This window comes from Stutzerimonas degradans (assembly GCF_024448505.1).
Lineage (GTDB): Bacteria > Pseudomonadota > Gammaproteobacteria > Pseudomonadales > Pseudomonadaceae > Stutzerimonas > Stutzerimonas degradans.
Window position 1 is genome coordinate 1 of sequence record NZ_JAMOHV010000007.1, and the last position, 56,616, is coordinate 56,616.

Consider the following 56,616-nt stretch of genomic DNA (forward strand, 5'->3'; position numbering starts at 1 on the left):
CTCACTTGTTCAACCCGCGCAACGTAGTACCGGAATCGAAGATGCCGTCCTACCCGTGGCTGGTCGAGAGCACCCTGGATGGCAAGCACACTGCCCGGAAGATGGAAGCGCTGCGTACCCTCGGCGTGCCCTATACCGACGAAGACATCGCCGGTGCTCGGGATGCCGTCAAGGGCAAGACCGAAATGGACGCCTTGGTGGCCTATCTGCAGGTCCTCGGCACTGCACTCACGAACAAACGGTAACGCATGATGGATATCGGGACTCTTCGCGGCCTGGGCACTGTGCTGGTTTTCGTCGCTTTCGTCGGCGTCGTGCTCTGGGCCTACAGCAGCAAACGCAAGAATAGCTTTGACGAAGCCGCCAACCTGCCCTTCGCAGACGACGAGACCGACGCCAAGAAGCGTGATGAAGAAGCTTCCAGGAGTAATAAATAAATGACCTCGTTTTGGAGTGGGTACATCACCCTGCTGACCCTCGGCACCATCGCCGCTCTGGTCTGGCTATTGCTGGCCACTCGCAAGGGACAACGCCACGACAGCACCGAAGAAACCGTCGGCCATTCCTATGACGGCATCGAGGAGTACGACAACCCGCTGCCGCGCTGGTGGTTCATGCTGTTCGTCGCTACCGTCATCTTTGCCCTGGGCTATCTGGTTCTCTACCCGGGCCTGGGTAACTGGAAAGGCGTCCTGCCCGGCTACGAGGGTGGCTGGACCCAGGTGAAGGAATGGCAGCGCGAGATGGACAAGGCCGGCGAGCAATACGGCCCGCTGTACGCCAAGTACGCCGCCATGCCGGTTGAGGAAGTCGCCCGCGATCCGCAGGCACTGAAGATGGGTGGCCGTCTGTTTGCATCGAACTGCTCGGTCTGCCACGGCTCCGACGCCAAGGGCGCCTACGGCTTCCCGAACCTGACCGACAACGACTGGCTGTACGGTGGCGAGCCCGACACCATCAAGACCACCATCCTGCATGGCCGCCAGGCCGCCATGCCGGCCTGGAAGGACGTGATCGGTGAAGAAGGCATCCGCAACGTGGCTGGCTATGTACGCAGCCTGAGCGGCCGTGATACCCCAGAGGGTATCAGCGTGGACGTTGAGCAGGGTCAAAAGATCTTCGCGACCAATTGCGTAGTCTGTCATGGACCTGATGCCAAGGGCATCGCTGCGATGGGCGCACCGAACCTGACCGACAATGTCTGGCTGTACGGTTCCAGCTTCGCCCAGATTCAGCAAACCCTGCGCTATGGTCGTAACGGCCGCATGCCAGCCCAGGAAGCTATCCTTGGCAACGACAAGGTGCACCTGCTGGCCGCATACGTTTACAGCCTGTCCCAGCAGCCGGAGAACTGATTCCGGCGGGGTCGGAAGCGACCACCTGTCGCACCTGACCCCGTATCTCCGGGCGTACCATTCGCAGCTGAACAGAAAAATGATCCCGATCGGCATGCATCGGTCGGGACACCCACCTTCCGCCGTGGTATGCACTTGATGACTGAGCAGATCCCCGTTCGCGATGTAACTCCTCCGGCCAAGGTCGCAGCCTCCAATGACCTTTACGCCGCCCGTGAAAAAATCTACACCCGCGCCTTCAGTGGCCTGTTTCGCAACCTGCGACGCGTAGGCGGCGCAGCGCTGTTCATCCTGTTCTTCGGCACGGTATGGCTCAACTGGGATGGCCGCCAGGCCGTCTGGTGGGATTTGCCGGAGCGCAAGTTCCACATATTCGGGGCAACCTTCTGGCCCCAGGACTTCATGCTGCTGTCGTGGCTGCTGATCATCTGCGCCTTCGGCCTGTTCTTCATCACCGTTTTCGCGGGACGCGTCTGGTGCGGCTATACCTGCCCGCAGAGCGTGTTCACCTGGGTATTCATGTGGGCCGAGAAGATCACCGAGGGTGATCGCAACCAGCGCATGAAGCTGGACAAGGCGCCGATGAGCGCCAACAAGCTCCTGCGCAAGTTCGCCAAGCATGCGATCTGGATTGCCGTCGGCATTCTCGTCGCCATCACTTTCGTCGGCTACTTCACGCCGATTCGTCAGCTCGTTCCCGACCTGGTCACCCTCCAGGTCAATGGCTGGACGGCCTTCTGGATCGGCTTCTTCACGCTCGCCACGTACGGCAGCGCCGGCTTCCTGCGCGAGCAGGTGTGCATCTATATGTGTCCTTACGCGCGCTTCCAGAGCGTGATGTTCGACAAGGACACCCTCATCGTTTCCTACGACCCGCGTCGCGGCGAGAAGCGCGGCCCGCGCAAGAAGGAAGCGGACTACAAGGCCATGGGACTGGGCGACTGCATCGACTGCACCATGTGCGTGCAGGTCTGCCCGACCGGTATCGACATCCGCGATGGTCTGCAGATCGAATGCATCGGCTGCGCGGCGTGCATCGACGCTTGCGACGCAATCATGGACAAGATGAACTACCCACGCGGGCTCATCAGCTACACCACCGAGCACAATCTTTCCGGCCAGCAGACCCATCTGCTGCGTCCGCGCCTGATCGGCTACGCCGTGGCGCTGAGCGTGATGATCGGACTGTTCGCCTACGCGGTGTACGACCGTCCGCTGGTCAAGCTGGACGTCCTCAAGGACCGCGTTCTGTATCGCGAGAACGAGCAAGGTCGGATCGAGAACGTCTACACCCTCAAAGTGATGAACAAGGCCCAGCACGCGCAGAGCTTCGTCATCACGACGTCCGGGTTGGACGGGCTGGCCTACGAAGGCCGCAGCGAAGTTCGCGCGCAGGCTGGCGAGCTGGTCACCATTCCGGTCGAGCTGTCCATGGCGCCGGAGAAGCTGCCATCCAGCACCAACGAGATCGTCTTCCACATCAAATCGATGGATGACGAGTCGATCAGCGATGAGGCTGACAGCCGCTTCATCGGCCCAAGCATCCGTTAAACAAGGTTCTGCATGCGCTCCAATAACGAACAGACGCGTTGGTATACCCAGTTCTGGGCCTGGTTCGTCATCGGCATCCTGCTGATCTCGGTGATACTCGGGGTGTCGATGTTGACCATCGCGATCCGCAACGCCGACAGCCTGGTCGCCGACAACTATTACGATGCCGGCAAAGGCATCAACCAGTCGCTGGAGCGCGAGAAACTCGCCGAAAACCTGGGGATGCGCGCGCAGCTGGTGCTGAATGAGCAGCGCGGACTGGCCGAGATCCAGCTCAGCGGTGCCAGCAAGCCCCAGCAGCTGGTGCTGAACCTGCTTTCGCCGACGCAGCCGGAGCGGGATCGCCGTATCGTCCTGCAACCGCAGGGCGATGGTTTCTATCAGGGTCAGATGCAGGAATCGGTCAGTGGCCGGCGCTTCATCGAACTGCTCGGCCGGGAGGGCGAGCAGGACTGGCGCCTTTACGGAGAGCGGACCATCGAACCCGGCCAATCGCTGGAACTGATTCCTTGAGCCTCTGATGGCCCAGCCTACCCCCTGCTACCACTGCGGCCTGCCGGTTCCGACCGGCAGCCACTACCAGACGCTCGTGCTCGGTCAGATCCGACCGATGTGTTGCCCAGGCTGCCAGGCCGTGGCGGAAACCATCGTCAAGAGCGGTCTGGAGAGCTACTACCAGCACCGCAGCGACGCTGCGATCAATCCGCAAGCCCTACCCGAAGCGCTCAGCGACGAACTGGCGCTCTACGATCGTCAGGACGTGCAGCAGCCGTTCGTCAAGCATGACGGCGAGCTGGCCAGCACCTCCCTACTGATCGAAGGCATCAGCTGCGCCGCCTGCGGCTGGCTGATCGAACGGCATCTCAAAGGGGTCGATGGCGTAGCCGAGGCCAGCCTCAATCTTTCCAATCATCGCCTGCAAGTACGCTGGAGCGACGCCCGCCTGCCACTCAGCGAGCTGCTGGCAGAGCTACGTCGCATCGGTTACGCCGCGCACCCTTATCACCCCGATCAGGCCGCCGAACACCTGGCCAGGGAGAATCGTCGGGCCATGCGTCAGCTCGGCGTTGCCGGGCTGCTGTGGATGCAGGTGATGATGGCGACGATGGCCACCTGGCCGGAATTCAATCTCGATCTTTCCGCCGGCATGGACAGCATCCTGCGCTGGACTGCGCTGCTACTCACGACGCCCATCGTTTTCTACTGCTGCACCGATTTTTTCAAAGGTGCGCTACGCGATCTGCGCACTCGTCACCTGACCATGGACGTCTCGGTCTCGCTGGCCATCGGCGGTGCGTACATCGCCGGCATATGGTCGACACTCACCGGCCAAGGCGAACTGTATTTCGATGCGGTCGGGATGTTCGCTCTGTTCCTGCTCGCCGGCCGCTATCTGGAACGACGCGCCCGCGAGCGGACCGCCGCGGCCACTGCGCAGCTGGTCAATCTGCTGCCCGCCTCCTGCCTGAAGCTGGACGAAGCCGGACACAGCAGCCGAATCCTGCTCAGCGAACTGCAGGTCGGTGATCGGGTGCTGGTGCAACCTGGCGCGCTGATTCCGGCTGATGGTGTTATTGCCAGCGGTCAGTCGAGCGTTGACGAATCGGTGCTGACCGGCGAGTACCTGCCGCTGGCGCGCGGCGTCGGCGATAGCGTGACCGCCGGCACACTGAATGTCGAAGGTCCGCTGACCGTTGCAGTCCAGGCATTGGGCGACGACACCCGCCTTTCGGCAATCGTTCGCCTGCTCGAACGCGCCCAGGCAGACAAGCCGAGACTGGCAGAACTCGCCGACCGTGTAGCGCAATGGTTCCTTCTGATCGTATTGGTAGTCGCCACGGTGGTGGGGCTGGTCTGGTGGCAGATCGATTCGGCGCGGGCGTTCTGGATCGTGCTCGCGCTGCTCGTTGCCACCTGCCCCTGTGCCCTGTCACTGGCGACGCCGACCGCGCTGACCACCGCGACGGGCACGCTGCACAAACTCGGGCTGCTGTTGACCCGGGGGCATGTGCTGGAAGGACTCAACCAGATCGACACGGTAATTTTCGACAAGACCGGCACCCTTACCGAAGGCCGCCTGACGCTCACAGCCGTGCACAGCCTCGGCGCGCTGGATGGCGATGCGTGTCTGGCGCTGGCTGCAGCGTTGGAAAACCGCTCGGAGCATCCGATTGCACGAGCCTTCGGACGCGCGCCGCAGCCGGCAGACACGGTGGACAGCGTGCCCGGTTTGGGCCTGCAAGGTAGCGTGGGCGGCCGTAACCTGCGCATCGGCCAGCCGGCCTTCGTCGCGGCGGGTTACGGCGCCGCGGCACCGGTGATTCCCGGGGATCAGGGCCAATGGCTGCTGCTCGGAGACGAACAGGGACCGCTTGCCTGGTTGGTACTGGACGATCGCCTGCGCGAGGACGCTCCCGCCCTGCTTGCTGCCTGCCGGCGCAAGGGCTGGAAGACCGTGCTGCTCTCCGGCGACAGCTCGCCGATGGTTGGACAGATCGCCGAGCAGCTGGGCATCGATCAGGCTGAAGGCGGCCTGACACCAGCGGCCAAGCTGGCGCGTCTGCAGGAAATCCAGGGGCAAGGGCGTCGCGTGCTGATGCTGGGCGATGGCGTCAACGATGTGCCCATTCTGGCAGCCGCCGATATCAGCGTGGCGATGGGTTCGGCAACCGATCTTGCAAAAACCAGCGCCGATGCGGTTCTGCTGTCCAACCGTTTGCAGAGCCTGGTGCAGGCCTTCGACATCGCCCGCCGCAGCCGCAGGATCATCGTCGAGAATCTTGCATGGGCCAGTCTCTACAACGGCCTTATCCTGCCGTTCGCCGCGATTGGCTGGGTTACCCCGCTGTGGGCCGCGCTGGGCATGTCCGCCAGCTCGCTGCTGGTGGTCCTGAACGCCCTGCGCCTGACGCGTCATTAGGACTGGACCTTCCGCGCCCGGCTCCGCGACACTGAATGTTCCCTCGTAACCGGAGATTCGCTATGGCTGCTCTATACATTCTGATTCCGGTTGCCGTTGTCCTGGTCGCTGTGGCGATCTGGATCTTCTTCTGGGCCGTGGATAGCGGCCAGTACGACGATCTCGACGGCCCGGCGCACAGCATCCTCTTCGATGATGACGAAGCCCCGCAGACGTCCTCGGAGCAACAGCCGCGCCCTCCGCAGGCTGGTGAAGAGAAAGCCGATCGTGACTGAGCTGGCGCCGCTGTTGCTTTCGGCGTTGGTGCTCGGGCTGCTCGGCGGCGGGCACTGCCTGGGCATGTGCGGCGGATTGATGGGCGCGCTGACGCTGGCGATTCCGCCCGAGCAGCGTGGCAAACGGTTGCGCCTGCTGCTGGCCTACAACGTCGGCCGTATCCTGAGCTATGCCCTGGCGGGGCTGCTCATCGGTTTTGCTGGCTGGGCAGTGGCCAATAGCCCCGCAGCACTGGCGTTGCGCGTCATTGCGGCGCTGCTGCTGATCGGCATGGGACTCTACCTGGCTGGCTGGTGGAGCGGCCTGACGCGGGTAGAAGCGCTGGGACGCGGCCTCTGGCGTCACATCCAGCCCTATGCCAGCCGCCTGATGCCGGTCACCAGCCTTCCGCGCGCACTGCTGCTCGGCGCGCTGTGGGGTTGGCTGCCTTGTGGTCTGGTCTACAGCACGTTGCTCTGGTCAGCCAGCCAAGGCGATGCACTCGACAGCGCACTGTTGATGCTGGCGTTTGGGTTGGGCACCTGGCCCGTGCTGCTGGCCACCGGGCTGGCGGCCGAACGGCTGACGACATTGCTGCGCAAGCGCGGCATCCGCGTCATCGGCGGTGTGATGGTCATCCTGTTCGGCCTCTGGACCATGCCCGGCCCGCATCAGCAGTGGCTCATGGGGCACGGTGGCGTCTCGGCGCATTCGGCGCACTGACAGCGACACACAGCGGGCGCGTTCGCCGCCTGCTCATCACGGCTCCTTTGGCATCTGCCGCTTGTGCGCCGTCTTGTCGTAGGTCTCGACGATGATACGCGCGGCCTCTGCCGATACCGGCTGCCCGAGCAGGAAGGCATCGATGTCACGATAGGCCACTCCGTGCGCCTCCTCGTCCGGCCGACCCGGCATCAGCTCTTCCAGATCCGCAGTCGGCACCTTGTGCACCAGCTGCGCGGGGGCACCAAGGGCTGCGGCCAGCTGGCGCACCTGTCCTTTCACCAGGCCGGCAAGCGGTGTGAGATCGCACGCCCCATCACCGAACTTGGTGTAGAACCCCATTACCGCCTCGGCCGCATGGTCGGTGCCGATCACCAAGCCCTGTCGGGCATTGGCGATGGTGTATTGCGCCACCATGCGCATCCGCGCCTTGGTGTTGCCCAGCACGAAGTCGCGCTTGCCAGCCGGCAGCGGTGCCAGCGCCTCGGTAGCCTCTGCGAGCCCGAGTACCGCGGCGGCTATGTTCACCGTGTGGCACTCATCGGGTTGGATGGTCTCGATCGCCAGCTGTGCTTCATGCTCGTCATGCTGAGTCTGGTACGGCAGGCGCACCGCGATGAAACGGTAGTCATCGCCCTCGCCAGCCGCGCGCATTCCTTCCACCGCACGCTGTGCGAGCAGGCCCGCGGTCGTCGAATCGACACCACCACTGATGCCAAGCACCAGCGTCTTCATTCCCGACTCACGCAGACAGTTCTGGATGAATCGGACCCTGCGATCGATCTGCGCCTGGATCGCGGCGTCCCCGTCAAAGGGCGGCTGGACTCCGAGCGCGGCGGCGATTTCGGCTTGGCGACTGTGCATGTTTTCTCCTGGCCTGAGGCGCAAATGAACATGGAGGGTTGGGTACTCATCCGACCACGATCGGCCGAGATTTCTCTGGTTCGAACCGCTGATCTGGATGGCGCCGCTAGCGTCAGGGCTAGTTTGATACAGGTCAAGTCGATTGACAGGCGCCCCCCCTAGAATCCGGCCACCGCTGCCAGAACCGGGAAGCCATATGCTCAATTCCATTCGTTGGGATGCCGACCTGATCCGTCGCTACGATCAGGCAGGGCCGCGCTATACCTCCTATCCGACGGCAGTACAGTTCAACGGTGGCATCGGTTCGTTCGAATTGCTGCATGCGCTGCGCAGCAGCCGCCACGCCTCCCGCCCGCTCTCGCTCTACGTCCATCTGCCGTTCTGCGCCAACACTTGCTACTACTGCCGCTGCAACAAGGTCATCACCAAGGACCATGGCCGCGTGCTGCCCTATCTGGAGCGACTCGAGAAAGAAATCGAGCTGGTAGCACGCCACCTCGGGCCGGACCAAGTGGTGGAGCAACTGCACTTCGGCGGCGGAACACCGACATTTCTCAGTCATGACGAACTGCGTCGCCTGATGGCTCACCTGCGCAAGCACTTCAATCTGCAGGATGACGATCATGGCGACTTCAGCATCGAAATCGATCCGCGTGAGGCCGACTGGTCCACGATGGGACTGCTGCGCGAACTGGGCTTCAACCGGATCAGCGTCGGCGTCCAGGATCTGGACCCGGAGGTCCAGCGTGCCGTCAACCGCATGCAGACGCTGGAGCAGACCAGTACGCTCATCGAAGCTGCACGCACTTTGCAATTTCACTCGGTGAACATCGATCTCATCTACGGCCTGCCGCTGCAGACGCCCGAGCGCTTCGCCAAAACGGTGGCGACTGTCATTGCGCTACAACCGGATCGGTTGTCGTTGTTCAACTATGCCCATCTGCCGGAACGCTTCATGCCGCAGCGACGTATCAATGCTGCTGATCTTCCCAGCCACGCTGACAAGCTCGCCATGCTCCAGCGCAGCATCGAGCAGCTGACGGATGCAGGCTATCGCTACATCGGCATGGATCACTTTGCGCTACCCGACGACGACCTGGCGATGGCTCAGGAGGACGGCACACTGCAGCGCAACTTCCAGGGCTATACCACCCACGGGCATTGCGACCTCATCGGTCTGGGCGTCTCGGCGATCAGCCAGGTCGGTGATCTCTACAGCCAGAACAGCAGCGACATCACCGTCTACCAGCACACGCTCGACCAAGACCAGCTGCCTACCACACGCGGCCTGCGTTGCAGCGAGGACGACCGCATCCGGCGGATGGTGATTCAGAAACTCATCTGTGATTACGAACTGAGCTTTGCCAGCATCGAGCAGACCTTCTCGATCGATTTCAAAAGCTACTTCCGTGCCGTCTGGCCACAACTCGAGCAGATGGCCGCTGACGGTCTGGTCGAGCTGAGTGAACATCATCTGATCGTCCAGCCCGCTGGACGGCTGCTGGTCCGGGCAATTTGCATGTTGTTCGATCACTATCTCACCGATACTGCGGACCAGCGTTATTCGCGCATCATCTAGATAAACGAAAAAGTTCCATCTTGTCGCATGCAACCTCGGGCCGATTGGATATTGCCGCCCGCTGGGGTAACCTTGCCCGCTATACACAGGCTCTCTGGAAACCCCCATGCCCGAGTCGATCAAGATCCGCGCGCAGCGCCAAGCCCATTGCAAGGATTGCAGCCTTTCCGGCCTCTGTTTGCCGCTTTCCTTGAATATGCAGGACATGGACGCGCTCGATGACATCGTCAAGCGCGGACGACCGCTGAAAAAAGGTGAAACCCTGTTTCGTCAGGGCGACGCCTTCAGTTCGGTATTCGCGGTGCGTTCCGGCGCACTGCGCACGTTCAGCGTCACCGATGGTGGCGAGGAGCAGATCACCGGCTTCCATCTGCCGAGCGAAATGGTCGGGCTGTCCGGCATGGATACCGAGAGCTACCCGGTCTCCGCACAGGCGCTGGAAACGACGTCGGTGTGCGAGATCCCCTTCGAGCGCCTCGACGAATTGAGCGTGCTGCTGCCGCAGCTGCGCCGCCAGCTCATGCGCATCATGAGCCGCGAAATTCGCGACGATCAGCAAATGATGCTGCTGCTGTCGAAGAAAACCGCCGACGAACGCATCGCGACGTTCCTGATCAACCTGTCGGCACGCTTCAGCGCCCGCGGCTTTTCGGCCAATCAATTCCGCCTGCCAATGTCGCGCAACGAAATCGGCAACTACCTGGGGCTGGCGGTCGAGACAGTCTCGCGCGTTTTCACCCGGTTCCAGCAGAACGGTCTGCTCGAGGCCGAAGGCAAGGAAGTTCGCATTCTTGACTCCATCGGTCTGTGCGCCCTGGCTGGCGGCAGCATGGACGCTCAGTAGACCGACAGGGTGCGCGCATGATCTTCGATGAATTCAGCATCAAGACTCTGATCCGCCCAGTACCGGACTTCCCCCGCCCCGGCGTGATCTTTCGCGATATCACGCCGCTGCTGCAGTCACCCAAAGCCTTGCGCATGGTCGCCGACAGCCTCATCCAGCGATATGTGGAAGCGGATTTCAGCCACATCGGCGCGCTGGATGCGCGCGGTTTTCTGCTCGGCTCGATTCTCGCTTACGAACTGAACAAACCGTTGGTGCTGTTTCGCAAGCAGGGCAAGCTGCCAGCGGATGTCCTTTCGCAAACCTACTGCACGGAATACGGCGAGGCGCAGCTGGAAATCCAGGCCGACAGCCTGTGCGAAGGCGATTCGGTCGTGCTTTTCGATGACTTGATCGCAACCGGCGGTACGCTGATTGCCGCGGCGCAACTCGTTCGCCGAATGCGCGCTACCGTCCACGAAGCGGCCGCGATCATCGATCTGCCGGAACTTGGCGGCTCGCGCAAGCTGCAGGACATGGACATTCCCACCTTCACCCTCACGGCGTTCTCGCTCAACGAGCGTTGATGTTGAGGGCGGCGTTCATGCGCGTATTTCGCCGCTTCCTGTTCTTCTTCCTGGCAATGACCACCGGCGCTCATGCGCTGGACCGCGATGTGCTGCTGGACGAGGCCAATCTGCTGTTGCTGCCGCGCGAACGAGCAATACCAGCGCTGCATCTCGTCGATCAGGATGGCCAAGCATTCGACACCCGTGATCTGCGTGACCGCTGGCACCTGCTGTTCCTCGGCTTCACCGCCTGCCCGGACGTTTGTCCGACTACGCTCAGCGATCTGCGCCGCCTGCTTGGCCGTTTGCAGCCCGAGCTACGTGAACGCGTTCAGGTGGTACTCGTCAGCGTGGATCCGGCACGCGACACGCCGGAACGCCTGAAGCAATATCTCGCCTACTACCGCTCAGGATTCAAGGGATTGACCGGCGAGCTATCCGAGCTGACCAAGCTATCCAAGGCGCTCGGCCTGCCCTTCGTACCCGCGAACACAGCAGATGGCGATTACAGCGTAAGCCACAGCGGCAACATCGCACTCGTTGCGCCAGACGGTAGCCTGCGTGGGCATATACGCGCGCCACTCAAGCTGAATGGCTTGGCAGACGCGCTGCAGGAACTGGTCAAGAGCCAGTAACTCCAGCGTCAGTGGCAATCCAGGGTGTCGGCCAAGACGTAGGCCTGAAACGCGACATCATCGATGGCCTGCTGGACGAGTGCCTGCAGCCGTCCATTGGCGTGCCACTGCTGCTGTAGTGCATCCACCTTCTCCTGCAGCTCCGGCGTACTTGCTGCCACCCATAGCTGCATGTCCGCATCCACCAGGCGCGGTAGGAGACGGTTGAAGCGGCGCCACTCAGGCAGTTCGGCAATGTTCTCCAGCAAGCTCGCATCCTCGACGACAATGCGGCACTCGCCCAGCTTCAAACCAATCAACGCCTCGGTCGAGCTGGGATAAGGGCGCGCAACAGCGCCAAAGCGTTCCGCCACGGCTGCCATCTGCGGATTGCCCGCCGCGATGCAGAACGATTCACCGTGCAGCTGCGCCCACTCGCGCGGTCCATCGGAGGCGGCGCCGAGTGCAGCGATTTCCGTCTGGTAAAAGAGCGAACCATCCCCAGTCGTGCCGACGCGGAAATCCTCGACAGCTGACTGCAATGTTTCACCCAACGCCGCAGCGATCGTACTGTCGAGACTACTCTGGGCATCGCTCGACAGCGCACGGTAGGTTTCGCCCGTAGCCGCCGACTGCGGCTCGCCCAGCGTCAGGCCTGGCAGGCACAGAGCCGCGAGCAAGGCGATGCGCGGGAACGCAGCCACAGGCAGCCTCCTCAGACGTACTGGTAGCGCAGCATGCGCTGCTTGAACTTCTCCAGGACCACCTGATCGATCAAGGTCGCTAGAATGGCGATCACTAGGATGTTCATCATCACCCCGACCATATCGGCGATTTCGCCGGAATAAGCCAGCGAGCGACCGAGGCCCTGGCCGAAGCCGATCAGCATCTCGGCGGAAATCAGCGCACGCCAGGCGTTGCCGAACGCCAGCTGGGCACCGGTGATCAGCTCCGGCATCACCGCCGGCAGGTAGACGCGACGCAGTAGCTGCCAGCGCGAGGCTCCCATCACACGCGCCGCCGCCACATGTACAGGCTGCACGCTCTCGGTGGCATTCATCACCGACAGCGCCATCGGGAAGAACGCCGCCAGGGCCACCACCACGATGATCGGCAGATTGCCAAAGCCCATGACGATGAGAAACAGCGGCACCCAGGCAATCGACGGAATCGACTGCAGGATGACGATGGCCGAACGGAGAATCTCGCGGAAGAAGAAAAGCACCCCGCCCACCAGACCGAAGCCGATGCCGAACAACAGCGCGAAACTGTAGCCGCTGCCGAGGCGACTCATGCTGCCATACAGCCCCTCACGAAACTCCGGCTCCTGCACCGCGCCGATCATTCGCTCGAACACGGTGGGTATTCCCGGCATCAGGAATGCCGGCAGACTCCAGGTGGCGGCCTGCCAGATCAGCAATATGAACAGAATCGCCAACACCACGGCGAGGTATTTCTTCGCTCCAGTCAAACGACGTCCCTGGCTCATGCGTGTTCGACCTCCGTCTTGATACCCAGCAACCGCAGAATCTCCCGGCGCTCGGCAGCGAATTCGGAAAGATCGTGACTCTTCTCGCAATGGGTGAAGTTGAAGGTTTTCAGCACACGGGCCGGGCGCGCACTGAACACCAGCACGTGATCGGCCAGATAAAGGGCCTCATCGACATCGTGGGTCACCAGCAGCACGGTCGGCTGATGCTCCTCGATCAGCTCGCGCAACACATCCTGCAGCGCCATTCGCGTCAGCGCGTCGAGCGCACCGAATGGTTCGTCCAGCAGCAGCACCTCGGGCTTGGCGATGAACGCCCGCGCCAAGGCCGTACGCTGGCGCATTCCGCCCGAAACCTGGTGGGGATAGTAGTGTTCGAAGCCTTCCAGATTGACGCGCGCCAGCCAGGCTGCAGCCTGCTCGAACGCGCTGCCTTTGGCGACACCCTGCAACTCCAGCGCCATTGCCACGTTCGCCTGCAGGCTGAGCCACGGATACAGCGCATGCTCCTGAAAAACCAGGGTGCGTTGCGGGCTCGGCGCGGAGATCGGTTGACCATCAGCCAGCACCCGTCCCGCACTGGGTTTTTCCAGCCCGGCCACCAAATGCAACAAGGTCGATTTGCCACAGCCGGACGGACCGACCAGCGCCACCAACTCGCCCTGCGCGAACTCGCCGCTGAAGCCCTTGATGACTTCCAGCTGACCAAAGCGTTTGTCTACTTCATCAAACCTGAGTTGCATAAACACTCTTGAACAGAAAGTGGCTCATCGAATCGAGCCAGAACGAACGGGGTCTGCCGCGCGGCGAGCAGGCCCCTGCGTAGATCATCGCGAATCAGAGCTGGCGGGCATCCTGCCAGGACAGATCGAGGATTGCGCGGGTATCGAATGCCTTGCCATCACGAGTCTTCAGCGAACCCTGCTCCTGCAGGATATCGGCGAGCTCCTGAATACGTGCCAAATCCTGATCGTCGAGCTTGGCGCTGAACGTCTGGGTCGCGATGGCTTCCTCGATGACGGTCTCGCGGGGCAGTTCGCCACGCTTGAGGGTTTTGAGCGTCGGCTCGGCGATGAAGTAGTCGGCGATCAGCTTGGCTGCTTCAGCCGGTTGCTGCTCGAGCAGGCTGATCGCGTCGCGTTGTGCATCGAGGGATTTCCACACGGCATCCTTGCGCTTGGCCAGCGTGTCACCGGAGGTGATCACCACCATGCAGGGGAAAGGCCAGACCTCGCCGATCTCGTAGACCTGCTTGACCGGTGCGACCAGTTGCGCGATGCGGTCATAGGGCTCGAACAGGAAGGCTGCGTCGACCCGCCCGGAAACCAGCGATTGCACCGCGACCGCCGGGCTGACGCCCATGATGTTCACATCGCTCGGCTTGAGACCGGCGGCCTTCAGCGTCACACCGCGCAGCACGGCATCGGCGGTGCTGCCTTCACGCTGGGATGCCAGACTATGCCCCTTGAGACCGGCCACATCGGCAATACCGGTCTGCTCGCGGACCAGAATCGAGTGATAGCCCTGCTGGGCGCCGCCCACCACTTTCAGGTCCGCGCCCTTCGAAGCCCAGGCCACAGCGTTGGTGAAGCCCAGCACACCGGTATCCAGCTGACCGCCGACGATGGCCTTGATCAGATCGGTGCCGGAACTGAACTCGATCAGCTCGACATCAAGACCATGCTTGGCATACAGACCGGCCTCATGCGCCACCATTGCCTGCGCATCATCCATTACCCGGATATAGCCGACTTTGAATTTTTCCTGCGCTTGAGCGAATGCGCTCACGAGCAAAAGTGCCGAGAACAGCCAATGCTTTGCTTTCATTTACGACCTCGATTCGAGCTGCACGCAAAGGAATGCCATATAACCAAAAGCAAGCAAGTTATTCTTTTTGGTTATCTAGCGGGTTTGGCTTAGAACTTTACAGGAATCAGAGCAGAGACGGCACTGGCAAAGCGCTATAAGGTTAAAGCGCTGCGGCATACCGAGCGCAGCGATTTCACAGACTGATAGGTTTACGTCCGGCCAGCGCGTGGGCCAGCGTACCGCCATCGACCAGATCCAGTTCGCCGCCCAGCGGCACGCCGTGGGCGATGCGACTGATGACCAAGCCTTTGGGTACCAGCATCTGGGCGATGTAGTGCGCGGTGGCCTCGCCTTCTACCGTCGGATTGGTCGCCAGAATCACTTCAGCGAACGCACCATCGGCAACCCGCGCGAGTAGCTCGGGAATGCCGATGGCTTCGGGACCGAGACCGTCGAGCGGTGAGAGATGCCCCTTGAGGACGAAATAGCGCCCGCGAAACCCCGTCTGCTCGACCGCGAACACATCCACCGGGCTTTGCACCACGCACAGCAGCGCATCGTCGCGGCGCGGATCGGCGCATTGCGGGCAGAGCTCATCCTCGCTCAGCGTGCGGCATTGGCGACAGTAACCGACGCCTTCCATTGCCCGGGTCAACGCCTGCGCCAGACGCAGACCGCCGCTGCGATCACGCTCGAGCAACTGCAGGGCCATGCGTTGCGCAGTTTTCTGTCCGACGCCGGGCAATATCCGCAACGCATCGATGAGCTGACGAATCAGTGGGCTGAAACTCATGGGAATCTCGAAGAAGAACGGAACAGCAGGTGCCTGTGGCGGCCTCCGCCTGGAAAGCCGGCCACGTGCAGTTGACGGCTGTTGTTAGAAGGGCATTTTGAAGCCGGGTGGCAGCTGCATGCCGGCAGTCATACCGGCCATCTTTTCCTGGCTGTTCTGCTCGATCTTGCGCACGGCATCATTGACCGCTGCGGCGATCAGATCCTCGAGGATTTCCTTGTCTTCCTGCATCAGGCTGTCGTCCAGACTGACACGCTTGACGTCATGACGACCGTTCATCACCACGCTGACCAGGCCCGCACCGGACTGGCCGGTGACTTCGGCATTCGCCAGCTCTTCCTGCATTTTCTGCATCTTTTCCTGCATCTGCTGCGCCTGCTTCATCAGGCCGGCCATGCCACCTTTCATCATGGGAATCACCTCAAATGGGGGTCAGGTTTCGGTGTGTTCTACAGGTTCGATCGTGCCGTCTCGAATCACGGCAGAGAATTGCTGCATCAATTGCTGCACCATCGGATCGGCCTGGATCGATCGCTCGGCGGCGCGCTGGCGCTCTTCGCGACGGCGCGCCGCGGCCTGTGCCGGCGTTTCCTGCTGCGGTTTTTCCAGCTTGATCTCCAGCTGCAGCTTGCGCCCGTGATACTGATCCAGCGCGTCGTTCAGGCGCCGCTGCTGAGTGGCGTTGAACAGCGCGCTCTGCGCCGGATCCAGATGCATCAACCAGCGGTCGCCGTCCACCTCGATCAACGTGCAATTGGCGGCAATGCTGCCAGTCAGCCCGGACAGGCCGAGCTTGAGATACAGCTCCAGCCAATCGGCAGCCAGCCCGGTTGCTGGTTCGGCCGCCGGTAACGGCTCGCTGGCAACGGCCGCCTGAGTCTCGACCAGATCGTCCAGATAGGCTTCGACCTGGTTTTCGACTTCGTAATAATCCTCGTCACTCAACGGCGGCTCGTCGTCGTCCGTATCCTCGAGCGGAGCCAACGGTGCCGGCTGTTCGGCCGCGATGACAGGCGACGGTACTGGTTCGACGGCGGCCACCTCAGGCGTCGCCTGCGCAGTACTTGGCGACTCTATCCAGGGCACGTCGATGACCGGTGGTGCAGCGGGTTCGTTCGCGGGCAACGCCGGCGTCTGAACGGTGGATGCCTCCTCGACCGGCGGGACGACCTCGGTCACGGTTGCGACAGGCGGCACGGCGGCAGGTGGAACAGCCACAGAAGGCACGGGAGCAGGCGCGGTGGCCGCTGCGGCCACCGGAGCCCTGTCGGAATCAGCCGTGGCCGGGCTGACTCCCAGGTGCTTTAGCGGTGTTCGCGGCGCGTCTTCGCTCTCGGCGGGACGGAACGCCAGCATGCGCAGCAGCACCATCTCGAAACCGCTGCGCGGATCGGGCGCCAACGGCAGATCGCGCCGACCAATCAGCCCCATCTGGTAATAGAACTGCACATCCTCGGCGGGCAACGCCTGAGCCAGCGCAAGGACGCGATCGCGGTCGCCCTGGCCGTTATCAATCGCTTCCGGCAGCGCCTGGGCAATGGCCACGCGGTGCAGCACATTGAGTATTTCTGCCAGCACGCCGGCCCAGTCCGGACCTTGCTCGGCCAGCTGGCGCACGGCTTCGAGCAGTGCGCGTGCGTCACCTTCGAGCAACGCCTGCAATACACCGTAGACCTGCCCATGATCGAGCGTGCCGAGCATCGCGCGCACATCGGCGGCGAGCACCCGCCCCTCGCCAAAGGCGATCGCCTGGTCGGTCAGGCTCATCGCATCGCGCATCGAGCCATCTGCCGCCCGGCCGAGCAGCCACAGGGCGTCTTCCTCGAACGGTACGTTCTCCGCACCAAGCACATGAGCCAGATGCTCGACCACCCGCTCCGGCGGCATGTTCTTCAGCGAGAACTGCAGGCAACGCGAAAGGATGGTGACGGGCAGCTTCTGCGGGTCGGTGGTCGCCAGCAGGAACTTGACGTGCGGCGGCGGTTCTTCGAGCGTCTTGAGCAGCGCATTGAACGAATGCGACGAAAGCATGTGCACTTCGTCGATCAGGTAGACCTTGTAGCGGCCACGGCTCGGCGCGTACTGCACGTTGTCCAGCAGTTCACGGGTGTCCTCGACCTTGGTGCGGCTCGCAGCATCGACTTCGATCAGGTCGACGAAGCGCCCCTCGTCGATCTCGCGACACACCGAGCACTCACCGCAGGGGGTCGAGCTGACGCCGGTTTCGCAGTTCAGACACTTGGCGATGATCCGCGCGATGGTGGTCTTGCCCACGCCGCGGGTGCCAGTGAACAGATAGGCGTGGTGCAGGCGCTGATTATCCAGCGCGTTGATCAGGGCCTTGAGCACGTGCGTCTGCCCGACCATTTCGCGGAACGAGCGCGGACGCCATTTGCGGGCTAGAACCTGATAACTCATAACACCATCGTGGGCTAAGCGGAAGACGGGTAATCCTAGCGGAGCAGGCCGCAAATTGCATCCGACCAATCGGCCTAGCCCAACAGCGCACCCAGCCCACGCACGACGCGGGTCAGTTCGTCGTTGTCGCCCTGAATGTGCACTCGCACACCGTCGATTTCGCGCCGTGGCGGATAGGCCTTGCGCAGCTGGTCGAAGGCCGCGCGACGCTGCGCTTCGTCGCCGCGCAGGCTGCGGCGGAACGCGGCATCGTCGCTACGCGGGTCGTAGACCGCGCGGCACAGCGTGGCCAACAGGTCGCATGGATCGGCAGAGCCATCGAAGCTCAGCGCCTGTAGCGCCGGCGCCGGCATCAGCTCGTCCAGCGTCACTGTCGGCGCCAGCCCCTGGGCGACACAGAATGCCTGATAGATCTGTGCAGTGCCGCGCAGCTTGCCGTCCAGGCTGTAGCCGGCGATATGCGGCGTGGCCAGCTGGCACAATTCGGCCAGGGCGACGTCGACCTGCGGCTCGCCTTCCCAGACATCCAGTACCGCCTGCAGATCCGGTCGACGTAGCAGCAGTTCGCGTAGAGCGGCATTGTCCACCACCGCGCCACGGCTGGCGTTGATCAGCCAGCTGCCAGGGCGCAGTTGCGCCAGCCGGGAAGCGTCGAACAGATGGAAGGTCGGATGCGCGCCCTGCAACTCCAGTGGCGCATGCAGGCTGATTACATCGCACTCGGCGATAATCTCCTCCAGCGTGACGAAGTCACCAGTCTCACGTGCCTGGCGCGGCGGATCGCAGACTCGCACATCCCAGCCCAATCCGCGCAGCACCTCCACCAGCCGCCCGCCCACTTCGCCCGCGCCGACCACGCCGTAGCGACGTGTCGTCAGTTCCTCGCCCTGCCGTTCGGCCAGCGTCAGCAGGCTGCCCAGCACGTAATCCACCACTCCGCGCGCATTGCAGCCGGGCGCACTGGCCCAGGTGATGCCGGCTTCGAGGAAATAGTCGAGGTCCAGATGATCGGTGCCGATGGTGCAGGTGCCGACGAAGCGCACCGGTGTGCCGGCGAGCAATTCGCGATCGACGCGGGTCACCGAGCGCACCAGCAGCACGTCGGTCTGCTCCAGCGCCGCCCGGTTGATCGAGCGGCCGGCCATGCGGCGGATGCTGCCGAAGCCGGCGAAGAAGGCATCGACCAAAGGAATGTTTTCGTCGGCGAGGATACGCATGGCAGGCTCCGTTTCAGATGCGGCCCATTCTAGACGCCTCGCCGCCGTTTTTCCGCCTTTCGGCCAGCTGTCGTGCGGCGTAGACTACCGCGCTCTTTGTATACAACCGGAACGATGCAATGCCTTCTGAGTCGAGAGCCGGCCGGGTGCGGACCGAGCTGCGCACCCTCTTCGCCCTTGCCCTGCCGATGATGATCGCTCAGCTGGCCAATACGGCGATGGGCTTCGTCGATACGGTGATGGCGGGTCGGGTCAGTGCGCACGATCTGGCGGCAGTGGCCCTGGGCAATTCCATCTGGGTGCCGGTTTTTCTGTTCCTGACCGGCGTGATCCTGGCGACCACGCCGAACGTGGCGCAGCGTTTCGGCGCCGGACGCCACGGCGAGATCGGCCCGCTGGTGCGCCAGGCGCTGTGGATGGGCGGCGGCCTCGGCAGCCTGTGCGCCGTCCTGATGTGGAACGCCGAGCCGATGCTGCACTGGATGAACGTCGAAGCCGCGCTGATCGATCCCAGCATGGGCTATCTGCGCGCCGTCGCCTGCGGCTTTCCGGCGATCGGGCTGTACCAGGTGCTGCGTTGCTACAGCGACGGCCTCGGCCACTCGCGCCCGAGCATGGTGGTCGGGGTTCTCGGCCTGCTGCTGAATATCCCGCTCAACTACATCTTCATCTACGGCAAGCTCGGCGCGCCGGCACTCGGCGGTGTTGGCTGCGGTGTCGCAACGTCGCTGGTCATGCTGTTCATGCTGCTGGCCATGCTGTTCTGGGTACGCCGCGCCGCGCCGTATCGACCGAGCCGGCTATTCGCCCACTTCGAATGGCCGCGCTGGCCGGTGCTCAGCCCCTTGCTCGCGGTCGGTCTGCCGATCGGTATCGCGGTGTTCGCCGAAGCCAGCATTTTTTCGGTCATTGCGCTGCTGATCGGCGCATTGGGCGCGACGGTGGTGGCCGGACACCAGATAGCGCTGAACTTCACCTCGCTGATCTTCATGATTCCGCTGTCGCTGGGCATGGCGGTCACCGTGCGGGTGGGACAGGCACTGGGCCGCAGTGCGCCGCGAGATGCGCGTTTCGCCGCTGGCGTCGGAGTGGGAACGGGGCTGGTGTATGCCTGTTTTTCCGCCACCGCGATGCTGCTGTTCGCCGTGCCGATTGCCCGCATCTACACGCCCGACCCCGCGGTGATCGCCGTGGCGTCCGGCTTGTTCTTCTATGCGGCACTGTTCCAGTTCTCCGATGTTGTGCAAGTTACCGCTGCCGGTGCCCTGCGCGGCTACCAGGACACGCGCATGACCATGATCTTCACCCTCTTCGCCTACTGGGGCATCGGTCTGCCGATCGGCTATGTGCTCGGCCTGACCGACCACTTCGGCCCGGCATCCGGCCCCGGCGGGCTGTGGCAGGGTCTGATCGCCGGACTGAGCTGCGCAGCGTTTTTGCTCAGCATCCGCCTGGCACGCAGCGCACGGCGCGCAATTCGTCTTCAGCGGGCTCGCCCGGCTCAGGCCTGAGCCGTCGACGCGAAATCATCGAAGGCGCTCTGCATCAGCGGAAGAGGCGATGACGCTGGTCAGCATGACTTGACCGCCGAACCGGGCAACTGAATACTGTATTCATATACAGTATTTTTGGATTGCCTTTGCATGACATCCGTGGTCGCCCTGGATCGCCTGCTCGATGCACGCCGTGTCTGGCGTGGGCAGGCCATCGTCGCCCCTGCCGCCAGCCAGCCGACCGGACACGCCGCGCTGGATGCCGCCCTTCCGGGTGGCGGCTGGCCGGAGGCGGCACTGAGCGAGATTCTTCTCGCCGCGCCCGGCACCGGCGAGCTGCGCCTGCTGTGGCCGACCCTTGCCCGGCTGACCGTGGCCGGCGAGCGGGTGGTGCTGGTCGACCCGCCGCATCTGCCCTACCCCCAGGCCTGGCTGACCGCCGGCGTCGACCTGCGGCAGTTGAGCATCGTCCACGCCAGCGGGCGCGATGCGCTGTGGGCGACCGAGCAATGCCTGCGCTCGGGTAGCTGTGGCGCCGTGCTGTGCTGGCCGAGGCAGGCGGACGACCGCGCCCTGCGGCGCCTGCAGGTGGCCGCCGAAACCGGACAGACGCTGGCCTTCGCCTATCGCCCGCAGGCCGAAGCGCTGAACCCCTCGCCAGCCGCCCTGCGCCTGGCCATCGACGCTCACCCGGCGCAACTGCGCGTGCTCAAGTGCCGAGGCGGTCTGGCGCCGGCGCGGCCGATCGCCGCCAGCGCCTGGCGGTGACACGGACATGCTCTGGGCCTGCATCCTGCTGCCGCAACTGGCGATGGACGGCGTGCTGCGCGAACGCAGCGACCCTGCCGCGCCGCTGGCCTTGCTCGCCGGGCCGGCGCAGCGGCGCGTGCTGCAAGCGGTCAATCCGGCGGCGCGCGAACTCGGCCTGAAACCCGGCCAGACGCTGACTGCCGCCCAGGCGCTGACCCGCAATTTCGCCAGTGCCGATTACGATCTGGCGGCCATCGAGCGCTGGCAGCGCTTCCTGGCCGCCTGGGCCTACGGTTTCAGCGCTCAGGTCAGCCTGCATTACCCGCGCTGCCTGCTGCTGGAAGTGCAGTCCAGCCTCGGCCTGTTCGGCCCCTGGCCGCGCTTCGAAGCGCGCCTGCGCCAGGAACTGAACGCCCTGGGCTTCCGCCAGCGCATCACCGTTGCCCCCAACCCGGCGGCGGCACGGGTACTCGCCAATGCCCACGATGGTCTGGCGGTGAGCGATGACACAACGCTGCGCGAGGCGCTCGGACGTTTGCCGGTGGAGCGCCTCGGCCTGTCGCGCGAAGTGGCCACGGCCTTCGCGCGCATGGGGTTGCGCAGTCTTTCGCAACTGCTTGCCCTGCCCCGCGACAGCGTGGCCCGGCGCTTTCCGGCCGAGGTGCTGCTGCAGCTCGACACCCTGCTCGGGCGGCAGCCGCTGGCGCTGGAGTTCTACCGCCCACCCGATGTTTTCGACGCGCGCATCGAATTGAACTTCGAGGTCGAGTCACACCAGGCGCTGTTGTTCCCGCTGCGCCGGCTCACCGCCGACCTGGCCGCCTATCTCGCCGGGCGCGACAGCGGCGTGCAGCGCTTCGTCCTGCAACTGGAACATCGCAACCTGGCCGACAGCCGGGTCGTCGTCGGCCTGCTGGCTGCCGAGCGCGAGGCCGGCATGCTGTTCGAGCTGACCCGCGGCCGCCTGGAACAGCTGCAACTGCCGGCACCGGTGCTGGCAGTGCGATTGCTGGCGCGCGAGCTGCCGGCTTTCACGCCGCAGCACCGCCAGCTGTTTGATGAAAGAGCGCAGCAAACGCTGCCCTGGGAACAGTTGCGCGAACGCCTGCGCGCACGCCTCGGCGACCACGCGGTACAGGGCCTCGGCGCCTGCGCCGATCATCGTCCCGAACATGCCTGGCAGACGCAGGCACAGGCGCCACATACAGCACTGCCGGCATGCGGCCCTCGCCCCGGCTGGTTGCTGGCTGCACCGCAGCCGCTGCGCGAAAGCTCGCTGCGCATCCTCGCCGGCCCGGAACGCATCGAGTCCGGCTGGTGGGACGGCGAGGATATACGGCGCGACTACTACCTCATCGAAACGCGCGCCGGCCAGCGCGGCTGGGCCTTCCGCCCGCTCGGCAGCGACGGGCCGTTGCTGCTGCACGGCTGGTTCGCATGAGCGATTACGCCGAGCTGCACTGCTTGTCCAACTTCAGCTTCCAGCGCGGTGCCTCCAGCGCCCGGGAGCTGTTCGAGCGGGCTGCGCGCCTGGGCTACCGCGCCCTGGCAATCACCGACGAATGCACGCTGGCAGGTATCGTCCGCGCCTGGCAGGCAGCCAAGGACAGTGGCGTACCGCTCATCGTCGGCAGCGAGTTGCGTATCGAAAACGGCCCCCGGCTGATCCTGCTGGTCGAAAACCTAACCGGATATCAGGCGCTTTGCCGCTTGATCACCCTGGCCCGCCGCCGTTGCGAGAAGGGCCGCTATCGCCTTTTGCTCGACGATTTCGCCGAGTCCCCGGACGGGCTGCTGGCGATCTGGCTGCCGGATGATGACGACGACCGTCACCTGCCCTGGCTGTGCCGCCTGTTCCCGCAGCGGCTGTGGTTGGCCGTCGAACTGCATCGCGGCGCGGATGACGCCGCGCAACTGCAGCACCTGCTCGAACGGGCGTCGTCCTGCGGGCTACCGCCGGTGGCCTGCGGCGACGTGCACATGCACGCCCGCGGACGGCGTGCCCTGCAGGACTGCATGACCGCCATCCGCCACCACCTGCCGGTGGCCGAGGCCGGCGCCCACCTGTTCCCCAACGGCGAGCGCCATCTGCGGCGCCACGAGGAACTGACCGAGCTGTATCCGCCGGCCCTACTCGCCGAAACCCTGCGCATCGCCGCGCGCTGCACCTTCGATCTCGGCCAGTTGCGCTACCACTACCCGCGCGAACTGGTTCCGCACGGGCATGACGCCACCTCCTGGCTGCGCGAACTGGTCGAGCGCGGCGCCCGTTGGCGCTGGCCGGACGGCGTGCCCGAACAAGCCCGCAGGCTGCTCGAACATGAGCTGAAGCTGATCGCCGAGCTAGCGTACGAGAGCTACTTCCTCACCGTGCACGACATCGTGAACTGGGCACGCGAGCGGCAGATTCTCTGCCAGGGGCGTGGTTCGGCGGCCAACTCCACGGTGTGTTTCGCCCTCGGCATCACCGAACTCGACCCCACCCTGCCGGGGCGCCGCCTGCTGTTCGAGCGCTTTCTCTCGCGCGAACGCAAGGAGCCGCCGGATATCGACGTGGACTTCGAGCACGAGCGCCGCGAGGAAGTCATTCAGTACGTCTTCAGCCGCTATGGTCGTCACCGCGCCGCACTCACCGCCGTGGTCAGCACCTATCACAGCGCCGGCGCGCTGCGCGACGTGGCCAAGGCGCTCGGCCTGCCAGCCGATCAGGTGAATGCGCTGGCCGACTGCTGCGGGCGCTGGAGCGATCGTGTGCCCTCGGCCGAGCGGCTGGCCGAGGCTGGCTTCGATGCGAATAACCCGCTGCTGCGCCGGGTGCTGGCATTGACCGGCGAGCTGATCGGCTTCCCCCGTCACCTGTCGCAGCATCCTGGCGGTTTCGTGATCAGCGAACACCCACTGCAGACCCTTGTGCCGGTGGAGAACGCCAGCATGGCCGAGCGCACGGTGATCCAGTGGGACAAGGACGACCTCGATCTGGTCGGCCTGCTCAAGGTCGATGTGCTCGCCCTGGGCATGCTCAGTGCGCTGCGTCGCTGCTTCGCCCTGATCGAGCGTTATCGCGGCACGCGCTGGACGCTGGCCAGCCTGCCGCAGGAGGATCCGGCGACCTACGCCATGATCAGCCGCGCCGACACCATCGGCGTGTTCCAGATCGAGTCGCGGGCGCAGATGGCCATGCTGCCGCGCCTGCGCCCACGCAAGTTCTACGATCTGGTGATTCAGGTGGCCATCGTCCGCCCCGGGCCGATCCAGGGCGATATGGTTCATCCGTACCTGCGCCGGCGTAACGGCGAGGAGCCGGTGCTCTATCCCTCCGACGAACTCATGCCGGTATTCGAGCGCACTCTCGGCGTGCCGCTGTTCCAGGAGCAGGTGATGGAACTGGCCATCATCGCCGCCGACTACAGCCCCGGCGAGGCCGACGAACTGCGTCGCAGTATGGCCGCCTGGAAGCGCCACGGCGGCCTGGAACATCATCGCGAACGGCTGACCGCGCGGATGCTCGACAAGCAATACGAGCCGGAATTCATCACCCGCATCTTCGAGCAGATCAAAGGCTTCGGCAGCTACGGTTTCCCCGAATCCCACGCTGCCAGCTTCGCCCTGCTCACCTACGCCAGCAGCTGGCTGAAATGCCATGAGCCGGCGGCGTTCGCCTGCGCGCTGATCAACAGCTGGCCGATGGGTTTCTACAGCCCCGATCAGGTATTGCAGGATGCCCGGCGCCACGGCATCGAAGTGCGCCCGGTAGACGTATGTCACAGCGACTGGGATTGCAGTCTGGAGCCCGGCGCCAAGGCACAGCCGGCGATCCGCCTGGGCCTGCGGATGATTCGCGGCCTGCGTGAGGCGGATGCGCGGCGCATCGAGAGCGCTCGCCGGACACAAGCGTTCAGCGATGTCGATGATCTCAGCCGGCGCGCCGGGCTGGACGCCCGCACGCGCGAACGACTGGCCGATGCCGGCGCCCTGCACGGTCTTGCCGGTCATCGTCATCACGCGCGCTGGGCCGTCGCCGGGATCGAACCGCAGCTGCCGCTGTTCGCCGAGCTGGCTGCAACGACGGAAGCGCCAGTGAACCTGCCGCTACCCTCGACCGGCGAAGACCTGCTGACCGACTACGCAACCCTCGGCACGACGCTTGGACCGCATCCGCTGACACTGCTGCGCGACAAGCTGAGGGCACGGCGCTGCCGCAGTTCACGCGAGCTGGCCGATGCCGAGCCCGGCCGACCGGTCAGCGTTGCTGGCCTGGTGATCGGCCGGCAGCGCCCGCAGACCGCCAGCGGCGTGGTGTTTGTCACCCTGGAAGATGAGTTCGGATTGATCAATGTGGTGGTCTGGCAGCATCTGGCCGAACGCCAGCGCCCGGTGCTGCTGCAGTCGCAACTGCTGCGGGTCGACGGTCATCTGGAGTCCGCTCATGGTGTGCGCCACGTGATCGCTGGCCGACTGCGCGACCTCAGTGCACTGCTCTCGGGGCTGGATGTGCGCAGTCGGGACTTCCAGTGAACCGGCTCAAACCGGAGCACTCACGACGCGCCTGGCGGCTAGCGCTGGGTATTCGCGGCCGGCGTCCGTACAATGCGCGCCTCACGATAGACCCCGATGCGGCGCATGTAGTCCGCACTCAGTGCTGCCCGCCGAAGCGATAACGCCGGCGCCGAGCCGCAATGGCACGCGAAACCTGCCCACAAGCCCCAACGTAACCCTTTGAAACCCGCGAGATAGAGCCTCTTGATTTCAACCGCTAACATCACCATGCAGTTCGGCGCCAAGCCGCTGTTCGAAAACGTTTCCGTCAAGTTCGGCGGCGGCAACCGCTACGGCCTGATCGGCGCCAACGGCTGCGGCAAGTCGACCTTCATGAAGATTCTCGGCGGCGAGCTGGAGCCGTCGGCCGGTCAGGTGATGCTCGAACCCAACGTGCGCCTGGGCAAGCTGCGCCAGGATCAGTTCGCCTACGAAGACTTCAGCGTGATCGACACCGTGATCATGGGCCACGAGGAGCTGTGGCAGATCAAGGCCGAGCGTGACCGCATCTATGCCCTGCCGGAAATGAGCGAGGACGACGGCATGGCCGTCGCCGAGCTGGAAGTACAGTTCGCCGAGTTCGACGGCTACACCGCAGAATCCCGCGCTGGCGAGCTGCTGCTCGGCCTGGGCATCCCGCTCGATCAGCATTTCGGCCCGATGAGCGCCGTGGCACCGGGCTGGAAGCTGCGCGTGCTGCTGGCCCAGGCGCTGTTCTCCGACCCGGAAGTGCTGCTGCTGGACGAGCCGACCAACCACCTGGACATCAACACCATCCGCTGGCTGGAATCGGTGCTCACGGCGCGAAACAGCACCATGATCATCATTTCCCACGACCGTCACTTCCTGAACTCGGTCTGCACCCACATGGCCGACCTGGATTACGGCGAGCTGCGCCTGTTCCCCGGCAACTACGACGAATACATGACCGCCGCGACCCAGGCCCGCGAACGCCTGCTGTCGGACAACGCCAAGAAGAAGGCGCAGATCGCCGAGCTGCAGACCTTCGTCAGCCGCTTCTCGGCCAACGCCTCCAAGGCCAAGCAGGCCACCAGCCGCGCCAAGCTGATCGACAAGATCCAGCTGGAAGAGGTCAAGCCGTCCAGCCGGGTCAGCCCGTTCATCCGCTTCGAGCAGTACAAGAAGCTGCATCGCCAGGCGGTCACGCTGGAACGCCTCAGCCAGGGTTACGACGGCACTGCGCTGTTCAAGAACCTGAACCTGCAGATTGAAGCCGGCGAGCGCGTAGCCATCATCGGCCCCAACGGCATCGGCAAGACCACCCTGCTGCGCACGCTGGTCGGCGAGATGCCGCCGCTGTCCGGCGAAGTGAAATGGACCGAAAGCGCCGATGTCGGTTACTTCGCCCAGGACCACGCTGAGGACTTCGAGGACGACGTCACGCTGTTCGACTGGATGGGCCAGTGGACCCAGGGCGGCGAACAGCTGGTGCGTGGCACCCTCGGGCGCATGCTGTTTTCCAACGACGAGATCAAGAAGTCGGTGAAGGTGATTTCCGGGGGCGAACAGGGCCGCATGCTGTTCGGCAAGCTGATCCTGAAGAAACCCAACGTATTGGTGATGGACGAACCGACCAACCACCTGGACATGGAATCGATCGAGGCGCTCAACCTGGCACTGGAGAACTACCCGGGCACGCTGATCTTCGTCAGCCATGACCGCGAGTTCGTCAGCTCGCTGGCCACGCGCATCATCGAGCTGTCGGAGAACGGCGTGACCGACTTCAGCGGCAGCTACGACGACTATCTGCGCAGCCAGGGCGTGCTGGTCTGATCGATCGACGAGCCCCATGAAAAAGCCCCGCGAAAGCGGGGCTTTTTCGTTTCCGGGCTCAGCGTCCTAGCCCACCGCCGTGCTCCAGTCGATCAGGCCGAACTGCCAGGTCGCCAGGATCACGACGCCAAACACGATGCGATACCAGGCAAACGCCGCATAGCTGTGGTTGCCGATGAACTTCAGCAACGCCCGCACTGCCAGCATCGCGAAGAGGAACGAGGTGACGAAGCCGATGGCGAACACCGGGAAGTCGCCGGGCTGGAACAGGTCGCGATACTTGTAGCCCGAGTACACGGCCGCGCCCACCATCGTCGGCATCGCCAGGAAGAAGGAGAACTCCGTCGCGGCCTTGCGCGAGAGGCCGAACAGCAGGCCACCGATGATCGTCGAGCCGGAGCGCGACGTGCCCGGCACCAGCGCCAGACACTGGGCGAAACCGACCTTGAGCGCGTGCGTCCAGCGCATGTCGTCGACCGTTTCGGCTTCGATGCGATGGTCGCGGTTCTCCGCCCACAGCATGACGATGCCGCCGATCACCAGTGCGGTGGCAACCGTGATCGGGTTGAACAGGTAATGATGGATCAGGTCGGCGAACAACACGCCGAGCACCACTGCCGGCATGAAGGCAATCAGCAGATTCAGCGTGAATCTCTGCGCTTCGCGCTCCTTCGGCAGCCCCACCACCACGCCGATGATCTTGCGCCGATATTCCCAGACTACCGCCAGGATGGCGCCCAGCTGAATGATGATGTTGAAGGCCAGCGCGCGTTCGCCGCCGAAGCCGATCAGATCCGCGACGATGATCTGGTGCCCGGTACTGGATACCGGCAGAAACTCCGTCAGGCCCTCAACCACTCCCAGAATCAATGCCTGTACGGCAATCCAAAGATCCATCTATTCCCCATCAGCGATGCAGACCATCGCACTTGAAAATACAACAAAGGTATATGCCAGCACGGCGTCTGGCCGCTGTTCTGACTCGTCGCGGCCAAGTAAATTCCGCCGCGTCACGGGAGGGGGCTCATTTTTAGCCACGCGCGGCCGAAAAGCTATCAGGGAGAGGCCGGACAGGCAGAGGGGCGACGATCACTCAGCTGTCCGGCACATTGCACCGATGCCGGTGCGCATAAAGATAAAAGGCTCATCAGGAGTTCTACGAAAATGAATCTGCTGCGAAAGTTTCCCATCAGCAAGCGTCTGTGGCTGATTCCGGTGGTCGCCATCCTCATGCTGTTCATCCTCGGCATGCTGATGATCCAGCAGGTGCGTAGCGATCTGTACAAGGGCAAGCAGGAGATGACCCGTCATGTGGTCGAGACTGCTGCCGGCATCTTCGATCACTACCGCCAGCTCGAAACCAGCGGTGCCATGTCCACCGCCGAGGCGCAGCAGGCGGCCATCAAGCAGATCCGCGCGTTGCGCTACGACGGCCAGGACTACTTCTGGATCAACGATCTCGGCCCGGTCATGATCATGCACCCGATGCAGCCCAAGCTCGAAGGTCAGAATCTGTCCCAGGTCAAGGACCCGACCGGCAAGGCACTGTTCAACGAAATGGTCGCCGTGGCCCGCCGTGACGGCGCCGGTGCCGTGGACTACATGTGGGCCAAGCCGGGCGAAGCCGACCCGGTACCGAAGATTTCCTACGTTCAGCTGTTCCAGCCCTGGGGCTGGATCATCGGCTCGGGCATCTACGTCGATGACGTCGAGGCCGAGTTCAAAAATTATCTGATGCGTTTCTCCATCATCGGCCTGTTCATCGCCGCGATCATGGCCGTACTGGTGGCTATTCTGATCCGCAGCATCACCCGCCCGCTGCGCAACTCGATGTCGGCGATGGCCAACATCGCCAGCGGCGAGGCCGATCTCACGCGCGATCTGGATGTTTCCGGCAACGATGAACTGACCACCCTGGGCCGCGACTTCAACCGCTTCACCGGCAAACTGCGCAGCGTGATCAGCCAGCTGCTGGAGACGGCGCAGTCGCTGGGGCAATCGTCCCAGACGCTCGGCAGCGTCTCCGGGGATGCCTTCCAGCAAAGCCAGCAGCAACTGCAGCAGATGGAGCTGGTGGCCACTGCGATCAACGAAGTCACCTACGCCGTACAGGAAGTCGCGAAGAACGCCGAGCATGCCGCCAGCGAAGTTGGCGATGCGGAGAACCAGGCCGGCCAGGGCCAGCAGAACATCGAGGCCAGCCTGCAACAGATCGACCAGCTGTCGGCGACCATCAGCCAGGCCGTGGGCGTCATCCAGTCGCTGGCCGATGAAACCACCAAGATCGGCAGCGTGCTCGAAGTGATCGGTTCCATCGCCGACCAGACCAACCTGCTCGCGCTCAACGCCGCCATCGAGGCCGCCCGCGCCGGCGAACAGGGCCGCGGCTTCGCCGTGGTCGCCGACGAGGTACGTCTGCTGGCGCAGCGCACCCAGCAATCGACGGCGGAAATCCAGACCATGATCGAGCGCCTGCAGAAGAACTCCGGCGCGGCGGTAAACGTGATCATGGAGAGCAACCGGGCATCGCAGCTCACCGTCGAGCAGGCCAGCCAGGCCGGCGAGAGCCTCGGGCAGATCGCCCAGGCGCTGCGCAACCTGTCCGGCCTCAATGCCTCCATCGCCAGCGCGACGCTGCAGCAGTCGCATGTGGTCGAAGACATCAATCAGAACGTCACCCAGGCGGCCGGTCTGGCACAACAGAGCACCGACGCCGCCGAGCAGACCCGCGAGGCTGGCAAGCACCTCGGTGAACTGGCCGAGCGCCTGAACAGTCTGCTGCGCCAGTTCCGCGTCTGATCGACTGAGCGCCCCGGTTACATCGGGGCGCCGAGTCACACGGCAGGCATCGGCCTGCCGTTTTTTATTTGGCGGCAAGTTGTCGCAGCCCGACTGACCGCCGGTCGCCTGGGCAACGCCTGCACCTTACAGCAAATTCCTTTTAAATCATGCTCTTAGCACGCCTGATTAGTGCGCCAGAAACCAAACTCGCGCGTTATACCTATGGCTAATTGCAAAAAAAGTCTCAACTCTCGGAATTCGAGTGTGACTCGCAAGTCCTCTGCGTACATCAACTGCATGTAAGGCCAACGCTGCAAGGCTCGAATGGCCCACCCATCGCACACAGAGAGACATGCCCAATGAACGCACCGCTCCGCATCAACGACGCCCTCCTCATCACCGATCGCGCATTCAAGCCCTTCCAGTGCGTAGCCTGGACCCTGCCGGAAGGTAACGGCGAAGTCAGCATCACCGTTGTCGACAGCACCCTCGCCCGCCCGCTGGGCCGCTGCAAGATGTCCAGCAGCGTGTACACCGATCCGGTCAAGTTGGGCGAAGCGCTGGAGCAGTCCCGCGAGCAGATGACCCGCGACGGCATCCACTTCTCGCCCTGGCACATGCCTGAATAAATTCGGTGCGTGTCTCCAGAAGGCCCGGCAGCTCTGCTCCGGGCCTTTTGCATTTCTGGTCGCTGCGTTTGTTTCGCATCGATCGACCCATTCACCTGTTTCACGGTCAGTAGAGATATCGACGAAACAGGAGACCCCCCATGAAAGGTGCTCACGCCTACGTCAACGACCAATGGCACAGCTGCGGTCTGGCCAGCCTGCCGCAAGGGCCGGGCGCTCACGAAATCACCCTGAAGTTCATCATCCCGCGCGATACCCAGTTCACCGGGCTGCTCGAACATGTCTGCAAGATTGCCCTGCAGCACCTGCAGGAGGCCTACCCGGGGCGCGACGTCACCCACGCGCCAATAGTCGGCTCCGTGGTCGGTGACGGCAGCGGCGACGGAATCCGGCTCGTTTACCACGTGGCGGCCGCCTGAACGCAACTTCGCAGATAACGAGAACAACTACCGATGACGCCCTTCGACTGGCAGCGCATCCTGCTCGATGACTTCCCCCTGCTGTTCATCGCCGAGGTGTCGATGCGCGCGCTGTTCGCCTTCGCCGCCGTGTTCGCCTTCCTCAAGATCAGCGGTCGGCGCGGCATCCGCCAGCTATCGGTGTTCGAACTGGTGATCATCCTGACGCTCGGTTCGGCTGCGGGAGATGTGTCCTTCTATGAAGACGTCCCGCTGCTGCCGATCATTGCCGTGTTCGTCACCCTGCTTGGGCTGTATCGCTTCACGGTATTGCTGATGACCCGCAGCCCGCGCTTCGGCAGCTGGCTTGAAGGCAAGCCGGTGACGATCATCCGCGATGGCCTCTACGAACTGCACAGCCTGAATCGCCATGACATCTCCGCCGACGAGTTCTTCATGGAGCTGCGTCAGCAGGGCGTGGAACACCTCGGTCAGGTCCGACTGGGCATTCTCGAAACCGACGGTGATGTCAGCCTGTTCTTCCATACGCCGGATCAGGTGCGTCCGGGTTTGTCGGTACTGCCGCCGGAGCATCGCCCGGAGTTCCGGCAGGCTCCGGCCAGCGACCTGTATGCGTGCAGCCACTGCGGTTTTCCACAGGTACTTGAAAGCCAGCAGGAGATGAACTGTCCGCGCTGCGGGCATCGCTGCTGGTGCAAGGCGCTGACCCACCCACGCCTGCACTGACACACGGTCCGAACCGCGCCGCTGACCGGCGGTCAGTCTGAACAGGGCCGACATCACGCCGGCCTCCACCGAAAGGAGACGCAGACATGCTGGGTGATTACTCCGCTATCAACGACCACCTCGATACCGCACGCAAACACGCCGATCAGGCCGAAACCGAAGGCAAGCCGGCGATCTATCGGGAAGCCATCGATGAACTAGTGGCCGCGATCCGCCTGCTGATGCGCAACACCGCCGAACGCGACGAGTGACTCCACAAGCCGATGCGCAACCCCGCCGAGGGTCCGAAGTTACCGCCGCAGGCAACCGGCATCCGCCCAGTGCCCGAAGACGAATCGGGCGATACCGGCACGCCGCTCTGCCCCGCACTGCCGGCGGAGCTGAACTACGTCGACGACAGCCAGCCGGGCATCCGACGCAGGCGATTGCGCGGCAAGTTCGTCTATTACACCGCGCAGGGCGAACGCATCACCGATGAGGCTCAAGTTCGCCGCATCAACAGCCTCGCCATTCCACCCGCCTATCGCGACGTCTGGATCTGCGCCGACCCGCAAGGTCACCTGCAGGCCACCGGACGGGATGCGCGCGGACGCAAGCAGTATCGTTACCATCCGCGCTGGCGCGAGATACGCGACAGCAACAAGTACGAGCGCATGCTGGCATTCGGCGAAACGCTGCCAACGTTACGCAAATGTCTGGAACAAGACCTGGCTCGCAGCGGTATGCCACGCGAGAAAGTCATGGCACTGGTGGTGACGCTGCTCGAATCCACGCTGATTCGCATCGGCAATCCGCGCTACGCCCGCGACAACCGCTCCTACGGCCTCGCCACGCTGCGCACCCGGCACGTCGACATCCGCGGCACGGCGATTCGCTTCCATTTTCGCGGCAAGAGCGGCGTCGAGCACCAGGTGACACTGCGTGATCGACGGCTGGCGCGCCTGCTGCGGCGCTGCCTGGAGTTGCCGGGACAACAGCTGTTCCAGTACCTGGACGATAATGGCCAGCGCCGCACAGTCGGCTCCGGTGACATCAACCAGTACCTGCGCGATCTCACCGGGCGTGATTTCACCGCCAAGGACTACCGCACCTGGGCCGGCAGCGCGCTGGCGCTGGAGCACCTACGCACCCGGCAATGGCAGACCCAAAGCGAGGCGCGCCAGCAACTGGTCGAGACGGTGAAGCAGGTCGCCAGCCAGCTGGGCAACACGCCGACGGTATGCCGCCAGTGCTATATCCACCCGGCGATTCTGCAGGCATTCACCGAAGGCGAGCTGGCGGACCTCAAGCGCGCACGTCAACGCAAGTGGCTGAGCCGTCAGGAAGTGGCCTTGCTGACGTTTCTGCGCAGTCGTGCCGACGCGCAATAGCCGGATCGACCATCACTGGTCGCGTGCGGCGTGCCCATGCAGCGTGACGCAGTTGCGGCCGGCGGACTTGGAAGCGTAGAGCGCACTGTCCGCCCATTCGATCAGCTGCGCATGTCCCGTGCTGGGCTGGCTGAGATCGGCGATGCCCAGGCTGATGGTGAAACGGATCGGCCGACCGTCGTGCTGCACTTCGTGCGCCTCGACGACCCGACGCAGGCGCTCCGCGAAAGTGAATGCGCCCTGCTTGTCGGTATCGCGCAACAGCACCACGAACTCCTCGCCGCCGTAGCGACCCGCCACGTCGCAGTCGCGCATGGTTTCGCGAATCAGCTCGGCGACCTGCTGGATGACAGCATCGCCGGCCTGATGGCCGTAGGTGTCGTTGATCGACTTGAAGTGATCGATATCGAACATAACCAGCGCGGACTGGCTCTCGTGGCGGCGGTGGCGCGCATAGTCCTGGCGCAGGATTTCCTCCCAGTGACCACGGTTGTACAAGCCGGTCAGGCGGTCGGTACTGGACAGCCGCTGGAGCTCGCGATTGGCCGCCTGCAGCTGGCGACGGTTCACCGCGACGTCGGTCACGTCATAGATGATCAGACAGACCTGCTCAATGGCGCCGCTGGTGCCCCGCAGCGGCAGCAGCGTGGTGTTCTGATACATGAAGTCTTCCAGCCCGGTGATCGGCTGGTAATTCTTGAAGCGCAGCAGGTAGGGTCGCTGCTCCCAGATGGTGAACGACGGCGTGCCGAGGGTCATCACGCTCTCGACCTTGCGCCGGAACCACTCCTCGTCCAGCTCGGGGAACAGTGTGAAGAACGATTGCCGGCGAGCCGCTTCGGGCAGCACGCCGGAGCGGTTCTCCATGAAGGTGTTCCAGACTTCGATGCAGTAGTCTCGATCGAGTACCACGACCCCGACGTCGATGCTCTGGACAACCGCCAGCAGCCAGTGGAATTCGCTGGGTTGGGACATGATCAGTTCATCAGGTAGGCAAGTTTTCGGGACAGCAGGTCGAGCGAATCCTCGGTGAACAGCAGCAGCAGATCGAAATGGATGTCGTGGCCTTCGAGGCTGTAGCTGATTTCCACCGCCAGGGTGCGCTTCCAGCGCAAGCGATTCAGACGAATCAGCTCCTCGATCGGCGCGTGCTGGCCCAGCACCTGCGGATGCCCCTGGGAGAAGGCGACATCGATCTGGTCGGCGATACCGCTGAGGCAGGCGCTGATCAGCAGGCTCGACAGGTCCAGCAGCATCTCGATCTCGTGATGGTCCTGCCGACGCAGTAGACGCGCCATGTCGGCGACTTCCGAATCGTGGAACAGCAGCAGCGCCTCGCCCGCGATGCCGCCGCCGATGTAGCCCTGGCAGACGGCGGTGAGTCTGTCGCCACGCGCGGCATCGGCCAGCGCCATATGCAGCTCGCTCACTTCGAGAAGGTTGACGTTGGGAATCGGCAACTGGATGAACACACCCAGCACCCGCGCCAACAAGGCCGCTGCGCGCCCCATCGCGATATTCACGACCTCGCGCAGGGCATCGCGAAAATCGATGGTTTCACCGTCTGCACGCGTCGCCAGCGCCGTCTGCTCGTTCAGCAGACCGAGGCTTGCCAGCGTTTGATAGAGGTGCAGCGGTTCGGCCGGCTTGCGGATGAATGCCAGCGCCCCCAACTCGAGTACCCGCCGCACGGCTTCATCCTGAACATCCGCCGACACCACGATTGCCTTGCACGTCAGCTGCTCGCGCCGCAGGGCCGCAAGTACCTGATAGCCATCCATGCCAGGCATGGTGAGGTCGAGTATCAGCACGTCGATGCCGCCCTGGCGAATACGCTCCAGCGCCGCGCCGCCCGTTTCAACCTGCGTCACGGCAACCGGCCAACCTGCCGGCAGCGCACGCAGAAGCTGCTTGCGCGCCAGGTTGGAGTCGTCGCAGATCAAAAGGGAGGTTGTATGCATGCGCGCGAGCATTCCGTGCCGATGGAATCGGAAGCCGCCAGCTTATATCAACCGCGAGATGCGTTGGTGGCCATTTGGCATCATCCGACAAAATGGCACTTTCGAGCGACAGCCGTGACGCGAATACCGCGCCACAGCGTTGGGAAGGGGCAACTCAGTAGTAGGCGTTGTCGCGATTGCTGTGGTCGGTCACGTCGCGCACACCTTTGAGTTCCGGGATGCGCGCCAGCAGCGTCTTCTCGATGCCTTCCTTGAGGGTGACATCCGCCTGCCCGCAACCCTGGCAACCGCCGCCGAACTGCAACACGGCAATGCCCTCGTCGACTACATCGATCAGGGTGACCTGGCCACCGTGGCTGGCCAGCCCAGGGTTGATTTCGGTCTGCAGGTAATAGTTGATGCGCTCGTTCAGTGGGCTGTCTTCGTTGACCATCGGCACCTTGGCGTTCGGCGCCTTGATGGTCAGCTGCCCGCCCATGCGGTCGGTCGCGTAGTCGACCAGCGCATCCTCCAGGAACGGTTCGCTGGTGCCATCGATCCAGGCAGTGAAGCTCTTCAGCGCCAGGGCGATGTCGTCCGGCTTTTCCTCGCCCGGCTTGCAGTAGGCGATGCAGGTTTCCGCATAAGGGGTACCCGGCTGGGTGATGAAGATACGAATGCCGATGCCGGTGGTGTTCTGCTTTTCGAGCAGATCGGCCAGATAGTCGTGTGCAGCTTCGGTGATGGTGATCGCGCTCATGGCAACTCCTCGCAGATATGCGCCGCAGTGTACGCCAAGGCGGGCCGCGGATAAAGTCCTAGTAATTTAGTCAAGTACATCCACCCGCTTTACAGGTTCTGATAACGATTCATGTCGAGCACACCCGCTTCCAGCGGATCGGTTTCTTCCAGATAGCGCGACAGGTCGTTGAAGTAGAACCAGAACTGCGGGTGGCTGCGGCGGATGCCCCAGCGTTCGACGATACGCTCGAAATCGGCACCGTCGCGGACCCGCTCCAGCGCCGCGACGAATGTCGTCACCTCGCGGGCATCGAGGTTGAACAGGAAGTTCGGGTAACTGCTGAGTATTCCCGGGTAGACCGTCAGGGTGTCCCGACGCGGCTGGTAGCGCCAGTCTTCGCCGAACATGAAGGCGACATTGCTGTGCGCACGGTTGCGCAACAGGCTGTACAGCTCGCGCTGGCCGGAGCCGTACTCAATGCGCAGCAACGTCGCCTCCGGTAACTGGCCGACGACTGGCAAGCCGGCGGCCATGCGGTTGCTCAGGCGACTGAGCGCTTGCTCGGCCTGCTGCAGCGGCAGCGGCTGGTCGGCGCGATAGCAATGTGTGCCAAGGCAACGATTGAGCGGATCGGGTACCGCATTGATCGGTGCCAGGCGTGTCAGTAACTGGCGGGCCAGCGTCTGCTTCGGATCGCCCGGCTCGAGCATGAGCTTCGATGGAGTCTGTGTATCCAGCGAGGTGTAGGCCAGCAGCAGCTTCAGTTGACCGCCTTGTTCGTACCAGCTGTCGAGAATCGACTGGCGCGACTTCGCCGGCAGCAGGCGCAGGAAGTTCAACTCGGCACCGTTGCGAATCAGGTCGAAGTACAAGCGTGTCTGTCCTTGGTGGGACACGTTGCCGAACACGTCGAAGTTCACCACCAGCTGATAATAGGTGCGCTCAAGCAGCGGATAGTCCATCCACCACAGGGTCTGCGGCACCGCACCGATCAGGCCTTTGCGCACCGAGGCGCTGTCATGCTGACGGAAGATCGACAGCAGCGCGTTGTCGTTGCCCGTCCAGATATGCGCCCATTCGGCCGGCTGCTCGGCATAAGCCTGCATGCGCAACTTCTCGTAGCGGTTGCGCTTGGGCTGGTAGCGCTTCCAGAACCCCAGCAGCTCGCCAAGCTCGTCGAACTGCCCGGGCATTGCCAGCAGCGGCGTGGTCTTGTCGCGGTAGTCGGCATCGGTGAGATAGAGGTCGTGCTGCGGGTCTTGGAACAACACCCAGAAGTTGTCGCGAATCACGTCGGTGGCGATCTGCCCGCGGCACACCGGGCCGCGGATGAAGGTGCGCACGAAATATTCGGCGTTATCCAGCATGAACTGGTAGCGCGCCTGCGGTGGAATCGCCGCGAAAGTCAGGAAGGGATTGGCGCGATGCCCCGCGCCATAGCCCGGTACCGGCCCGGCCTGCCACTCAGAGCCGAAGAACAGCTGGCGAACCCGCGCCAGCCGCGTCTCGCTCAGCGGATAGGTGATGTGCGTCTTGTGCACGATCACATCACTGATCGGCCACAGGCGGTAGTAGAACGCGGTGCCCGGATCGCCGTTGGGCCGTCGCGTGGCGATCGGATCGACCGGCGCGCCGCTGGGGGTGCGCGAGCGCACCAGCTGATAGAAGTGCCCGCCCTCACCCTCTCCTTCGAAGTACAGATGGGCGAGGAACAGGTGTTCGTAAAGCCAGCGGCTGACCAGCTGCTCCCGCGCGCTGGGGGCGTTCAGCAGGTCTTCCCACTGGCGGATCTGCTGCTGCTCGCTCGCGCTCGGCTGCAGTTTGGCTAGCTCTACCGGGGCACCCTGTTCGAGCCAGCGTTGCAGGGTCGCGTACTCGCCATCCGTCAGCCCAGTCACCGCGAATGGCATGCCGCCGTGAGCGCTCTTGGCGGCGTAGGCGGCAAACTCCTCCGGCAGCGCACAGCTGTTCTTGCGGCCGATGCTGATATCCAGATCGGCCGGCAATTTGGCATTCGGCTCCAGCGGCTGACTGCGCCCCAGCTCCAGCATGCGCGCCATCAACGCGGCCTGGCCGTCCGCCGCACTGAGTACGGAATGGAAACCCTTGCGCCGCCAACCCGCTTCGTCATGTGCATCGAGAAACAGCCGCGTCGTCTCCTGAGCCCTGACTCGCGTGCCATCGTAGACCGGCTGTTTGGAGAAACCGCGCTGCGCGCCATCGCCGCTGCCCAGGTTCAGCTGGCACGGCGAGTCGTAACAGGCATGGCAGGCAACGCACTTGGCGGTGAAGATCGGCTGAATGTCACGCTGATAGGACGGCGCTTGCGCCTGTGCCACGGCACCGTACAGAACGACCAGCAAGCCGAGCAGGAGTCGAGCAAACATGACGAATCAACCTGAAGAAGAGCCGGCATTCTAAACAGCGGCCTGCTGGAGGGCTAACCCAAACGGCAAGCTGAATAATTTTCATGAAAAAGGCGACGTGATCAAAAAGCATGCAGCTTTGCTATGATTGCCCACCTCTGTCACCCGCTCGTTCAGGTAGTCCCCATGTCCACTCGCAACACCCGCCTCCAGGCACTCCAGCACGCACTCAAGGAGCGCATCCTGATCCTCGACGGCGGCATGGGCACCATGATCCAGAGCTACAAACTGGATGAAGCCGACTACCGCGGCGAACGCTTCGCCGACTGGCCGCAGGACGTCAAGGGCAACAACGATCTGCTGCTTCTCAGCCGGCCGGATGTGATCCAGGCCATCGAAAAGGCCTACCTGGATGCCGGCGCCGACATCCTGGAAACCAACACATTCAACGCCACCCGGGTGTCCCAGGCCGACTACGGCATGGAAGAACTGGTCTATGAACTGAACGTGGAAGGCGCCCGTCTGGCCCGTGAAGTCGCCGATGCCAAGACCCAGGAAACCCCGGACAAACCGCGCTTCGTCGCCGGCGTACTCGGCCCGACCAGTCGCACCTGCTCCATTTCGCCGAACGTCAATGACCCGGGCTTTCGCAACGTCACCTTCGACCAGCTGGTGGAAAACTACAGCGAGGCCACCCGTGGCCTGATCGAGGGCGGCGCCGACCTGATCCTCATCGAGACCATCTTCGACACGCTGAACGCCAAGGCGGCGATCTTCGCCGTGCAGGGAGTGTTCGAGGAGCTGGGCGTCGAGCTGCCGATCATGATCTCCGGCACCATCACCGACGCATCCGGCCGTACCCTGTCCGGGCAGACCACCGAGGCGTTCTGGAACTCGGTGCGCCATGCCCAGCCGATCTCCGTCGGCCTGAACTGCGCGCTCGGCGCCAAGGACCTGCGTCCCTATCTTGAGGAACTGGCGACCAAGGCCGACACCTTCGTTTCGGCCCACCCCAACGCCGGCCTGCCCAACGCCTTCGGCGAATATGACGAAACCCCGGCGCAGATGGCCGAAGTGGTCGAAGAATTCGCCGCCTCGGGTTTCTTGAACATCATCGGCGGCTGCTGCGGCACCACACCAGCACATATCCAGGCGATTGCCGAGGCGGTGGCCAAGTACCCGCCGCGCGTCATTCCGGAAATTGCCAAGGCCTGCCGGCTGTCCGGACTGGAGCCGTTCACCATCGATCGCAGTTCGCTGTTTGTCAACGTCGGCGAGCGCACCAACATCACCGGTTCGGCCAAGTTCGCGCGGCTGATCCGCGAGGAGAACTATACCGAGGCACTGGAGGTCGCCCTGCAGCAGGTGGAAGCCGGCGCCCAGGTCATCGACATCAACATGGACGAGGGCATGCTCGACTCCAAGGCGGCGATGGTGCGCTTCCTCAACCTGATCGCCGGCGAGCCGGACATCTCTCGGGTGCCGATCATGATCGACTCCTCCAAGTGGGAAGTGATCGAGGCCGGTCTCAAGTGCATCCAGGGCAAGGGCATCGTCAACTCGATTTCCATGAAGGAAGGCGTCGAGCAGTTCAAGCACCACGCCCGGCTGTGCAAGCGCTACGGCGCCGCTGTGGTGGTGATGGCCTTCGACGAAGCTGGCCAGGCCGATACCGCCGCGCGCAAGCGCGAGATCTGCCAGCGCAGCTACGACATTCTGGTCAATGAGGTGGGCTTCCCGCCGGAAGACATCATCTTCGACCCCAACATCTTCGCCATCGCCACCGGCATCGAGGAGCACAACAACTACGCGGTCGACTTCATCGAGGCCTGCGCCTATATCCGCGACCATCTGCCCTACGCGCTGACCTCGGGCGGTGTATCCAACGTGTCGTTCTCTTTCCGCGGCAACAACCCGGTGCGCGAAGCGATCCACTCGGTGTTCCTGTTCCATGCGATCAAGGCGGGCCTGACGATGGGTATCGTCAACGCCGGCCAGCTGGAAATCTACGACGAGATTCCCAAAGAGCTGCGCGACGCGGTGGAGGACGTGGTGCTCAACCGCAGCGCCAACGGCACCGAGGCGCTGCTGGAACTGGCCGAGCAATACAAGGGCGGCGGCGCCGTGAAGGAAGCCGAGACCGAAGAATGGCGCAGCCTGCCGGTGGGCAAGCGGCTGGAGCATGCGCTGGTCAAGGGCATCACCACCTACATCGTCGAAGACACCGAGGAGTGCCGTCAGCAGTGCGCACGGCCGATCGAAGTCATCGAAGGTCCGCTGATGGCCGGCATGAACGTGGTCGGCGACCTGTTCGGCGCCGGCAAGATGTTCCTGCCGCAGGTGGTCAAGTCCGCCCGGGTGATGAAGCAGGCCGTGGCGCACCTGATCCCCTTCATCGAAGCGGAGAAAGGCGACAAGCCGGAAGCCAAGGGCAAGATCCTCATGGCCACCGTGAAGGGCGACGTGCACGACATCGGCAAGAACATCGTCGGCGTGGTGCTCGGCTGCAACGGCTATGATGTGGTCGACATGGGCGTGATGGTGCCGGCGGAAAAGATCCTGCAGACCGCCATCGCCGAGAAGTGCGACATCATCGGCCTCTCCGGCCTCATCACCCCGTCGCTCGACGAGATGGTCCACGTCGCCCGCGAGATGCAGCGCCAGGGTTTCAGCCTGCCCCTGATGATCGGCGGCGCCACCACCTCCAAGGCGCACACCGCGGTGAAGATCGACCCGCACTACAAGAATGACGCCGTGGTTTATGTCACCGACGCCTCGCGCGCGGTCGGCGTCGCCACCACGCTGCTGTCCAAGGAACTCAAGCCAGCCTTCGCCGAGAAGACCCGCGAAGAGTACGCCATGATCCGCGAGCGCACCGCCAACCGCAGCGCACGCACCGAGCGCCTGAGCTATGCGCAGGCGCTGGCGAACAAGCCGCAGTTCGACTGGGCGGCGTATACCCCGGTCAAGCCGAGCTTCACTGGCCGCCAGCTGCTGGAAGACATCGACCTGCGCACGCTGGTCGACTACATCGACTGGACGCCGTTCTTCGTCGCCTGGGACCTGGCCGGCAAGTACCCGCGCATCCTTGAGGACGAAGTCGTCGGCGAAGCCGCTACCTCACTGTTCAACGATGCCCAGGCGATGCTCAACAAGCTCATCGACGAGAAGTTGATTCGTGCCCGCGCGGTGTTCGGTTTCTGGCCGGCCAACCAGGTACAGGACGACGATCTGGAAGTCTACGGCGACGCTGGCGAGAAGCTCGCCACCCTGCATCACCTGCGCCAGCAGATCGTCAAACCCGATGCCAAACCGAACCTCTCGCTGGCCGACTTCGTCGCACCGAAGGACAGCGGCGTGACCGACTACGTGGGCGGCTTCATCTGCACCGCCGGTATCGGTGCCGAAGAAGTGGCCAAGGCCTACCAGGACAAAGGCGACGACTACAACTCGATCATGGTCAAAGCCCTCGCCGACCGCCTCGCCGAAGCCTGCGCCGAATGGCTGCACGAGCAGGTGCGCAAGCAGTACTGGGGCTACGCCAAGGACGAGCAGCTGAGCAACGAGGACCTGATCCGCGAGCAGTACAAGGGCATCCGCCCTGCCCCCGGCTATCCGGCCTGTCCGGATCACACCGAAAAAGGCACGCTGTTCCAGCTGCTCGATGCCGACGGCATCAGCCAGGTCACGCTCACCGAGCACTACGCCATGCTGCCCACCGCAGCCGTCAGCGGCTGGTACTTCGCCCATCCAGAAGCGCAGTACTTCGCCGTCGGCAAGGTCGACAAGGATCAGGTGGAAAGCTACTCAGCGCGCAAAGGCCAGAGCCTGGAAACCAGCGAACGCTGGCTGATGCCAAACCTGGGGTACGACGCATGAGTGACACCGACAACCCCTACCTGCTCGATCAGCTCGAAAGCGCCGACATGCTGGAAATCGACGGTCTGCACGCCTTCGATTTCACCCTCGACGAGGCGCTGCTCGACCAGGCGGACGCCGCCGCCGAAGCCGGACAACCGTTCGCCAGCGATGACATCGTGGTCAGCATCGAGGCGCTCGACGGTCGCGAACGCAAGCGCTGGCGCTTCAGCTACAACAGCGTGATGGAAGCCGAATACCAGGCCGAGGACGACAGCTGGCAGCTCGGCCCGCATCGCCTGAAATGCCTGGGCGCCGTCCAAGCCAGCAGCGAAGACGAATAACGTCGAGCGCAATCATTCGCGTCGCAGCAGCAAGGCGATGGCCAGCACGACCAGCAGGCTGCCTGGCAACCAGTGCCAGCCGATGCGCGCGGGCTGGTCGTAGAACAGCAGCAGCATCGACACGAATGGCACCAAATAGCTGTATGCCGTCACCGCGCCGGGCGTGAGCACGCTCGTCGCGCGTTGCTGCAGGAAAAACGTCATAGCGCTGGAGAACACACCCAGATAGATCACCAGCAGCACGTCTAGCGGATTCATGCGCAGCAACGCTGCCGATTGCTCCCAGACCAGTCCCATCAACGCAATGAGTACGGCGCCGGCCAGCAGGCTCCAGAAGGTTCGCAGGCCTGCCTGCGTCGGCAGCACACCACGGGCCAGGCCCCATTTGCTGAGCACCGGATACAGCGCCGAGGCGATGCAGCCGAGGAAGAACGCCAGCTCGCCCAGCCCCAGCTGCAAGCCCGTGAAGTTGCCACCGTTCTCCGCCCATGCCAGCCCCAGCGCGCCGGTTGCACCCAGCGCCAGAATGGTGAGCAAGCGACCGGCCGGGCGCTCGACGCCAAGCCCGCGGCCCAGGCCATACGCCAGCAACGGGACGCTGACGAACAGCGTGGCCATCGACAGCGCGGTAACCCGGTGCGCGACCCAGAACATGGTGCCGAAGAAGCCGGCCAGGCACAGCCCCATCAGCGCATAAAGCAGCCAGGTGCGGAGGCCCGGACGCCCATCGCTCTGGCGCCAGGCCAGCGGCGCCAGCACCAGCGCAGCGATGACGAAACGCATGGCCGTCAGCAGCAACGGCGGCAGCCCTTCGCTGAGCAGCCCCACCGCGGGAAACGACAAACCGACAAACAGCGCCCACAGCAGCATGCCCAGATGCGCAGCGGTAACCCGGCCGACGCCACCCGCGTCGGTCGTACGTTCGGTTTGCGATGAGAGAAAAGACAAGCGGTGTCGCTGGCTCACGGATCACTCCTGGATTCGTTGCCTGCGCGATAGCGGTCGCTTAGCGCGAGGCGGACCGTCGAATGACCTTGATCGAATAGGTAAGGTTCGGTTTGCGCGTCACGCTGATGGGCTTGCGGGTCACCGTATCGATGGTGATGTTCCAGAACCCCGAACTCGGCACCACGATCTTCGCCGGAAAGCGGTCGAAGGCGCCGCCATGATAGGTATGGCGTCCGCCGTTCCTGAAGCTGCGAAAGTTCGCATCGTTCATCAGGCGGATATTGCAGGTCTGCGAGCACTGGATGACGACGATATCGTCCTCATCGAGTTGCTCGCGCTGGTGTATGAACTTCATCGAGGGGCTCCCGCAGGTTACAGCCGGCAAAGCGAGACGATAGCATGCCGCCTCGCACCGGACGTTACATGGCGCCCGCTCCGCTCACCGCCTCACCCAAGGACCGTCGCGCATGTCCGCGCTGCCAACCACTGCCGATCTCACCTCGCCGCTCGTGCGGCACGCCACGCGCTGCGGCTTCTTCATGGCCGGTTTCGGCCTGTCCGTCTGGGCGCCGCTGGTGCCTTACGTGCGCGCACGGATCGAGATGAGCGATGCGCTGTTCGGCCTGTTGCTGCTGTGCATCGGTCTCGGCTCGCTGAGCTGGATGCCTGTTTCGGGCGTGCTGGTGGCGCGCTGGGGCATCCGGCCGGTGATTCTCTGCTGCGTCGCGCTGCTGGCCCTAGCGCTGGCCGGCATGGCGCTGGTCGATTCGATCTGGCTGCTGGCGCTGGCACTGTTCTGCTTCGGCGGCAGCCTCGGCGTGCTGGATATCGTGCTCAACATCCAGTCGCTGCTGATCGAGGGCGCGCTGGGACGGCGCCTGATGTCCAACTTTCACGGCATGTTCAGCCTTGGCTCTATCAGCGGCGCGCTGGCGTTGACCGCCCTGCTCTCGCTCGGCCTGAGCGCCGAAGCCGGCTGCTTGCTGATGATCGTGCTGATCGTGGCGGCGAACCTCGCGGTACTGCGTGGCTTCGTGCCCGACCGAGCACCAGCTGGCGGCGGTGCCTTCGTGCGGCCCAGCGGGCAAGTGTTGCTGGTCGGGTTGCTGTGCTTCGTGGTTTATCTGGCCGAGGGCGCCGTGCTCGACTGGAGCGCCCTGTTCCTCACCACCGACAAGCACCTGGAGACCGCCAAGGGCGGCCTGGGCTACGCCAGTTTCGCGCTGATGGTGACTATCGGCCGCTTCGCCGGCGCACCGATCGTCAACAGCCTCGGTACCGCGCGAACCATCGCCTTGGGCGGCGTGCTCGCCGCCATGGGCATCGCGCTGAGCATCTTCGCCGAACACTGGGCGCTGGCGCTGGTGGGCTACGGGCTGTGCGGACTGGGCTGCGCCAACGTCTCACCGGTACTGATTTCCTCGCTCAGCCGCCAGGACGCGATGCCGGTGCATCTGGCGGTCACCGCCGCGACCACGGTGGGCTTCGCCGGGGTGCTGGCCGGTCCGGCGCTGATCGGTCTGATCGCACATTACAGCTCGCTCGCCGTCGCCTTCGGCCTGCTCGCGCTGATGCTGCTGAGCATTGCCTTCGGCAGCCGGCGTTTCGCCGACTAAGCGCCTGCCCTTTCTGCGAGCGGCCCGCTAGAATGCGCGCCCCATGCGTATCCACGATATCCACCAGTCGTTCGCCGCCGTCGGCGCCAAACCCCGCCACATCGGGCGGATGACCCGTGCCTGGCTACTCGGCCGCGACATTTCCATCGGCCGTCGCCAGCAGCAGGCAGAGGACTTCCTGCCGCTCAGCGTGCGCGAAGCCCTGCCGCAATTGGCCATGGAGCTGGACAAGCTGGCGCGCCTGCGCTCCGAACACCCCGCCGCCGATGGCTCGGCGCGCCTGCTGGTGGAGCTGGCCGACGGACAGATGGTGGAAAGCGTGCTGCTGCCGCGTGATGGCCTATGTGTATCCAGCCAGGTCGGTTGCGCGGTGGGCTGCCTGTTCTGCATGACTGGCAAGAGCGGCCTGCTGCGCCAGCTGGGTAGCGCTGAAATCGTCGCCCAGGTCGCCCTTGCCCGCCGCTTTCGCCCGGTGAAGAAAGTCGTGTTCATGGGCATGGGCGAGCCGGCACACAACCTCGACAACGTACTCGAAGCCATCGATCTGCTCGGCACCGATGGCGGCATCGGGCACAAGAATCTAGTGTTCTCTACCGTTGGCGATCCGCGCGTGTTCGAGCGCCTGCCGCAGCAGCAGGTCAAGCCCGCGCTTGCGCTGTCGCTGCACTCGACCGATGCCGAGCTGCGTCAGGCGCTGCTGCCGCGCGCGCCGCGCATCGATCCCGAGGAGCTGGTCGAACTCGGCGAAGCCTATGCGCGCCAAACCGGCTTTCCCATCCAGTACCAGTGGACGCTGCTCAAGGGCATCAATGACCATCAGGACGAGATGGACGGCATCCTGCGCCTGCTCAAGGGCAAGTACGCCGTGATGAACCTGATCCCCTACAACAGCCTGGAAGACGATGCCTACCAGCGCCCGGACGGCGAGCGCATCGTACAGATCGTGCGGTACCTGCACAGCCGCGGCGTGCTGACCAAGGTACGCAACTCGGCGGGCCAGGACATCGACGGCGGCTGCGGCCAACTGCGCGCGCGTGCAGAGCAGACTCTGGCGCGGCGTCCGACGCGAACGAGCTGAACGCCCGACAGCCCGCACTGTCCTAGCCAGAGCCGCTCGGACCGAGCGAAACACCGCCAGCCCGCAAGGACGCCACCATGCACACCCTGGAACAACTCGAGCGCGGCGATCTGGCCGGCATCACCCGCCTGGACCTGTCTGCCGACCTGCGGGAGTTTCCCGAGGCCATCTTCGGCCTGGCCGACACGCTGGAAGTCCTCAATCTTTCGGGCAACCAGCTGAGCGCGCTGCCGGCCGATCTGTCGCGCCTGCATCGTTTGCGCATCCTGTTCTGCTCCGATAATGCCTTCAGCCAGGTACCGGAATGCCTGGGCGACTGCGCGCAACTGGAGATGGTCGGCTTCAAGGCGAACCGCATCACCCACCTGCCCGCCAACGCACTGCCGGCGCCGTTGCGCTGGCTGATCCTGACGGACAACCTGCTATCAGAAATTCCCGCCGAGCTCGGTACCTGCAGCCGACTCCAGAAGCTGATGCTGGCCGGCAATCGGCTGCGCTCGCTGTCCGAGCAGCTGCAGGCTTGTACCCGTCTGGAACTCCTGCGCATCGCCGCCAACCGTCTGGAAGCGCTGCCTGATTGGCTGCTGCACTTGCCGCGGCTGGCCTGGCTGGCGTTTGCCGGCAACCCGTTCAGCGACGCCGAGGAGATCCGCGCCCTCGCCGCCCATCCCAGCCCCGCGGTCGCACGGGAACAGCTCGCACTGCATGAAGTACTGGGTCAGGGCGCGTCCGGCATCATCCATCGGGCCAGCTGGCACACGCCTCATGGCGTCCGGCCGATGGCGGCCAAGCTGTTCAAGGGCAGCCTGACCAGCGACGGCCTGCCACACAGCGAGATGGCGGCCTGCCTTGCGGCCGGTGCGCACCCGAACCTGGTCCAGGTCGCCGGGCCGCTGGCGGAGCAACCCGACAGCCCGGCCGGCTTGTTGATGGAGCTGATCGCGCCGGCATTCCAGCCGCTGGCCGGGCCGCCGTCGCTGGCCAGCTGCACACGTGACTGTTACGCCGCCGACAGCCGATTCAGCGTCGAGCAGGTACTGCGCATCGGCCACGGCGCCGCCTCGGCGGTTGCGCACCTGCACGAGCGCGGCATCCTGCATGGCGACCTCTATGCGCATAACCTGCTAGTCAACCCGCACGGCCAGTGCCTGCTCAGCGATTTCGGCGCGGCATCATTCTTTGGCGCCGACAGCCGCACCGGCCAGGCGTTGCAACGTATCGAGGCGCGCGCCTTCGGCTGTCTGCTCGAAGAACTGCTGCAGCGCTGTACGGACGCCGGCGACGAGCGCTTGCTTCAGGTCGACCAGCTGCGTCAGCAATGCCTGCTCAACGAAAGCCGCGAGCGCCCAGATTTCGCCTCGCTGACAGCCAGCCTGGCGCGAGTCCAAGCGTCCTGCGAAGCGACCGCCGGCGCCTAACTGTCACGCTTAGCCTTTCATCGAACGGGGAAACTGTCATGCCGTCCCGCGAAACCTCCTCCGACACTGACCATGCTCGCTATCCCGCGCCCTTTACCGACGCGGCGCTGGCTGACGACCCGTTCGTAAAGGGGCTCAAGCAGCGCCTGCCGGAAACGCTGCGCGAATCGTTCACGGACGCGCAACTCGAAGCGCTACGCCAGGTGTTCGGCGCGCGCTCCTGGGTCAAGCACAAGGTCGATCTGCGCGGTACCTTCCGCCTGCTGGGCGCGCAGTACTACTTTGCTGTGCTCGCCGGGCGCAACAAACGCGGCCACTCACGCACTGAGCAACACCTTTCACTGGCTGCCAAGGCTGCGCTAGCTACACTTTTCCTGCTGTTCAGTACTCTGCTCGGACTGGCGATTCTCTACCTGGTCAAGTCGGCGCTGGGCATTGACCTGCTGCCCAACTACTCGTTCGGCCTGTGGGACTGGTTCAAGGCGAACATCTGATATGACTTGACGGGAATCAAACGCTGCTCCGGTGAAGAGACCAAACTGATTTGGCCTTACGCAACCACACGCTTAATGGAGGTTACAAATGACAGACACGTCGAACAAACCTGCAGCAAGTGACGCCAAGGAGTCCAGCGCCCAGCCGCCAGTCAGCCAGGAAAGCTGGCGCCCGTTCGAAGGCCTGCGTCGGCAGATTGATCGCCTGTTCGATGATTTTGATCGTTCCTGGCATCGGCCCAGCCGCCACAGCCTGGAAACCACGCCATTCTGGCAAGGCGGGCTCAGCCGTATGCCCGCGGTGGACGTGGTCGAGAAGGACCACGCCTTTGAAATTACCGCCGAACTGCCGGGCATGGATCAGGCCGACATCGAGGTAAAACTGGTCGGCGATACGCTGGTCATCAAGGGCGAAAAACGCCAGGAGCGTAAAGAAGAGAAGCAGGGTTATCACCTCTCCGAACGCTCGTTCGGCAGCTTCCAACGCAGCTTCGCCCTGCCGGACGGAGTCGACCGCGAGCAGATCGACGCCCGTTTCAGCAAGGGCGTGCTGTCGCTGACGCTGCCGAAGAAGCCCGGCGCCCAGCCAGGCGAGAAAGCCATCTCGATCAAGGCCGACTGACAACGGAGCGACCGCAGGTCTGATGAATGGTCGGACCTGCGGTCTGGGTTTCTCCGTCGACCACCTGAAACATGTGCGCGCTCGACTAGACTCCAGACAAAGTCCCCGCACGAGTCTGCAACATGAGCGACGAACCGCAGCACAAACCCATGACCCTGCGCCAGATGCTGCAAAGCGTATTCGCCGCCGCGCTAGGCGTTCAGAGCGGCAAGAACCGCGCCCGCGATTTCACTCAGGGCAAGCCTGGCCATTTCATCCTGCTCGGCGTCGGCTTCACGATGATCTTCGTGCTGGTGCTCATTGCGCTGGTCCGGCTGGTGATCCACCTCGCCGGTGCGTGAGCCCGGCGCTACTGATAACTGAGCCAGAAGATCGCCGTGCCGACTGTGAGCAGGATCAGGGCGAGAATGGCGGCCGCATCTACCAGACTGTCGCGATGATTCATGGAACATCTCCATTGGCTATGAGCGAAAGCACTGTCACGAGACCAGTAAAGATCATCGCTAGGCACCCTTCCCGGTCAACGGTCCGATAGCGCCAGAATCGCGTGTTTCGTTCTAAACATATTCCCAAACATCACTTTTGCGTATAACCACGAGCTGGTATCTTGCCGCCCTTCCTCGTAGGGTGCGCAGCCGTGCGCGCGACAAGCTGTAGCCAGCCTGAAAACAGGACACTTCATGTACGTTTACGATCAGTACGACCAACACATCATCGAGGACCGGGTCCGTCAGTTCCGCGATCAGACCCGCCGATTCCTCGCGGGTGAGCTTGCCGGTGACGAATTCCTGCCGCTGCGCCTGCAGAACGGCCTGTATATCCAGCGCTTCGCCCCGATGCTGCGCATCGCCGTTCCTTATGGTCTGCTGTCTTCCACTCAGCTGCGCAAGCTGGCGTATATCGCCCGCCGCTATGACAAGGGCTACGCGCATGTAAGCACGCGCACCAACGTGCAATTCAACTGGCCGGAACTCGAAGACGTCCCAGACATTCTCGCCGAGCTGGCGACCGTGCAGATGCATGCGATCCAGACCAGCGGCAACTGCATCCGCAACACCACCACCGACCAGTTCGCAGGCGTTGCCCACGACGAACTGATCGACCCGCGCCCGTGGTGCGAAATCATTCGCCAATGGTCGACGTTCCATCCGGAATTCGCCTACCTGCCGCGCAAGTTCAAGATTGCCGTCAACGGCGCCGTCAGCGACCGCGCCGCCATCGAGGTGCATGACATCGGGCTGGAAGCGGTGCACAACGCCGCCGGCGAGCTAGGCTTCCGCGTCTCGGTTGGCGGTGGCCTGGGCCGCACGCCGATTGTCGGCAGCTTCATCCGTGAATTCCTGCCGTGGCAGCATCTGCTCAGCTACCTGGAAGCCATCGTGCGGGTCTACAACCGCTACGGTCGTCGTGACAACAAGTTCAAGGCGCGTATCAAGATTCTGGTCAAGGCGCTGACCCCGGAAGTTTTCGCCGAGCGCGTCGAGGCCGAGTGGGCCCACCTGAAAGATGGCCCGAGCACCCTGACCGATGCCGAAGTCGAGCGCATCGGGCGCTTCTTCGTCGATCCGGCCTACAAAGAACTGGAAGATCAGAGTGCTGCCCTCGCGCAGCTGGACGCCGAACACCCCGGCTTCGCTCGCTGGCGCCAGCGCAACGTGGTCGCGCACAAGAAGCCCGGTTATGCCGCCGTGACACTGTCGCTGAAGAGCACCGGCAACACGCCTGGTGACGTCACCGACAAACAGCTCGACGCCATCGCCGACCTGGCCGACCGCTACAGTTTCGGCGAGGTGCGCAACTCCCACGAGCAGAACATTATTCTTGCGGACGTCGAGCAAAGCCGTCTGTTCGAGCTGTGGCACGAGCTGCGCGAACTCGGCGTAGCGACACCGAACATCGGGCTACTGACCGACATCATCTGCTGCCCCGGCGGCGATTTCTGCTCGCTGGCGAACGCCAAGTCGATCCCGGTGGCCGAAGCCATTCAACGCCGCTTCGACGATCTGGATTACCTGTTCGACATCGGTGATCTGGACTTGAACATCTCCGGCTGCATGAACGCCTGCGGTCATCACCACATCGGTCATATCGGCATTCTTGGCGTCGACAAGAAAGGCGCCGAGTTCTATCAGGTCTCGCTGGGCGGCAGCTCCGGCCGCGATTCCAGCCTGGGGCAGATTCTCGGCCCGTCCTTCGCGCAGGACGTCGTGCCGGATGTGATCGAAAAGATCATCAGCGTCTATGTGGAGCTGCGTACCGAAGATGAACAGTTTATCGACACCTTCCGCCGCGTCGGCATCGATCCCTTCAAGGAGCGAGTGTATGCAGCGAATCATTAAGAACGAGCAGATCATCGACGAAACCTGGCACCTGCTGCCCAAGGAAGAGACGCTGGACGGCCTGTCCAACTGCGATGACGTGATCGTACCGCTGCACCTGTGGATCGATCACGCACACGCACTCAAGGCGCGTGACGGTGGCCTGGGCATCTGGCTGGATTCCAACGAGGAAGTCGAAGAGATCGCCGACGATCTGGAACACTTCCAGGTAATTGCGCTCAACTTCCCCAAGTTTACCGACGGGCGCCACTACTCCAGCGCCCGCCTGCTGCGCGAACGCTATGGCTACAAGGGCGAGATCCGCGCAATTGGCGATGTGCTGCGCGATCAGCTGTTCTACATGCGCCGCTGTGGCTTCGATGCGTTTGCCATTCGTGCCGATCGCGACCCGGAAGACGCGCTGCAGAGCCTGAAGGACTTCTCCGTGCGCTACCAGGCAGCAGTGGACGAGCGCCTGCCGTTGTTCCGCCGACGTCAGGGCTGAATCGCACACATAAAAAACCCGCCTGATGGCGGGTTTTTTCATTTACGCAACAGGCTGTCAGTCCAGCCGCACCAGCACCCGCCCCACTTGCTGCCCGGCCAGGATACGCTCGATCGCACCAGGCAATTGTTGTAGGTCGATCTCCTCGGCCAGCTCGTCCAGGTGCGGCAGACGCCATTGCAGCGAGAGCTTGTCCCACATCGAGGCCTTCTCGACCAGCGGAATCTCGACCGAGTCGACACCCAGCAGGTTGACCCCGCGCAGGATGAACGGCAGCACGCTGGCTGAAAACTGCGTTCCGGCGGTCAGACCGCAGCAGGCCACACTAGCCCCACGCTGCAACGACTTCACCACGTTGAACAGAATCTCCCCGCCGACGGTATCCACTGCACCGCCCCATTGCTCTTTCAGCAGCGCCTTCTCTGTTCCAGCCTGCAACACGCTGCGCTCGACGATCTGGCTGGCGCCCAGACGACGCAGCAGCTCGCCCTGCTCTGCCTTGCCAGTCATGGCCGCAACGGTATAGCCCAGCCGTGCCAGCAAAGCCACGGCAATACTGCCCACCCCGCCGGTAGCGCCCGTGACCAGCACCGGCGCCGCACCAGGCTCCAATCCCGCGCGCTCGAGCTTCTCGACACACAGTGCAGCGGTCAGGCCGGCGGTTCCGAGGATCATCGAATCCCGCAGCGAGAGTCCTTGCGGACGTTTGATCACCCAGGCCGCGGGAACACGGATGTACTGGCCGAAACCACCTGCGGTGTTCATGCCCAGATCGTAGCCGGTGACAATCACCTCATCGCCAGCCTTCAGCTCGGCGACGCTCGACGCCTCGACCACGCCCGCTGCATCGATACCCGGCGTATGCGGATACTGGCGGGTCACGCCGCGATTGCCGCTGGCCGAGAGCGCGTCCTTGTAGTTCAACGAAGAATAGCGCACCCGGATGAGCACCTCGCCGGCGGGCAACTCATCGATCGCCCGCTCGACGATACGTGACGCGAAATGTCCCTGCCCGTCCTCGCTGACCTGCAATGCCTTGAAGCTACCCATGCGCCTCTCCTCTATCGCCAGAATTTCTGTTCGTTGATTTGTTTCCAGCCCTTGGCCACGCCGTGCTCGATCAAAGCGCTGGCCGCCATGCCAAAGCGCTCGGGCAGACTCTTTTTCTGCGCATAGTGCAGATGGAAAAGCTCCGCCTCATGCGCGCGCTCAGCCAGATACTGGTCGCTGGTCTTGATCTCGTCAGCCAGGTGCTTGCCCAGCGCGGCGGTGCCCAGCCAGACCTCGCCGGTGGCTACGTCGTCGATGCTGACCTGCTGCCGATAACGCGCAACGAAGTTCTTGAACAGGTCGTGCGTGGTCTGCAGGTCTTCCTGGAATTTCTCCCGGCCCTTCTCGGTGTTCTCACCAAAGACGGTCAGCGTGCGCTTGTACTCACCCGCGGTAAGCACTTCGAAGTCAACGTCATGCTTCTTCAGTAACCGATGCAGGTTGGGCAGTTGCGCCACCACACCGATGGAGCCGAGGATGGCGAACGGTGCGGTAAGAATCCGATCGCCGATGCAAGCCATCATGTAGCCGCCGCTGGCCGCAACCTTGTCGACACAGACCGTCAGCGGCACGCCGGCATCGCGGATACGCACCAACTGCGAAGCCGCCAGGCCATAGCTGTGCACCATGCCGCCGCCACTTTCCAGACGCAGCACCACTTCATCCTGCGGTGTGGCCAGGGTGAGCAGCGCGGTAATTTCGTGACGCAGACTTTCGACGGCGGACGCTTTGAGGTCGCCATCGAAGTCCAGCACGAATACGCGTGACGGCGTTTCGGACTTCTTCGCCTGCTTCGCGGCTTTCGCCTCGCGCTTGCGCTGCGCCTTGAGCTGATCTTTCTCCAGTACCGATTGCTCGAGGCGCTCGCGCATCGCCTTGTAGAAATCGTTGAGCTTGTGCACCTGCAAATTGCCGCCGCTCGACTTGCCGCGACCACGTCGTGACGATGCCACGACGATGAGTACGACCACGATGGCCAGCACCAGTGTCACGGTCTTGGCCAGAAAACTGGCGTAATCGGCAAGAAATTCCACGATCGCTCCTTGGATTTGGATGACAGCCGCTGGCATACGCTTGTGCGGCGCCGGATGGGCAAGCATACCGGGGCGCCTGTAGCGGAACCAGCGCGCGCCAAATTCAAACAAACGTATGAATTGTCGTTGACACTCCCCGTCGCTCCTCCTACCCTCGCGAAAAACCAGCGAACGGGCACGACAACACATGGGCAGCATCTACCTGATCAGACATGCTCAGGCGTCTTTCGGTGCACAGGACTACGACGTGCTCTCGCCGCTGGGCTACCGCCAGGCTGAAGCGCTGGGCGACTATCTGGCGCAGCTCGGCATCCACTTCGATCGCTGCATCAGCGGTGAACTGCATCGCCAGCAGGACACCGCCCGCACCACACTTGCCCGTCTGGATCGATCGGATAAAGGTCCGCCTCCGCTGGAAATCGACGCAGCGTTCAACGAGTTCCAAGCCGATGCGGTGATTCGTGCGCATCTTCCCGAGCTGCTGGAAGTCGAACCGAACGCCCTGCATATCCTGCGCAATGCTGCCAGTCACCGCGCGGAATTTCAGCGCCTGTTCACCTTCGTCGTGCACCGCTGGATTTCCGGCGAACATGAAAAGGAAGAACTGGAAAGCTGGAGCAGCTTTCTCGAGCGCGTCGCCGGCGGCCTGGAGCGCCTGCTCGAGCAGGCCGAAAAGAGCGACAAGATCGCCGTCTTTACTTCCGGCGGCACCATTACCGCGCTGTTGCAGCGAATCATCGGCGTACCGGCGGTGAAGGCATTCGAATTGAACTGGCAGATCGTCAATACCTCACTCAGCCAGTTGAAATTTCGCGGCCGCGAGGTCGCGCTCGCTTCGTTCAACAGTCATGCGCATCTGCAATTGTTGAAGAACCCGGAGCTTGTCACTCACCGATAAGCCCAGCCCAAGAGCGGCCCCAGGCTGCATGTTTCATCCACATCAAAATAAAGGAACACGTCATGAGCAACGTTGCCGAAACCTTCAAGGGCATGCAGTCCAAATTCAACCCGAGCGCCGCGGCCGGACTGGATCTGGTCTTCCAGTTCAACATCACCGACGCCGAGAACTACTACCTGACCGTCAAGGACGGCACCTGCGATCTGCAGCAGGGCGACTCCAGCGATGCCAACGTTACCCTGATCATGGATAGCGAAACCATGCAGGGCATCGTCAGCGGCGAAACCGACGGCATGCAGGCGTTCATGGGCGGCAAGCTGCGCACCGAAGGCGACATGATGCTGGCGTTGAAACTCAGCGAACTGTTCCCCGCGTAAGGCGAGCCAAGCGACACCGGAACCGAAGCCATCTGGCTTCGGTTTTTTTATGAGCCGAGCCCGCTGCGCGAGCGATCAGCCACCCTGATCAGGCACCAACAGCTTCGCCAATAACAGCTGACCAACCTTGGTTCGCATCACCCGCAGCATTAGATTACTGAATCATCTCGAGCACCAAACATAAGCAGAAGGGATAAAACATGGCGCTTACGGATCAAACCACGCGTATCCGCGAAGGCGAGGAGCTACCGGTCGAGGCTGTGGACCGCTACCTCAAGGCGCACATAGCCGATTTGGAAGGCAGCCCGCGGATTTCGCAGTTTCCCGGCGGCGCATCGAATCTCACCTACCTGCTCGAATACCCGAACCGTGAGCTGGTGCTGCGTCGCCCGCCCTTTGGCCGCAAGGCCAAGTCCGCCCACGACATGGGCCGCGAGTTCCGCATCCTCAACCAGCTGAACGCCGGGTTTCCGTATTGCCCCAAGGCCTACGCCCATTGCACCGACGAGTCGGTAATCGGCGCCGAGTTCTACGTGATGGAACGCGTGAACGGCATCATTCTGCGTGCCGAGCTGCCGCCGGAGCTGAATTTCGACGAAAGCCAGACGCGCGCACTTTGCGAAAGCTTCATCGACAAGCTCGTGGAGCTGCACAACGTCGATTACCAGGCCTGTGGGCTGGCAGATCTGGGCCGACCGGAAGGCTATGTGAAACGCCAGATAGAAGGCTGGAGCGAGCGTTATGAGCGCGCCCTGACGCCCGATGCGCCGCAGTGGACGCCGGTAGTCGCCTGGCTGAAGGCCAAGATGCCGGCCGATCATCCCAAGCCCGGCATCGTCCATAACGACTACCGCTTCGACAACGTCATCCTCAACCCGCAAAACCCGATGCAGATCATCGGTGTGCTGGATTGGGAAATGACCACCATCGGCGATCCGCTTATGGATCTGGGCAATACGCTGGCCTACTGGATCGAAGCGAACGACCCGCCCGCCATGCAGGCCATGCGCCGGCAACCCAGCCACCTGCCCGGCATGCACACCCGCGCGAGCTTCGTCGAGTACTACGCTCGCCGCGCCGGCATCGAAATCCCCTGCATCGACTTCTATTACACCTATGGCCTCTTCCGGCTCGCCGGGATCATCCAGCAGATCTATTACCGCTTCTATCACGGGCAAACGCAGGACCAGCGTTTCGCCCGCTTCATCACCATGAACCGTTTGCTCGAACAAAAAGCGCTGCACGTGATCGAGCACTCTCAGCTCTGAACCCACTTCGGCTCCAGCGATGGGGTCGAACCACGAACAACAAGAGGAACCATCGATGTCCAAGACCCAACTGTTCGACCTGGACGGCAAGATCGCCTTCGTCTCTGGCGCCAGCCGTGGCATCGGCGAAGCCATTGCCCGCCTGCTGGCCCAGCAGGGTGCCCACGTGATCGTCTCCAGTCGCAAGCTCGAAGGCTGTCAGGCCGTGGCCGACTCGATCATCGCCGACGGCGGCAAAGCCACTGCTGTGGCCTGTCATATCG

Annotated in this window: 55 protein-coding genes (1 of these 55 only partly in view); 37 read left to right on the forward strand and 18 right to left on the reverse strand. The window is 63.4% G+C overall.

Features of this window, described 5'->3' with window-relative positions; all coding sequences use genetic code 11:
* The 8 genes from NAV27_RS10880 to NAV27_RS10915 all read left to right on the forward strand — a co-directional run.
* On the forward strand, positions 1-245 hold a 245-nt coding region (locus tag NAV27_RS10880; RefSeq protein ID WP_256055301.1), incomplete at its 5' end, for a cbb3-type cytochrome c oxidase subunit II.
* A gap of 6 nt (positions 246-251) precedes the next feature.
* Positions 252-437: a CcoQ/FixQ family Cbb3-type cytochrome c oxidase assembly chaperone gene (locus tag NAV27_RS10885; protein ID WP_008567805.1), complete on the forward strand. Its 186-nt coding sequence runs from the start codon at positions 252-254 to the stop codon at positions 435-437.
* Complete coding sequence (ccoP, locus tag NAV27_RS10890) at positions 438-1,355, forward strand: cytochrome-c oxidase, cbb3-type subunit III (RefSeq protein WP_008567806.1); 918 nt, start codon at positions 438-440, stop codon at positions 1,353-1,355. It abuts the gene before it with no gap.
* 138 nt (positions 1,356-1,493) lie between these two features.
* The gene (gene ccoG / locus NAV27_RS10895) at positions 1,494-2,906 is read left to right on the forward strand and encodes a cytochrome c oxidase accessory protein CcoG (RefSeq protein ID WP_102828388.1); all 1,413 of its coding nucleotides are present in this window, start codon (positions 1,494-1,496) and stop codon (positions 2,904-2,906) included.
* Positions 2,907-2,918: 12 nt separating this feature from the next.
* Complete coding sequence (locus NAV27_RS10900) at positions 2,919-3,419, forward strand: FixH family protein (protein WP_102828387.1); 501 nt, start codon at positions 2,919-2,921, stop codon at positions 3,417-3,419.
* A gap of 7 nt (positions 3,420-3,426) precedes the next feature.
* A complete protein-coding gene (locus tag NAV27_RS10905) occupies positions 3,427-5,826 on the forward strand; it encodes a heavy metal translocating P-type ATPase (RefSeq protein ID WP_102828386.1) in 2,400 nt (799 codons plus the stop codon).
* A 62-nt stretch (positions 5,827-5,888) separates the two neighbouring features.
* Positions 5,889-6,101, forward strand: a complete 213-nt coding sequence (gene ccoS / locus NAV27_RS10910) for a cbb3-type cytochrome oxidase assembly protein CcoS (protein WP_102828385.1) — start codon at positions 5,889-5,891, stop codon at positions 6,099-6,101.
* Positions 6,094-6,804, forward strand: coding sequence for a sulfite exporter TauE/SafE family protein (locus tag NAV27_RS10915; protein WP_102828384.1), 711 nt, complete (start codon positions 6,094-6,096; stop codon positions 6,802-6,804). The genes ccoS and NAV27_RS10915 overlap by 8 nt, the downstream gene beginning before the upstream one ends.
* 36 nt (positions 6,805-6,840) lie before the next feature.
* Here the strand turns inward: NAV27_RS10915 and nadE are convergent, their stop codons facing one another.
* Positions 6,841-7,668 carry an NAD(+) synthase gene (nadE, locus tag NAV27_RS10920; protein ID WP_102828383.1) on the reverse strand — a complete coding sequence of 276 codons (828 nt, stop codon included), beginning with the start codon at positions 7,666-7,668 and terminating at the stop codon, positions 6,841-6,843.
* A gap of 196 nt (positions 7,669-7,864) precedes the next feature.
* Here nadE and hemN point away from each other — a divergent pair, with 196 nt between their 5' ends.
* The 4 genes from hemN to NAV27_RS10940 all read left to right on the forward strand — a co-directional run bounded on the left by hemN (position 7,865) and on the right by NAV27_RS10940 (position 11,274).
* Complete coding sequence (gene hemN, locus NAV27_RS10925; RefSeq protein ID WP_102828382.1) at positions 7,865-9,247, forward strand: oxygen-independent coproporphyrinogen III oxidase; 1,383 nt, start codon at positions 7,865-7,867, stop codon at positions 9,245-9,247.
* Between the two features lie 106 nt (positions 9,248-9,353).
* Positions 9,354-10,091: a fumarate/nitrate reduction transcriptional regulator Fnr gene (gene fnr, locus NAV27_RS10930; RefSeq protein WP_008567816.1), complete on the forward strand. Its 738-nt coding sequence runs from the start codon at positions 9,354-9,356 to the stop codon at positions 10,089-10,091.
* A 17-nt stretch (positions 10,092-10,108) separates the two neighbouring features.
* Complete coding sequence (locus tag NAV27_RS10935) at positions 10,109-10,657, forward strand: adenine phosphoribosyltransferase (protein WP_102828381.1); 549 nt, start codon at positions 10,109-10,111, stop codon at positions 10,655-10,657.
* 17 nt (positions 10,658-10,674) lie between these two features.
* Positions 10,675-11,274, forward strand: coding sequence for an SCO family protein (locus NAV27_RS10940; protein ID WP_102828664.1), 600 nt, complete (start codon positions 10,675-10,677; stop codon positions 11,272-11,274).
* Between the two features lie 8 nt (positions 11,275-11,282).
* Here the strand turns inward: NAV27_RS10940 and NAV27_RS10945 are convergent, their stop codons facing one another.
* The 8 genes from NAV27_RS10945 to pdxB form a co-directional block, all read right to left on the reverse strand.
* Positions 11,283-11,957 (reverse strand): type 2 periplasmic-binding domain-containing protein, encoded by a 675-nt coding sequence (locus tag NAV27_RS10945; protein WP_008567819.1) that lies wholly within the window; start codon positions 11,955-11,957, stop codon positions 11,283-11,285.
* 11 nt (positions 11,958-11,968) lie between these two features.
* The gene (locus NAV27_RS10950) at positions 11,969-12,742 is read right to left on the reverse strand and encodes an ABC transporter permease (RefSeq protein ID WP_102828380.1); all 774 of its coding nucleotides are present in this window, start codon (positions 12,740-12,742) and stop codon (positions 11,969-11,971) included.
* Positions 12,739-13,485 carry an ABC transporter ATP-binding protein gene (locus NAV27_RS10955; RefSeq protein WP_008567821.1) on the reverse strand — a complete coding sequence of 249 codons (747 nt, stop codon included), beginning with the start codon at positions 13,483-13,485 and terminating at the stop codon, positions 12,739-12,741. Before NAV27_RS10955 ends, NAV27_RS10950 begins: the two co-directional genes overlap by 4 nt.
* 94 nt (positions 13,486-13,579) lie before the next feature.
* Positions 13,580-14,569: an ABC transporter substrate-binding protein gene (locus tag NAV27_RS10960; RefSeq protein WP_008567822.1), complete on the reverse strand. Its 990-nt coding sequence runs from the start codon at positions 14,567-14,569 to the stop codon at positions 13,580-13,582.
* 175 nt (positions 14,570-14,744) lie between these two features.
* On the reverse strand, positions 14,745-15,344 hold the full coding sequence (gene recR, locus NAV27_RS10965; protein WP_102828379.1) for a recombination mediator RecR: 600 nt from the start codon (positions 15,342-15,344) through the stop codon (positions 14,745-14,747).
* Positions 15,345-15,428: 84 nt separating this feature from the next.
* Positions 15,429-15,755 (reverse strand): YbaB/EbfC family nucleoid-associated protein, encoded by a 327-nt coding sequence (locus tag NAV27_RS10970; RefSeq protein ID WP_008567825.1) that lies wholly within the window; start codon positions 15,753-15,755, stop codon positions 15,429-15,431.
* 21 nt (positions 15,756-15,776) lie between these two features.
* The gene (dnaX, locus tag NAV27_RS10975) at positions 15,777-17,762 is read right to left on the reverse strand and encodes a DNA polymerase III subunit gamma/tau (protein ID WP_102828378.1); all 1,986 of its coding nucleotides are present in this window, start codon (positions 17,760-17,762) and stop codon (positions 15,777-15,779) included.
* 74 nt (positions 17,763-17,836) lie between these two features.
* Entirely contained in the window at positions 17,837-18,979 is a 1,143-nt protein-coding gene (gene pdxB / locus NAV27_RS10980; RefSeq protein WP_102828377.1) for a 4-phosphoerythronate dehydrogenase PdxB, read from the reverse strand.
* A 119-nt stretch (positions 18,980-19,098) separates the two neighbouring features.
* Between pdxB and NAV27_RS10985 the strand changes: the two genes are divergently transcribed.
* The 5 genes from NAV27_RS10985 to NAV27_RS11005 all read left to right on the forward strand — a co-directional run bounded on the left by NAV27_RS10985 (position 19,099) and on the right by NAV27_RS11005 (position 27,552).
* The gene (locus NAV27_RS10985; protein WP_037019706.1) at positions 19,099-20,490 is read left to right on the forward strand and encodes an MATE family efflux transporter; all 1,392 of its coding nucleotides are present in this window, start codon (positions 19,099-19,101) and stop codon (positions 20,488-20,490) included.
* 132 nt (positions 20,491-20,622) lie between these two features.
* Positions 20,623-21,240, forward strand: a complete 618-nt coding sequence (gene imuA / locus NAV27_RS10990) for a translesion DNA synthesis-associated protein ImuA (RefSeq protein ID WP_102828376.1) — start codon at positions 20,623-20,625, stop codon at positions 21,238-21,240.
* 7 nt (positions 21,241-21,247) lie between these two features.
* Complete coding sequence (locus NAV27_RS10995; RefSeq protein ID WP_102828375.1) at positions 21,248-22,663, forward strand: Y-family DNA polymerase; 1,416 nt, start codon at positions 21,248-21,250, stop codon at positions 22,661-22,663.
* Positions 22,660-25,737 (forward strand): error-prone DNA polymerase, encoded by a 3,078-nt coding sequence (locus NAV27_RS11000; RefSeq protein WP_102828374.1) that lies wholly within the window; start codon positions 22,660-22,662, stop codon positions 25,735-25,737. The genes NAV27_RS10995 and NAV27_RS11000 overlap by 4 nt, the downstream gene beginning before the upstream one ends.
* A 225-nt stretch (positions 25,738-25,962) precedes the next feature.
* Complete coding sequence (locus NAV27_RS11005) at positions 25,963-27,552, forward strand: ABC-F family ATPase (protein ID WP_008567836.1); 1,590 nt, start codon at positions 25,963-25,965, stop codon at positions 27,550-27,552.
* A gap of 66 nt (positions 27,553-27,618) precedes the next feature.
* On the opposite strand, the gene NAV27_RS11010 is transcribed toward NAV27_RS11005, so the two are convergent.
* Positions 27,619-28,449 carry an undecaprenyl-diphosphate phosphatase gene (locus tag NAV27_RS11010; RefSeq protein ID WP_102828373.1) on the reverse strand — a complete coding sequence of 277 codons (831 nt, stop codon included), beginning with the start codon at positions 28,447-28,449 and terminating at the stop codon, positions 27,619-27,621.
* 267 nt (positions 28,450-28,716) lie between these two features.
* On the opposite strand from NAV27_RS11010, the gene NAV27_RS11015 reads away from it, so the two are divergent.
* The 6 genes from NAV27_RS11015 (at position 28,717) to NAV27_RS11040 (ending at position 33,477) form a co-directional block, all read left to right on the forward strand.
* Positions 28,717-30,351 carry a methyl-accepting chemotaxis protein gene (locus tag NAV27_RS11015; protein ID WP_102828372.1) on the forward strand — a complete coding sequence of 545 codons (1,635 nt, stop codon included), beginning with the start codon at positions 28,717-28,719 and terminating at the stop codon, positions 30,349-30,351.
* Positions 30,352-30,692: 341 nt separating this feature from the next.
* Positions 30,693-30,962 carry a hypothetical protein gene (locus tag NAV27_RS11020; protein ID WP_102828371.1) on the forward strand — a complete coding sequence of 90 codons (270 nt, stop codon included), beginning with the start codon at positions 30,693-30,695 and terminating at the stop codon, positions 30,960-30,962.
* Between the two features lie 140 nt (positions 30,963-31,102).
* Positions 31,103-31,381: a hypothetical protein gene (locus NAV27_RS11025; protein WP_043295605.1), complete on the forward strand. Its 279-nt coding sequence runs from the start codon at positions 31,103-31,105 to the stop codon at positions 31,379-31,381.
* A gap of 33 nt (positions 31,382-31,414) precedes the next feature.
* A complete protein-coding gene (locus tag NAV27_RS11030; RefSeq protein WP_043295607.1) occupies positions 31,415-32,107 on the forward strand; it encodes a DUF421 domain-containing protein in 693 nt (230 codons plus the stop codon).
* Between the two features lie 86 nt (positions 32,108-32,193).
* Complete coding sequence (locus tag NAV27_RS11035) at positions 32,194-32,358, forward strand: hypothetical protein (protein WP_008567843.1); 165 nt, start codon at positions 32,194-32,196, stop codon at positions 32,356-32,358.
* Positions 32,359-32,370: 12 nt separating this feature from the next.
* Complete coding sequence (locus tag NAV27_RS11040; RefSeq protein WP_102828370.1) at positions 32,371-33,477, forward strand: DNA topoisomerase IB; 1,107 nt, start codon at positions 32,371-32,373, stop codon at positions 33,475-33,477.
* A gap of 12 nt (positions 33,478-33,489) precedes the next feature.
* Here the strand turns inward: NAV27_RS11040 and NAV27_RS11045 are convergent, their stop codons facing one another.
* The 4 genes from NAV27_RS11045 to NAV27_RS11060 form a co-directional block, all read right to left on the reverse strand.
* Positions 33,490-34,452 carry a sensor domain-containing diguanylate cyclase gene (locus NAV27_RS11045; RefSeq protein WP_043295610.1) on the reverse strand — a complete coding sequence of 321 codons (963 nt, stop codon included), beginning with the start codon at positions 34,450-34,452 and terminating at the stop codon, positions 33,490-33,492.
* 2 nt (positions 34,453-34,454) lie between these two features.
* Positions 34,455-35,438, reverse strand: coding sequence for a response regulator (locus NAV27_RS11050; RefSeq protein WP_054093054.1), 984 nt, complete (start codon positions 35,436-35,438; stop codon positions 34,455-34,457).
* A gap of 154 nt (positions 35,439-35,592) precedes the next feature.
* Positions 35,593-36,177 carry a Fe-S biogenesis protein NfuA gene (gene nfuA / locus NAV27_RS11055; RefSeq protein ID WP_003287873.1) on the reverse strand — a complete coding sequence of 195 codons (585 nt, stop codon included), beginning with the start codon at positions 36,175-36,177 and terminating at the stop codon, positions 35,593-35,595.
* An 89-nt stretch (positions 36,178-36,266) separates the two neighbouring features.
* A complete protein-coding gene (locus NAV27_RS11060) occupies positions 36,267-38,546 on the reverse strand; it encodes a fatty acid cis/trans isomerase (protein ID WP_102828369.1) in 2,280 nt (759 codons plus the stop codon).
* 165 nt (positions 38,547-38,711) lie between these two features.
* Here NAV27_RS11060 and metH point away from each other — a divergent pair, with 165 nt between their 5' ends.
* Together metH and NAV27_RS11070 are read left to right on the forward strand one after the other, a co-directional pair.
* Positions 38,712-42,404, forward strand: coding sequence for a methionine synthase (metH, locus tag NAV27_RS11065; protein ID WP_102828368.1), 3,693 nt, complete (start codon positions 38,712-38,714; stop codon positions 42,402-42,404).
* A complete protein-coding gene (locus NAV27_RS11070; RefSeq protein WP_102828367.1) occupies positions 42,401-42,727 on the forward strand; it encodes a DUF5629 family protein in 327 nt (108 codons plus the stop codon). The genes metH and NAV27_RS11070 overlap by 4 nt, the downstream gene beginning before the upstream one ends.
* A 12-nt stretch (positions 42,728-42,739) precedes the next feature.
* Here NAV27_RS11070 and NAV27_RS11075 read toward each other — a convergent pair whose 3' ends face one another.
* Entirely contained in the window at positions 42,740-43,597 is an 858-nt protein-coding gene (locus NAV27_RS11075) for a DMT family transporter (protein WP_102828663.1), read from the reverse strand.
* Positions 43,598-43,733: 136 nt separating this feature from the next.
* Positions 43,734-44,030 (reverse strand): DUF1883 domain-containing protein, encoded by a 297-nt coding sequence (locus NAV27_RS11080; protein ID WP_102828366.1) that lies wholly within the window; start codon positions 44,028-44,030, stop codon positions 43,734-43,736.
* A gap of 112 nt (positions 44,031-44,142) precedes the next feature.
* Between NAV27_RS11080 and NAV27_RS11085 the strand changes: the two genes are divergently transcribed.
* The 8 genes from NAV27_RS11085 to NAV27_RS11120 all read left to right on the forward strand — a co-directional run bounded on the left by NAV27_RS11085 (position 44,143) and on the right by NAV27_RS11120 (position 51,726).
* The gene (locus NAV27_RS11085; protein ID WP_102828365.1) at positions 44,143-45,291 is read left to right on the forward strand and encodes an MFS transporter; all 1,149 of its coding nucleotides are present in this window, start codon (positions 44,143-44,145) and stop codon (positions 45,289-45,291) included.
* Positions 45,292-45,334: 43 nt separating this feature from the next.
* A complete protein-coding gene (locus tag NAV27_RS11090; protein WP_102828364.1) occupies positions 45,335-46,369 on the forward strand; it encodes an RNA methyltransferase in 1,035 nt (344 codons plus the stop codon).
* A gap of 77 nt (positions 46,370-46,446) precedes the next feature.
* A complete protein-coding gene (locus tag NAV27_RS11095; protein ID WP_102828363.1) occupies positions 46,447-47,787 on the forward strand; it encodes a leucine-rich repeat-containing protein kinase family protein in 1,341 nt (446 codons plus the stop codon).
* Between the two features lie 38 nt (positions 47,788-47,825).
* Positions 47,826-48,281 (forward strand): hypothetical protein, encoded by a 456-nt coding sequence (locus tag NAV27_RS11100; protein WP_008567856.1) that lies wholly within the window; start codon positions 47,826-47,828, stop codon positions 48,279-48,281.
* A gap of 88 nt (positions 48,282-48,369) precedes the next feature.
* On the forward strand, positions 48,370-48,903 hold the full coding sequence (locus NAV27_RS11105) for an Hsp20/alpha crystallin family protein (RefSeq protein ID WP_102828362.1): 534 nt from the start codon (positions 48,370-48,372) through the stop codon (positions 48,901-48,903).
* 122 nt (positions 48,904-49,025) lie between these two features.
* Positions 49,026-49,244 (forward strand): DUF2970 domain-containing protein, encoded by a 219-nt coding sequence (locus NAV27_RS11110; protein ID WP_102828361.1) that lies wholly within the window; start codon positions 49,026-49,028, stop codon positions 49,242-49,244.
* A 339-nt stretch (positions 49,245-49,583) separates the two neighbouring features.
* Positions 49,584-51,242 carry a nitrite/sulfite reductase gene (locus tag NAV27_RS11115; RefSeq protein ID WP_102828360.1) on the forward strand — a complete coding sequence of 553 codons (1,659 nt, stop codon included), beginning with the start codon at positions 49,584-49,586 and terminating at the stop codon, positions 51,240-51,242.
* Positions 51,226-51,726 (forward strand): DUF934 domain-containing protein, encoded by a 501-nt coding sequence (locus tag NAV27_RS11120; RefSeq protein WP_003287890.1) that lies wholly within the window; start codon positions 51,226-51,228, stop codon positions 51,724-51,726. Before NAV27_RS11115 ends, NAV27_RS11120 begins: the two co-directional genes overlap by 17 nt.
* Positions 51,727-51,783: 57 nt before the next feature.
* Here NAV27_RS11120 and NAV27_RS11125 read toward each other — a convergent pair whose 3' ends face one another.
* Positions 51,784-52,776: a YhdH/YhfP family quinone oxidoreductase gene (locus NAV27_RS11125; RefSeq protein WP_102828359.1), complete on the reverse strand. Its 993-nt coding sequence runs from the start codon at positions 52,774-52,776 to the stop codon at positions 51,784-51,786.
* Between the two features lie 11 nt (positions 52,777-52,787).
* Positions 52,788-53,810: a protease SohB gene (gene sohB, locus NAV27_RS11130; protein ID WP_008567865.1), complete on the reverse strand. Its 1,023-nt coding sequence runs from the start codon at positions 53,808-53,810 to the stop codon at positions 52,788-52,790.
* A gap of 187 nt (positions 53,811-53,997) precedes the next feature.
* On the opposite strand from sohB, the gene NAV27_RS11135 reads away from it, so the two are divergent.
* The 4 genes from NAV27_RS11135 to NAV27_RS11150 all read left to right on the forward strand — a co-directional run.
* Positions 53,998-54,708, forward strand: a complete 711-nt coding sequence (locus NAV27_RS11135; RefSeq protein ID WP_102828358.1) for a histidine phosphatase family protein — start codon at positions 53,998-54,000, stop codon at positions 54,706-54,708.
* A 62-nt stretch (positions 54,709-54,770) separates the two neighbouring features.
* Positions 54,771-55,085 (forward strand): SCP2 sterol-binding domain-containing protein, encoded by a 315-nt coding sequence (locus NAV27_RS11140; protein WP_003287896.1) that lies wholly within the window; start codon positions 54,771-54,773, stop codon positions 55,083-55,085.
* A gap of 200 nt (positions 55,086-55,285) precedes the next feature.
* On the forward strand, positions 55,286-56,353 hold the full coding sequence (locus NAV27_RS11145) for a phosphotransferase family protein (protein ID WP_102828357.1): 1,068 nt from the start codon (positions 55,286-55,288) through the stop codon (positions 56,351-56,353).
* Positions 56,354-56,408: 55 nt separating this feature from the next.
* Positions 56,409-56,616, forward strand: the 5' portion of a protein-coding gene (locus tag NAV27_RS11150) for an SDR family oxidoreductase (RefSeq protein ID WP_102828356.1). It continues 560 nt past the right edge of the window; 208 of the gene's 768 nt are visible here — the first part of the coding sequence; its start codon is at positions 56,409-56,411; the stop codon falls past the right edge of the window.

Excerpts from the sequence above, each read along its gene's own strand:
- NAV27_RS10885 (WP_008567805.1), top strand. The coding sequence starts at position 252 with ATGGATATCGGGACTCTTCGCGGCCTGGGCACTGTGCTGGTTTTCGTC.
- ccoP (WP_008567806.1), top strand. The coding sequence starts at position 438 with ATGACCTCGTTTTGGAGTGGGTACATCACCCTGCTGACCCTCGGCACC.
- ccoG (WP_102828388.1), top strand. The coding sequence starts at position 1,494 with ATGACTGAGCAGATCCCCGTTCGCGATGTAACTCCTCCGGCCAAGGTC.
- NAV27_RS10900 (WP_102828387.1), top strand. The coding sequence starts at position 2,919 with ATGCGCTCCAATAACGAACAGACGCGTTGGTATACCCAGTTCTGGGCC.
- NAV27_RS10905 (WP_102828386.1), top strand. The coding sequence starts at position 3,427 with ATGGCCCAGCCTACCCCCTGCTACCACTGCGGCCTGCCGGTTCCGACC.
- ccoS (WP_102828385.1), top strand. The coding sequence starts at position 5,889 with ATGGCTGCTCTATACATTCTGATTCCGGTTGCCGTTGTCCTGGTCGCT.
- nadE (WP_102828383.1), bottom strand. The coding sequence starts at position 7,668 with ATGCACAGTCGCCAAGCCGAAATCGCCGCCGCGCTCGGAGTCCAGCCG.
- hemN (WP_102828382.1), top strand. The coding sequence starts at position 7,865 with ATGCTCAATTCCATTCGTTGGGATGCCGACCTGATCCGTCGCTACGAT.
- fnr (WP_008567816.1), top strand. The coding sequence starts at position 9,354 with ATGCCCGAGTCGATCAAGATCCGCGCGCAGCGCCAAGCCCATTGCAAG.
- NAV27_RS10935 (WP_102828381.1), top strand. The coding sequence starts at position 10,109 with ATGATCTTCGATGAATTCAGCATCAAGACTCTGATCCGCCCAGTACCG.
- NAV27_RS10940 (WP_102828664.1), top strand. The coding sequence starts at position 10,675 with ATGCGCGTATTTCGCCGCTTCCTGTTCTTCTTCCTGGCAATGACCACC.
- NAV27_RS10950 (WP_102828380.1), bottom strand. The coding sequence starts at position 12,742 with ATGAGCCAGGGACGTCGTTTGACTGGAGCGAAGAAATACCTCGCCGTG.
- NAV27_RS10955 (WP_008567821.1), bottom strand. The coding sequence starts at position 13,485 with ATGCAACTCAGGTTTGATGAAGTAGACAAACGCTTTGGTCAGCTGGAA.
- NAV27_RS10960 (WP_008567822.1), bottom strand. The coding sequence starts at position 14,569 with ATGAAAGCAAAGCATTGGCTGTTCTCGGCACTTTTGCTCGTGAGCGCA.
- recR (WP_102828379.1), bottom strand. The coding sequence starts at position 15,344 with ATGAGTTTCAGCCCACTGATTCGTCAGCTCATCGATGCGTTGCGGATA.
- NAV27_RS10970 (WP_008567825.1), bottom strand. The coding sequence starts at position 15,755 with ATGATGAAAGGTGGCATGGCCGGCCTGATGAAGCAGGCGCAGCAGATG.
- dnaX (WP_102828378.1), bottom strand. The coding sequence starts at position 17,762 with ATGAGTTATCAGGTTCTAGCCCGCAAATGGCGTCCGCGCTCGTTCCGC.
- pdxB (WP_102828377.1), bottom strand. The coding sequence starts at position 18,979 with ATGCGTATCCTCGCCGACGAAAACATTCCTTTGGTCGATGCCTTCTTC.
- NAV27_RS10985 (WP_037019706.1), top strand. The coding sequence starts at position 19,099 with ATGCCTTCTGAGTCGAGAGCCGGCCGGGTGCGGACCGAGCTGCGCACC.
- imuA (WP_102828376.1), top strand. The coding sequence starts at position 20,623 with ATGACATCCGTGGTCGCCCTGGATCGCCTGCTCGATGCACGCCGTGTC.
- NAV27_RS10995 (WP_102828375.1), top strand. The coding sequence starts at position 21,248 with ATGCTCTGGGCCTGCATCCTGCTGCCGCAACTGGCGATGGACGGCGTG.
- NAV27_RS11000 (WP_102828374.1), top strand. The coding sequence starts at position 22,660 with ATGAGCGATTACGCCGAGCTGCACTGCTTGTCCAACTTCAGCTTCCAG.
- NAV27_RS11010 (WP_102828373.1), bottom strand. The coding sequence starts at position 28,449 with ATGGATCTTTGGATTGCCGTACAGGCATTGATTCTGGGAGTGGTTGAG.
- NAV27_RS11015 (WP_102828372.1), top strand. The coding sequence starts at position 28,717 with ATGAATCTGCTGCGAAAGTTTCCCATCAGCAAGCGTCTGTGGCTGATT.
- NAV27_RS11020 (WP_102828371.1), top strand. The coding sequence starts at position 30,693 with ATGAACGCACCGCTCCGCATCAACGACGCCCTCCTCATCACCGATCGC.
- NAV27_RS11025 (WP_043295605.1), top strand. The coding sequence starts at position 31,103 with ATGAAAGGTGCTCACGCCTACGTCAACGACCAATGGCACAGCTGCGGT.
- NAV27_RS11030 (WP_043295607.1), top strand. The coding sequence starts at position 31,415 with ATGACGCCCTTCGACTGGCAGCGCATCCTGCTCGATGACTTCCCCCTG.
- NAV27_RS11035 (WP_008567843.1), top strand. The coding sequence starts at position 32,194 with ATGCTGGGTGATTACTCCGCTATCAACGACCACCTCGATACCGCACGC.
- NAV27_RS11040 (WP_102828370.1), top strand. The coding sequence starts at position 32,371 with ATGCGCAACCCCGCCGAGGGTCCGAAGTTACCGCCGCAGGCAACCGGC.
- NAV27_RS11045 (WP_043295610.1), bottom strand. The coding sequence starts at position 34,452 with ATGTCCCAACCCAGCGAATTCCACTGGCTGCTGGCGGTTGTCCAGAGC.
- NAV27_RS11050 (WP_054093054.1), bottom strand. The coding sequence starts at position 35,438 with ATGCATACAACCTCCCTTTTGATCTGCGACGACTCCAACCTGGCGCGC.
- nfuA (WP_003287873.1), bottom strand. The coding sequence starts at position 36,177 with ATGAGCGCGATCACCATCACCGAAGCTGCACACGACTATCTGGCCGAT.
- NAV27_RS11060 (WP_102828369.1), bottom strand. The coding sequence starts at position 38,546 with ATGTTTGCTCGACTCCTGCTCGGCTTGCTGGTCGTTCTGTACGGTGCC.
- metH (WP_102828368.1), top strand. The coding sequence starts at position 38,712 with ATGTCCACTCGCAACACCCGCCTCCAGGCACTCCAGCACGCACTCAAG.
- NAV27_RS11070 (WP_102828367.1), top strand. The coding sequence starts at position 42,401 with ATGAGTGACACCGACAACCCCTACCTGCTCGATCAGCTCGAAAGCGCC.
- NAV27_RS11075 (WP_102828663.1), bottom strand. The coding sequence starts at position 43,597 with ATGCTGCTGTGGGCGCTGTTTGTCGGTTTGTCGTTTCCCGCGGTGGGG.
- NAV27_RS11080 (WP_102828366.1), bottom strand. The coding sequence starts at position 44,030 with ATGAAGTTCATACACCAGCGCGAGCAACTCGATGAGGACGATATCGTC.
- NAV27_RS11085 (WP_102828365.1), top strand. The coding sequence starts at position 44,143 with ATGTCCGCGCTGCCAACCACTGCCGATCTCACCTCGCCGCTCGTGCGG.
- NAV27_RS11090 (WP_102828364.1), top strand. The coding sequence starts at position 45,335 with ATGCGTATCCACGATATCCACCAGTCGTTCGCCGCCGTCGGCGCCAAA.
- NAV27_RS11095 (WP_102828363.1), top strand. The coding sequence starts at position 46,447 with ATGCACACCCTGGAACAACTCGAGCGCGGCGATCTGGCCGGCATCACC.
- NAV27_RS11100 (WP_008567856.1), top strand. The coding sequence starts at position 47,826 with ATGCCGTCCCGCGAAACCTCCTCCGACACTGACCATGCTCGCTATCCC.
- NAV27_RS11105 (WP_102828362.1), top strand. The coding sequence starts at position 48,370 with ATGACAGACACGTCGAACAAACCTGCAGCAAGTGACGCCAAGGAGTCC.
- NAV27_RS11110 (WP_102828361.1), top strand. The coding sequence starts at position 49,026 with ATGAGCGACGAACCGCAGCACAAACCCATGACCCTGCGCCAGATGCTG.
- NAV27_RS11115 (WP_102828360.1), top strand. The coding sequence starts at position 49,584 with ATGTACGTTTACGATCAGTACGACCAACACATCATCGAGGACCGGGTC.
- NAV27_RS11120 (WP_003287890.1), top strand. The coding sequence starts at position 51,226 with ATGCAGCGAATCATTAAGAACGAGCAGATCATCGACGAAACCTGGCAC.
- NAV27_RS11125 (WP_102828359.1), bottom strand. The coding sequence starts at position 52,776 with ATGGGTAGCTTCAAGGCATTGCAGGTCAGCGAGGACGGGCAGGGACAT.
- NAV27_RS11135 (WP_102828358.1), top strand. The coding sequence starts at position 53,998 with ATGGGCAGCATCTACCTGATCAGACATGCTCAGGCGTCTTTCGGTGCA.
- NAV27_RS11140 (WP_003287896.1), top strand. The coding sequence starts at position 54,771 with ATGAGCAACGTTGCCGAAACCTTCAAGGGCATGCAGTCCAAATTCAAC.
- NAV27_RS11145 (WP_102828357.1), top strand. The coding sequence starts at position 55,286 with ATGGCGCTTACGGATCAAACCACGCGTATCCGCGAAGGCGAGGAGCTA.